The sequence below is a fragment of the Lysobacter sp. H23M47 genome, from assembly GCF_015209765.1.
In the GTDB taxonomy this organism is placed as follows: domain Bacteria; phylum Pseudomonadota; class Gammaproteobacteria; order Xanthomonadales; family Xanthomonadaceae; genus Novilysobacter; species Novilysobacter avium.
In genome coordinates, this window is record NZ_CP063658.1 from 2,112,878 (window position 1) to 2,168,278 (window position 55,401).

General features: G+C 68.2%; 54 protein-coding genes, 1 pseudogene and 1 riboswitch (2 of these 56 only partly in view). Of the genes and pseudogenes, 31 read left to right on the forward strand and 24 right to left on the reverse strand.

Annotation, left to right across the window (positions count from 1 at the left end):
* Together hutI and INQ43_RS09560 are read left to right on the forward strand one after the other, a co-directional pair.
* Positions 1–588, forward strand: the 3' portion of a protein-coding gene (gene hutI / locus INQ43_RS09555) for an imidazolonepropionase (protein ID WP_194036287.1). 705 nt of this gene lie to the left of the window's left edge; the window shows 588 of its 1,293 coding nt (coding positions 706–1,293); its start codon lies beyond the left edge, outside the window; its stop codon occupies positions 586–588.
* Between the two features lie 77 nt (positions 589–665).
* On the forward strand, positions 666–1,877 hold the full coding sequence (locus INQ43_RS09560) for a dipeptidase (RefSeq protein WP_194036288.1): 1,212 nt from the start codon (positions 666–668) through the stop codon (positions 1,875–1,877).
* Between the two features lie 93 nt (positions 1,878–1,970).
* Here the strand turns inward: INQ43_RS09560 and INQ43_RS09565 are convergent, their stop codons facing one another.
* Positions 1,971–2,162 carry a 30S ribosomal protein THX gene (locus INQ43_RS09565; RefSeq protein WP_193984103.1) on the reverse strand — a complete coding sequence of 64 codons (192 nt, stop codon included), beginning with the start codon at positions 2,160–2,162 and terminating at the stop codon, positions 1,971–1,973.
* 135 nt (positions 2,163–2,297) lie between these two features.
* The gene (locus INQ43_RS09570; protein ID WP_194036289.1) at positions 2,298–2,705 is read right to left on the reverse strand and encodes a MerC domain-containing protein; all 408 of its coding nucleotides are present in this window, start codon (positions 2,703–2,705) and stop codon (positions 2,298–2,300) included.
* A 157-nt stretch (positions 2,706–2,862) separates the two neighbouring features.
* Here INQ43_RS09570 and INQ43_RS09575 point away from each other — a divergent pair, with 157 nt between their 5' ends.
* Positions 2,863–5,073, forward strand: a complete 2,211-nt coding sequence (locus INQ43_RS09575) for a TonB-dependent receptor (protein ID WP_228062474.1) — start codon at positions 2,863–2,865, stop codon at positions 5,071–5,073.
* 10 nt (positions 5,074–5,083) lie between these two features.
* Here INQ43_RS09575 and INQ43_RS09580 read toward each other — a convergent pair whose 3' ends face one another.
* From INQ43_RS09580 to INQ43_RS09605, 6 genes are all read right to left on the reverse strand, one after another.
* Complete coding sequence (locus INQ43_RS09580) at positions 5,084–5,572, reverse strand: transcriptional repressor (protein ID WP_194036290.1); 489 nt, start codon at positions 5,570–5,572, stop codon at positions 5,084–5,086.
* A gap of 51 nt (positions 5,573–5,623) precedes the next feature.
* Positions 5,624–7,030, reverse strand: a complete 1,407-nt coding sequence (gene gltX, locus INQ43_RS09585; RefSeq protein ID WP_194036291.1) for a glutamate--tRNA ligase — start codon at positions 7,028–7,030, stop codon at positions 5,624–5,626.
* A 59-nt stretch (positions 7,031–7,089) separates the two neighbouring features.
* Complete coding sequence (locus INQ43_RS09590) at positions 7,090–8,484, reverse strand: HAMP domain-containing sensor histidine kinase (protein WP_194036292.1); 1,395 nt, start codon at positions 8,482–8,484, stop codon at positions 7,090–7,092.
* Positions 8,471–9,154: a response regulator transcription factor gene (locus tag INQ43_RS09595; RefSeq protein ID WP_043957384.1), complete on the reverse strand. Its 684-nt coding sequence runs from the start codon at positions 9,152–9,154 to the stop codon at positions 8,471–8,473. Before INQ43_RS09595 ends, INQ43_RS09590 begins: the two co-directional genes overlap by 14 nt.
* A gap of 155 nt (positions 9,155–9,309) precedes the next feature.
* Entirely contained in the window at positions 9,310–11,499 is a 2,190-nt protein-coding gene (gene rlmKL, locus INQ43_RS09600) for a bifunctional 23S rRNA (guanine(2069)-N(7))-methyltransferase RlmK/23S rRNA (guanine(2445)-N(2))-methyltransferase RlmL (protein WP_194036293.1), read from the reverse strand.
* Positions 11,496–12,050, reverse strand: a complete 555-nt coding sequence (locus tag INQ43_RS09605; protein WP_194036294.1) for an alpha/beta fold hydrolase — start codon at positions 12,048–12,050, stop codon at positions 11,496–11,498. The genes rlmKL and INQ43_RS09605 overlap by 4 nt, the downstream gene beginning before the upstream one ends.
* Before the next feature lie 94 nt (positions 12,051–12,144).
* On the opposite strand from INQ43_RS09605, the gene INQ43_RS09610 reads away from it, so the two are divergent.
* The 3 genes from INQ43_RS09610 (at position 12,145) to INQ43_RS09620 (ending at position 14,628) form a co-directional block, all read left to right on the forward strand.
* Positions 12,145–12,732: an N-acetylmuramoyl-L-alanine amidase gene (locus INQ43_RS09610; RefSeq protein WP_194036295.1), complete on the forward strand. Its 588-nt coding sequence runs from the start codon at positions 12,145–12,147 to the stop codon at positions 12,730–12,732.
* A gap of 102 nt (positions 12,733–12,834) precedes the next feature.
* Positions 12,835–13,734 (forward strand): acyl-CoA thioesterase II, encoded by a 900-nt coding sequence (gene tesB / locus INQ43_RS09615; protein WP_194034058.1) that lies wholly within the window; start codon positions 12,835–12,837, stop codon positions 13,732–13,734.
* Between the two features lie 9 nt (positions 13,735–13,743).
* Positions 13,744–14,628 (forward strand): hypothetical protein, encoded by an 885-nt coding sequence (locus tag INQ43_RS09620; RefSeq protein WP_194034059.1) that lies wholly within the window; start codon positions 13,744–13,746, stop codon positions 14,626–14,628.
* Between the two features lie 6 nt (positions 14,629–14,634).
* On the opposite strand, the gene INQ43_RS09625 is transcribed toward INQ43_RS09620, so the two are convergent.
* Positions 14,635–15,327 (reverse strand): EF-hand domain-containing protein, encoded by a 693-nt coding sequence (locus tag INQ43_RS09625; protein ID WP_194036296.1) that lies wholly within the window; start codon positions 15,325–15,327, stop codon positions 14,635–14,637.
* 151 nt (positions 15,328–15,478) lie between these two features.
* On the opposite strand from INQ43_RS09625, the gene INQ43_RS09630 reads away from it, so the two are divergent.
* Together INQ43_RS09630 and INQ43_RS09635 are read left to right on the forward strand one after the other, a co-directional pair.
* On the forward strand, positions 15,479–16,243 hold the full coding sequence (locus INQ43_RS09630) for an arginyltransferase (protein ID WP_194034061.1): 765 nt from the start codon (positions 15,479–15,481) through the stop codon (positions 16,241–16,243).
* 53 nt (positions 16,244–16,296) lie between these two features.
* Positions 16,297–17,541 (forward strand): endonuclease/exonuclease/phosphatase family protein, encoded by a 1,245-nt coding sequence (locus tag INQ43_RS09635; RefSeq protein ID WP_228062475.1) that lies wholly within the window; start codon positions 16,297–16,299, stop codon positions 17,539–17,541.
* Between the two features lie 24 nt (positions 17,542–17,565).
* Here INQ43_RS09635 and INQ43_RS09640 read toward each other — a convergent pair whose 3' ends face one another.
* Both INQ43_RS09640 and purT read right to left on the reverse strand, forming a co-directional pair.
* Entirely contained in the window at positions 17,566–18,111 is a 546-nt protein-coding gene (locus INQ43_RS09640) for a hypothetical protein (protein WP_194036298.1), read from the reverse strand.
* 43 nt (positions 18,112–18,154) lie between these two features.
* Positions 18,155–19,384 carry a formate-dependent phosphoribosylglycinamide formyltransferase gene (gene purT, locus INQ43_RS09645; protein ID WP_194036299.1) on the reverse strand — a complete coding sequence of 410 codons (1,230 nt, stop codon included), beginning with the start codon at positions 19,382–19,384 and terminating at the stop codon, positions 18,155–18,157.
* Between the two features lie 107 nt (positions 19,385–19,491).
* Here purT and INQ43_RS09650 point away from each other — a divergent pair, with 107 nt between their 5' ends.
* The 6 genes from INQ43_RS09650 to INQ43_RS09675 all read left to right on the forward strand — a co-directional run bounded on the left by INQ43_RS09650 (position 19,492) and on the right by INQ43_RS09675 (position 24,108).
* Positions 19,492–20,421 (forward strand): hypothetical protein, encoded by a 930-nt coding sequence (locus INQ43_RS09650; protein ID WP_194034065.1) that lies wholly within the window; start codon positions 19,492–19,494, stop codon positions 20,419–20,421.
* A 159-nt stretch (positions 20,422–20,580) separates the two neighbouring features.
* The gene (locus INQ43_RS09655) at positions 20,581–21,444 is read left to right on the forward strand and encodes an SPFH domain-containing protein (RefSeq protein WP_194034066.1); all 864 of its coding nucleotides are present in this window, start codon (positions 20,581–20,583) and stop codon (positions 21,442–21,444) included.
* A 6-nt stretch (positions 21,445–21,450) separates the two neighbouring features.
* A complete protein-coding gene (locus tag INQ43_RS09660) occupies positions 21,451–21,627 on the forward strand; it encodes an Arc family DNA binding domain-containing protein (protein ID WP_194034067.1) in 177 nt (58 codons plus the stop codon).
* 5 nt (positions 21,628–21,632) lie between these two features.
* Positions 21,633–21,812 carry a DUF4177 domain-containing protein gene (locus INQ43_RS09665; RefSeq protein WP_193984142.1) on the forward strand — a complete coding sequence of 60 codons (180 nt, stop codon included), beginning with the start codon at positions 21,633–21,635 and terminating at the stop codon, positions 21,810–21,812.
* A 1-nt stretch (position 21,813) separates the two neighbouring features.
* Positions 21,814–23,202 (forward strand): alpha/beta fold hydrolase, encoded by a 1,389-nt coding sequence (locus INQ43_RS09670; RefSeq protein WP_194034068.1) that lies wholly within the window; start codon positions 21,814–21,816, stop codon positions 23,200–23,202.
* A 60-nt stretch (positions 23,203–23,262) separates the two neighbouring features.
* Positions 23,263–24,108 (forward strand): M15 family metallopeptidase, encoded by an 846-nt coding sequence (locus tag INQ43_RS09675; RefSeq protein ID WP_194036300.1) that lies wholly within the window; start codon positions 23,263–23,265, stop codon positions 24,106–24,108.
* Here INQ43_RS09675 and INQ43_RS09680 read toward each other — a convergent pair whose 3' ends face one another.
* From INQ43_RS09680 to INQ43_RS09695, 4 genes are all read right to left on the reverse strand, one after another.
* Complete coding sequence (locus INQ43_RS09680) at positions 24,109–24,498, reverse strand: DUF423 domain-containing protein (protein WP_228062476.1); 390 nt, start codon at positions 24,496–24,498, stop codon at positions 24,109–24,111. It abuts the gene before it with no gap.
* 112 nt (positions 24,499–24,610) lie between these two features.
* Positions 24,611–25,780 (reverse strand): SRPBCC family protein, encoded by a 1,170-nt coding sequence (locus INQ43_RS09685; protein ID WP_194034070.1) that lies wholly within the window; start codon positions 25,778–25,780, stop codon positions 24,611–24,613.
* A gap of 119 nt (positions 25,781–25,899) precedes the next feature.
* Positions 25,900–26,565 carry a response regulator transcription factor gene (locus tag INQ43_RS09690; protein ID WP_194036301.1) on the reverse strand — a complete coding sequence of 222 codons (666 nt, stop codon included), beginning with the start codon at positions 26,563–26,565 and terminating at the stop codon, positions 25,900–25,902.
* Complete coding sequence (locus INQ43_RS09695; RefSeq protein ID WP_194034072.1) at positions 26,562–27,761, reverse strand: sensor histidine kinase; 1,200 nt, start codon at positions 27,759–27,761, stop codon at positions 26,562–26,564. The genes INQ43_RS09690 and INQ43_RS09695 overlap by 4 nt, the downstream gene beginning before the upstream one ends.
* A gap of 170 nt (positions 27,762–27,931) precedes the next feature.
* Here INQ43_RS09695 and INQ43_RS09700 point away from each other — a divergent pair, with 170 nt between their 5' ends.
* From INQ43_RS09700 to INQ43_RS09725, 6 genes are all read left to right on the forward strand, one after another.
* Positions 27,932–28,537 carry a GNAT family N-acetyltransferase gene (locus INQ43_RS09700; RefSeq protein ID WP_043957399.1) on the forward strand — a complete coding sequence of 202 codons (606 nt, stop codon included), beginning with the start codon at positions 27,932–27,934 and terminating at the stop codon, positions 28,535–28,537.
* Positions 28,534–29,307, forward strand: a complete 774-nt coding sequence (gene minC / locus INQ43_RS09705) for a septum site-determining protein MinC (RefSeq protein WP_194036302.1) — start codon at positions 28,534–28,536, stop codon at positions 29,305–29,307. The genes INQ43_RS09700 and minC overlap by 4 nt, the downstream gene beginning before the upstream one ends.
* Before the next feature lie 157 nt (positions 29,308–29,464).
* On the forward strand, positions 29,465–30,274 hold the full coding sequence (gene minD / locus INQ43_RS09710; RefSeq protein WP_194034074.1) for a septum site-determining protein MinD: 810 nt from the start codon (positions 29,465–29,467) through the stop codon (positions 30,272–30,274).
* Positions 30,275–30,276: 2 nt separating this feature from the next.
* Positions 30,277–30,543 (forward strand): cell division topological specificity factor MinE, encoded by a 267-nt coding sequence (gene minE / locus INQ43_RS09715; protein WP_043957401.1) that lies wholly within the window; start codon positions 30,277–30,279, stop codon positions 30,541–30,543.
* 100 nt (positions 30,544–30,643) lie between these two features.
* Positions 30,644–31,132, forward strand: a complete 489-nt coding sequence (locus INQ43_RS09720) for a hypothetical protein (protein ID WP_194036303.1) — start codon at positions 30,644–30,646, stop codon at positions 31,130–31,132.
* Positions 31,133–31,183: 51 nt separating this feature from the next.
* On the forward strand, positions 31,184–33,241 hold the full coding sequence (locus tag INQ43_RS09725; RefSeq protein ID WP_194036304.1) for a M2 family metallopeptidase: 2,058 nt from the start codon (positions 31,184–31,186) through the stop codon (positions 33,239–33,241).
* Between the two features lie 24 nt (positions 33,242–33,265).
* Here the strand turns inward: INQ43_RS09725 and INQ43_RS09730 are convergent, their stop codons facing one another.
* Positions 33,266–34,468, reverse strand: a complete 1,203-nt coding sequence (locus INQ43_RS09730; protein ID WP_255518497.1) for a multidrug effflux MFS transporter — start codon at positions 34,466–34,468, stop codon at positions 33,266–33,268.
* A 328-nt stretch (positions 34,469–34,796) separates the two neighbouring features.
* Positions 34,797–34,906: riboswitch (glycine riboswitch) on the forward strand.
* 115 nt (positions 34,907–35,021) lie between these two features.
* Here INQ43_RS09730 and gcvP point away from each other — a divergent pair.
* Positions 35,022–37,919, forward strand: a complete 2,898-nt coding sequence (gene gcvP / locus INQ43_RS09735) for an aminomethyl-transferring glycine dehydrogenase (RefSeq protein ID WP_194036306.1) — start codon at positions 35,022–35,024, stop codon at positions 37,917–37,919.
* A gap of 128 nt (positions 37,920–38,047) precedes the next feature.
* Here the strand turns inward: gcvP and INQ43_RS09740 are convergent, their stop codons facing one another.
* The 3 genes and pseudogenes from INQ43_RS09740 to INQ43_RS09750 form a co-directional block, all read right to left on the reverse strand.
* On the reverse strand, positions 38,048–38,998 hold the full coding sequence (locus tag INQ43_RS09740; protein WP_194034079.1) for an aspartate carbamoyltransferase catalytic subunit: 951 nt from the start codon (positions 38,996–38,998) through the stop codon (positions 38,048–38,050).
* Between the two features lie 92 nt (positions 38,999–39,090).
* Positions 39,091–39,564 (reverse strand): annotated as a pseudogene (gene ruvX / locus INQ43_RS09745) (Holliday junction resolvase RuvX); the annotation flags it as partial.
* Complete coding sequence (locus INQ43_RS09750) at positions 39,561–40,127, reverse strand: YqgE/AlgH family protein (RefSeq protein WP_194034081.1); 567 nt, start codon at positions 40,125–40,127, stop codon at positions 39,561–39,563. The gene INQ43_RS09750 and the pseudogene ruvX, both read right to left, overlap by 4 nt.
* Before the next feature lie 2 nt (positions 40,128–40,129).
* Between INQ43_RS09750 and INQ43_RS09755 the strand changes: the two genes are divergently transcribed.
* Both INQ43_RS09755 and INQ43_RS09760 read left to right on the forward strand, forming a co-directional pair.
* Entirely contained in the window at positions 40,130–40,747 is a 618-nt protein-coding gene (locus INQ43_RS09755; RefSeq protein WP_194034082.1) for a DNA-3-methyladenine glycosylase I, read from the forward strand.
* Positions 40,748–40,783: 36 nt separating this feature from the next.
* Positions 40,784–41,611, forward strand: coding sequence for an META and DUF4377 domain-containing protein (locus INQ43_RS09760; protein WP_194036307.1), 828 nt, complete (start codon positions 40,784–40,786; stop codon positions 41,609–41,611).
* 103 nt (positions 41,612–41,714) lie between these two features.
* Here the strand turns inward: INQ43_RS09760 and INQ43_RS09765 are convergent, their stop codons facing one another.
* A complete protein-coding gene (locus INQ43_RS09765; RefSeq protein ID WP_194034084.1) occupies positions 41,715–42,869 on the reverse strand; it encodes a PilT/PilU family type 4a pilus ATPase in 1,155 nt (384 codons plus the stop codon).
* A 58-nt stretch (positions 42,870–42,927) separates the two neighbouring features.
* Complete coding sequence (locus tag INQ43_RS09770) at positions 42,928–43,965, reverse strand: type IV pilus twitching motility protein PilT (RefSeq protein ID WP_043957729.1); 1,038 nt, start codon at positions 43,963–43,965, stop codon at positions 42,928–42,930.
* 314 nt (positions 43,966–44,279) lie between these two features.
* Between INQ43_RS09770 and proC the strand changes: the two genes are divergently transcribed.
* From proC to INQ43_RS09785, 3 genes are read left to right on the forward strand one after another with little or no spacing between them, the layout of a single operon-like run.
* Entirely contained in the window at positions 44,280–45,131 is an 852-nt protein-coding gene (proC, locus tag INQ43_RS09775) for a pyrroline-5-carboxylate reductase (protein WP_194036308.1), read from the forward strand.
* 43 nt (positions 45,132–45,174) lie between these two features.
* Complete coding sequence (locus INQ43_RS09780; protein WP_194036309.1) at positions 45,175–45,651, forward strand: DUF4426 domain-containing protein; 477 nt, start codon at positions 45,175–45,177, stop codon at positions 45,649–45,651.
* A gap of 11 nt (positions 45,652–45,662) precedes the next feature.
* Entirely contained in the window at positions 45,663–46,457 is a 795-nt protein-coding gene (locus INQ43_RS09785; RefSeq protein ID WP_194037648.1) for a cobalamin-binding protein, read from the forward strand.
* A 66-nt stretch (positions 46,458–46,523) separates the two neighbouring features.
* Here the strand turns inward: INQ43_RS09785 and pdxH are convergent, their stop codons facing one another.
* Positions 46,524–47,126, reverse strand: coding sequence for a pyridoxamine 5'-phosphate oxidase (gene pdxH / locus INQ43_RS09790; RefSeq protein WP_194036310.1), 603 nt, complete (start codon positions 47,124–47,126; stop codon positions 46,524–46,526).
* Positions 47,127–47,186: 60 nt separating this feature from the next.
* Complete coding sequence (locus INQ43_RS09795; RefSeq protein ID WP_194034088.1) at positions 47,187–47,390, reverse strand: dodecin family protein; 204 nt, start codon at positions 47,388–47,390, stop codon at positions 47,187–47,189.
* 123 nt (positions 47,391–47,513) lie between these two features.
* Between INQ43_RS09795 and INQ43_RS09800 the strand changes: the two genes are divergently transcribed.
* The 4 genes from INQ43_RS09800 (at position 47,514) to hemE (ending at position 50,676) form a co-directional block, all read left to right on the forward strand.
* The gene (locus INQ43_RS09800; RefSeq protein ID WP_194036311.1) at positions 47,514–48,065 is read left to right on the forward strand and encodes a shikimate kinase; all 552 of its coding nucleotides are present in this window, start codon (positions 47,514–47,516) and stop codon (positions 48,063–48,065) included.
* A complete protein-coding gene (gene aroB / locus INQ43_RS09805) occupies positions 48,062–49,183 on the forward strand; it encodes a 3-dehydroquinate synthase (RefSeq protein ID WP_194036312.1) in 1,122 nt (373 codons plus the stop codon). The genes INQ43_RS09800 and aroB overlap by 4 nt, the downstream gene beginning before the upstream one ends.
* A gap of 63 nt (positions 49,184–49,246) precedes the next feature.
* Complete coding sequence (locus INQ43_RS09810; protein ID WP_194034091.1) at positions 49,247–49,501, forward strand: WGR domain-containing protein; 255 nt, start codon at positions 49,247–49,249, stop codon at positions 49,499–49,501.
* Positions 49,502–49,602: 101 nt separating this feature from the next.
* Positions 49,603–50,676: a uroporphyrinogen decarboxylase gene (gene hemE / locus INQ43_RS09815; RefSeq protein ID WP_194034092.1), complete on the forward strand. Its 1,074-nt coding sequence runs from the start codon at positions 49,603–49,605 to the stop codon at positions 50,674–50,676.
* A gap of 357 nt (positions 50,677–51,033) precedes the next feature.
* Here hemE and INQ43_RS09820 read toward each other — a convergent pair whose 3' ends face one another.
* Positions 51,034–54,651, reverse strand: coding sequence for an ATP-binding protein (locus INQ43_RS09820; protein WP_194036313.1), 3,618 nt, complete (start codon positions 54,649–54,651; stop codon positions 51,034–51,036).
* A 107-nt stretch (positions 54,652–54,758) separates the two neighbouring features.
* Here INQ43_RS09820 and INQ43_RS09825 point away from each other — a divergent pair, with 107 nt between their 5' ends.
* Positions 54,759–55,401: the 5' portion of a YceI family protein gene (locus tag INQ43_RS09825; RefSeq protein ID WP_228062477.1), read on the forward strand. The gene runs 134 nt beyond the window's last position; the window shows 643 of its 777 coding nt (coding positions 1–643); it begins with the start codon at positions 54,759–54,761; the stop codon falls past the right edge of the window.

Genomic DNA, 55,401 nt, shown 5'->3' on the forward strand with positions numbered 1-55,401 from the left:
GCGTTCTGCGAGGGCATCGGTTTCACGCCGGCGCAGACGCGCCGCGTGTTCCAGTCCGCGCGCGCGCTGGACCTGCCGGTCAAGCTGCACGCCGACCAGCTCAGCGACTTGAGTGGCGCTGCGCTGGTGGCCGAATTCGGCGGTCTGTCAGCCGACCATGTCGAGCACACCAGCGAGGAGAGCGTGCGGGCGATGGCCGCTGCCGGCGTGGTCGCCGTGCTGCTGCCTGGCGCGTTTCATGTCTTGCGGGAAACCCGGCTGCCGCCGCTCGCCTCGTTCCGCGAACACGGCGTGGCCATGGCGATCGCGACCGACTGTAACCCCGGCACCTCGCCGCTGCTGTCGCTGCGCCAGGCCCTCCAACTGGCTTGCACCCATTTCCGCCTCACGCCGCAGGAGGGCCTGCGCGGGGCAACCGTCAACGCCGCGCGCGCGCTGGGGCTGGACGATCGCGGCGCGCTGCGGGTGGGCATGCGTGCCGACTTCGTGCGCTGGAAGATCCGCCATCCGGCCGAGTTGGGATACTGGCTGGGCGGTGACCTCGCCGGCGGCGTCTGGATCGGTGGTCAACGCGTGCATCACCGGTAACGCCGAGCCGCCCGATTACGGCACTATCGAGCTCTCGTTACCACGCCGCACAGACCCGCGGACCCACTGGAGAGATCATGCATCGCACCCTGCCCGTCCTGCTGCTCGCACTCGTTCCCGCCCTCGGTTTCGCCCAGTCGACCTCGCAGCCGAGCGCCACGGATGCCGCCCGCGCGCTGGCCCAGGAGGCGGTGATCGTGGACACCCACATCGACGCGCCCGGCATGCTGACCGATCGCTGGATGGACCTGGGCATCGATGCGCCAGGGCGCGAGTTCGACTACCCCAAGGCTCGCGCCGGCGGCCTGGACGTGGGTTTCATGTCGATCTACACCTCGGCCAAGCAGGACGAGGACGGCGTCGCCTGGCAGGCCGCCAACGAAATGATCGACTCGGTCGAGGCGCTGGTCCAGCGCCATCCCGACCGGTTTGCGCTGCTGCGCTCGCCCGGCGACGTCGAGCGCCTGCGCCAGGGCGGGCGCGTGCTACTGCCATTGGGCATGGAAAACGGCGCGCCCATCGGCGACGACCTGGCCAACCTGCAGTTCTTCTTTGATCGCGGCGTGCGCTACATCACCCTGGCCCACAGCGCGGCCAACCGGATCGCGGACTCCTCCTACGCCGTCGAGCGCAAATGGAACGGCTTGAGTCCGTTCGGGCGGCAGGTCGTGGCCGAGATGAACCGGCTGGGGATCATGGTCGACGTCTCCCACGTCTCCGACGAAGCCGCCCGCCAGGCGATCGAACTGAGCACGGTGCCGGTGATCGCCAGCCATTCGGCGTTCCGCCACTTCACCCCGGGCTTCGAGCGCAACATCAGCGATGAGCTGGCCAAGGCCATTGCCGCGAAGCACGGCGTGGTCCAGATTCCCTTCGGCACCGCGTTCGTCGATCCCCAGGGTGCGGCCGACACCCAGGCCCACTTCCGCGCCATCAACGACTTCAACCAGCGCAACGCCGAGCTGCGGGCGGCCGGCAAGCCGGAGCTCGACCGGGAGACGTTCAACCGCGAATGGTCGCAGGCGCACCCCGCGCCGCAGACGCCAATCGAGGCCGTCCTGGACCAGATCGACTATACGGTGCAGCTGATCGGGATCGACCACGTCGGCATCGGCTCGGACTTTGACGGCGTCGATGGCGAGTTGGCCGATGGTCTTCGCACGGTGGCCGACTTCCCGAACCTGATCAGCGGGCTGCAGGCCCGTGGCCACAGCGATGCGGACATCCGCAAGATCCTCGGCGGCAATCTGTTGCGGACCTGGGCGGCGATCGAGGCCGGTGCCCGCTAGCCCAACCGGGGTGCGGAGCACCTGAAACAATCGGGCCAAAAGGAAAGCCCCGCATTCGCGGGGCCTCTGCTCACAACGGCATGGCGCCGGTGTCTATTCCTTGGCGACGGTCTTCTTGGCGACGACCTTCTTGGTCGTTGCCTTGCTCGCGGCCTTGCTGGCGGAAGTCTTCTTCGCTACCGGCGCGCTGGCGGTGCCGGCGGCCTTGGATACGGCCGAGCGGGAGTTGCCGTAGCTGGAGTTGAAGCGCTTGCCCTTGGCGGTCTTGCGGTCGCCTTTGCCCATGATTTTGCTCCCGGTTGGGTGTTGATACGATTGAAAAACCCGCACCTCAGGCGTGATCACCGGCGCATGCTGCCGGCGCCACGCGTGGCGCGGGAACCGCCAAATCTTAACATGGGCGTCCGCTCGGCCGTCTGCCTAGTGGTGGCAGCAGGCGTCGTGCACGTGCCCGTGGTTCAGCCGCAGGTTGATCACATGCGCCACGCCCACCAGCGTGCCGCCAAACGTCATGGCGACGGCGTGCGGTACAACGCTGGCGTGCAGCGGGTGGTACAGCACTGCGGCCCAGAGCACGCCCAGGCCCGTCAACAACAGCCACAACGCCCGCGCGACACCATGCCTCCGGTAGCCCTGGACGAGACTGAACACGCCCAGCAAAGTAGCAAACAGCACGAAGGCCTGCTCGAACCGCTCGCTGCCCAGGCTCATCAACCCGACCGCCGGAAGCAACGCGATGGCGACCGGAAGCAGCGCGCAGTGCACCGCGCAGATGATGGAACCCGAAGCGCCGAGGCGGTCAAGCAAACGATGGTTACGCGGTGACATCAGGGCACCCTCGGTTGATGCATGACTTGTGGGGGACTTGCTGCTGGAGTGGAATAATATAACATTTCGATCCCGTGTCGCTATTTTCTGCAGGCTGCCCGTGTCTCCAGCATCTCCGTTGTGCCGTAACCCCCTCGTGGGTGCCTTGATCACCGCCATGCTGATCGCCCCATCCGCGTTTGCCGCCGGCCCCGGCGGAACGGCGCCGCAGTCGCACGACCCGGACCATGAGCCGGTCGACCTGAGCGCGGTCAAGGTGCGAGCGTCGGTCCTGCCAGGCACAGCCGAGGATCTGGCCCGACCGGTCGAGGTTCTTGCCGGCGAACGACTGGACACGGCCAAGGCCAGCTCGCTGGGCGAGACAGTCAACAAACTGCCCGGCGTGCAGTCGTCCTATTTCGGTCCCGGCGTGGGCCGTCCGATCGTGCGCGGCTTCGACGGCGCGCGGGTCCAGGTGCTCAGCGACGGGCTGGGCTCGGGCGATGTGTCCACGGTCAGCGCCGACCACGCGGTCAGCATCGAGCCCTTCCTGGCCAACCAGATCGAGGTACTGAAGGGACCGTCCACCCTGCTCTACGGCAGCGGCGCCATCGGCGGCGCGGTGAACGTAATCGACGGGCGCATCCCAGAGGCGGCCACCGACGAGCCGCTGCAAGGCCGCGCGGAACTGCGCGCTGGCACGGTCAACGACGAGAAGACCGGAATGCTGCGGCTGGACGGCACCTCCGCCTCGGGCAAGCTGGTGTTCCACTTCGATGCCCTGCACCGCGAGACCGGTAATTACGCCATCCCCGGGTTTGCCGAGAGCGCCCGCCAGCTGGCCGCCGAGGGCGAGACTCCCGATCCCGCCACCTCCGGAACGCTGGCCAACAGCGCCCTGCGCACCGATAGTGGCGCGCTGGGGCTGTCCTGGGTCGGCGAGCGCGGCTTCGCAGGCGTGGGCTACTCGCTGTTCAACACCCGCTACGGCGTGCCGGGCCATTCCCACGACGATGGTGATGGTGATGGCCATGGCCACGACGCGGGCGATGGCCACGACCATGGCGATGACGCCCATGGGGATGACACCCACGGGGGTGACGCCGTGCACATCCTGATGGACCAGCGTCGCACCGAAGTGCGCGCCGGCCTGGACGAACTGGGCGTGTTCGAGACCCTGCGGATCAAGTTCGCCGACACCCGCTACACCCACACCGAGTTCGAGGGTGAGGCGATCGGCACGGTGTTCGACAACAGCAGCAAGGAAGCACGGCTGGAACTGGTCCACCAGCCATGGGCCGGCTGGCGCGGCGCGTTCGGCGTGCAATGGGCGCACCGGAAGTTCGACGCGGTCGGCGCGGAAGCGTTCGTGCCGGGCACCGAAGGCAACGACACCGGCCTGTTCTGGATCGGCGAGCGCCGCAGCGGCGACTTCAAGTTCGAACTGGGCGCGCGGCATGACCGCAACACCATCGATGCGGTGCCGCAGCCGCTCGCGCCGCTGCGGGCCAACTCGCGAAAGTTCGAAGCGCTGAGCGGGTCCGCGGCGGTGCAGTGGGAGCTCAGCGACCGGTTCCACGCCTCCCTCGGGCTGGACCGCTCCCAGCGGGTACCGACCGCCGAGGAGCTGTTCTCCAACGGCCTGCATGTCGCCACCGGAACCATGGAGATCGGCGACGAGACCCTCGGCGTGGAAACGGCGAACCGGCTCGAGCTGGGACTGCGCTGGCACGGTGAGCGCATCGATCTGGGCGCGGCGGTGTACGGCATCCGTTATGCCGACTTCATCTATCAGGCCATCCCGACGTCGCTGGACGACCCCGGCAATCCGCTGTTGGACGGTGGCGTGCCGGTGCGCCTGTGGAGCCAGGCCGATGCCCGTTTCCACGGCATGGAGGCGGACGCCACCATCGCGCTGGTCGACAATGACCGTGGCGCGTGGGACCTGCGGGTGTTCGGGGATATCGTGCGCGGCAAGCTCGCGTCCGGTGGCAATGAGCGCGACGTGGACGTGGAGGTTTTCCACGGCGGGCACGCGCACCGGCACGCGGCGCGGATCAGCGAGCAAGGCAACCTGCCGCGCCTGGCGCCGGCGCGGCTGGGCAGTGAACTGTCCTGGAGCAACGGCACGTGGCGCGCGTCGCTGGGCGCGGTGCGCTACCTGAAGCAGGACCGGGTCGCGACCAATGAAACCACGACGCCCGGCTACACGCTCGTCGACGCCCACCTGGCCTGGCACCGCGACACCCCAACGGGCAACGCCTGGGAGGTGTTCGTCGACGGCAGCAACCTACTCGACCAGGAGGCCCGCCCACATACCTCGTTCCTGAAGGACCTGGCGCCGCTGCCGGGGCGCGGCATCGCGTTCGGCGTGCGCGCGTTCTTCTGACGGAGGGGCTTTAGCGCGCGGCCGCCGAGCAGGCCGCGCACAGGCCGTGCACTTCCAGGATCTGCGCCCGCGGGATGAAGCCCAGCCCGCGGGCGCGAGATTCCAGCGCCTCCACGATGGTGTCGTCTTCCAGTTCTGTCGCCGACTGGCAGCGATCGCAAATCAGGAACGGCACCGCATGCTGCTCGCCGCCGGGATGGTGGCAGCCGACAAAGGCGTTGACCGAGGCCAGCTTGTGGATGAAGCCGTGCTCGAGCAGGAAATCCAGCGCGCGATACACCGTGGGCGGCGCCGCGGCATCGTGCGTGGCCTTCATCCGGTCCAGCAACTCGTAGGCCTTCAGCGGCCGCTCGGCATCGGCGATCAGGCGCAGGGCATGGGAGCGGATCGGCGTCAGGCGCAATCCGCGCTGCGCGCACAATCGCTCCACCTCGAGCACGAAGGCGTCGCCATCATGGACGTGGTGCTGCGGATCGGTGCAGTCGTGGACAGGGCTCATGTCGTCGGTGCGGCCTGCAACGGGCGCGGCAAGCGCGCCCTTGCGACCGGTCTAATCCTCCAGCGGGATCCTGGCAAGCGCCGCGTCGATGCGGCGCACCGCCTCGGTCTGGCCGGCCAGGTAAACGGTGTGGGAAATGTCGGGGCTGACCTGGGTGCCAGTCATCGCGACGCGCATCGGCTGGGCGACCTTGCCCATGCCCAGCTCCAGCGCGGCGGCGGTGTCGTGCAGCGCGGCGTTGATCGCCTCCGCATTCCAGTCGGCCAGCGCGGCCAGGCGGGCGCGGGCGTCCTCCAGCGGTGCGCGCGCGGCGGCCTTGAGGTGCTTGGCCACGGCCGCTTCATCGTATTCCGTCAACGGCCCGAACCAGACCGCCGCGCGCTCGGCCATGTCCTTCAGCGTCTGCACGCGGTCGCGCAGGGCCAGCACGATGTCGACCGCGGCCGGTCCATTGGCCAGGTCGTAGCCGGCCTGCTGCAGGTGCCACTGCAGGTGCCCAGCCACTGCCGCGGGGTCATCGGTTTTGAGGTACTGCTGGTTGAGCCAGCCCAGCTTGGCCATGTCCAGCCGCGAGGCGCTGGCATGGACGTTCTTGAGGTCGAACAGGGAGGTCATCTCCTCGATCGAGAAGATTTCCTGATCGCCGTGCGACCAGCCCAGGCGCACCAGGTAGTTCAGCAGCGCGTGCGGCAGATAGCCCGCGTCGCGGTAATCCATGACGTCCGCCGCACCGGTCCGCTTCGAGAGCTTGGCGCCGTCCGGGTCCAGGATCATCGGCAGGTGCGCGAAGTGCGGCACCTCGACGTCCAGGGCGCGGTAGATGTTGATCTGGCGCGGGGTGTTGTTGACGTGGTCATCGCCGCGCACGACATCGGTGATGCGCATGTCCATGTCGTCGACCACCACCGCGAAGTTGTAGGTCGGGTAGCCGTCGGAGCGGAAGATCACCAGATCGTCCAGCTCGCTGTTGGCGATCTCGATACGCCCCTTGACCTTGTCCTCCCAGGCGACCACCCCGTCGAGCGGGTTGCGGAAGCGGATCACCCGGTTGGGGTCCTCGCGGAACCCCGCGTTCCGGTCGCGGTAGGCGCCGTTGTAGCGCGGCTTGGTGCCGGCCTTCATCGCCGCTTCGCGCATTGCGTCCAGTTCCTCGCGGGTCTCGTAGGCGTAGTACGCGTGGCCGGCCGCCACCAGTTGCTCGGCGACCTCGCGGTAACGCTCCAGTCGCTGCGTCTGGTAGACCGGCGCGCCGTCGTAGTCCAGGCCCAGCCAGTCCATCGCCTGCAGGATCGCGTCGATCGCCGCCTGCGTGCTGCGCTCGCGGTCGGTGTCCTCGATGCGCAGGACGAACTCGCCGCCGCGGTGGCGCGCCTCCAGCCAGCAGTACAGGGCGGTGCGGGCACCGCCGATGTGCAGGTATCCGGTCGGGCTGGGAGCAAAGCGGGTACGGCAGGTCATGCGGTCAGGCTCGTGCGGGTGGACCGGTGATGGTACCGCGACCGCCGTTCCCCGGCCGATCAGCCCGATCCCGAATCGGTACCCTCGCCACCCGTCAGCGGGCTTCGCGCGTCGAAGGCCAGGGTCGCGATCACCCCGAACTCCCTTCCAGGCTGGACCGACACGCTCCAACCGTACAGCGCGCACAGCCGGCGCACGATCGACAGCCCAATGCCGCCGCCGTGGGTGTGGCCGGCATGGGTGCCGCGGTAGCCGCGCTGGAAGATGCCGGCGGCGTCCTCGGCGCTAAGCCCGGGGCCGGAGTCGATCACCTGCACCGCGCCGTCCAGCATGCGCACGATGACCTCGCCTTCGGTGGTGTACTTGACCGCGTTGCCGATCAGATTGCCCAGCGCCACGGCGACCGCCGCTTCCGGCGCATCCACCACCAGCGGGGCGGTATTGTCCTCCAGGCGCAGCACCAGCGGCTTGCCGGCCAGCTGGGTGCGATGGACGTCCAGTGACTGCGCTGCCAGCTTGGCCACGTCGGTGGCACCGTGGCCGCGTTCGTTGCGCGACAGCAGGAGCAGCGCGCTGATCAGGTCGGTGCACTGCTGCTCGGCGCGCTGGATGCGCATCAGGCGGCTCCGGGTCTTCTCGTCGAGCTGCGGGTTGGACAGCAGCAGCTCGACCGCGCCGCGGATCACCGCCAGCGGCGTGCGCAGCTCGTGGCTGACGTCGGCGTTGAACTCGCGGTCGCGCTGGACCACCTCGGTGAGCCGGCCGGCGTAGTCATCCAGCGCCTCGGCAAGCTGGCCGACCTCGTCGTCGGGAAAATGGTCGGCCAGTGACTCCGAGGCGGCGCTGCGGCCGGACTCCTTGAGCCGCTTGGCCAGCTCCGACACCGGACTCATCACCCGCGAGGCCGACCACCAGCCCAGCACCAGCGACAGCAGGGTGAACACCAGCACCGAGGCATACAGGGCGTGGTTGAAACGCTCCTCGCTGCGCTTGGACGGGGTCATGTCATAGGCCAGGAAGAACCAGGCCTGCGGCGTCTTGCGCACCGCCAACTTGTACGCGAACTCGGTCCCGTCCGGGTCGCTGCCGACCATGCCGGTGATGCCGTCCGACAGCGCATACCACTCGGGCCGGCTGAGGCGCACCGACTCGAACTTGTCGGGCGTATAGACGTAGGCGCGGACCTGATCGAAGGGGAATTCGCGGTTGTTGGGATCCACCTCGAACTGGTGCGCGGCGTTGGCGAGGTTGCGGTTCATCACATCCTCGATCAACTGGTTTTCCACGCGCGCGCGGGTCCAGTTGGTCGCCCAGGCAAACAGCAGGGTGAGGCTGAAACCCAGCAACACGAACGACAGGATGATGCGGCTGCGCAGCCGCCGCCGGTAGCGCATGCGCCGGCTGGGGGCGGGGCCGCCGGTCGCTGCCGCCCTGGGAACCTCAGCTTTCGGCATCGAGCTCGGCGATCCGGTAGCCAATGCCGTGGCGGGTGTGGATCAGCGATGTCGGGAACGGCTTGTCGACCACCGCGCGCAGGCCGTGGATGTGCACTCGCAGGCTGTCGGAGTCCGGCAGTTCCTCGCCCCAGACCCGCGTCTCCAGCTCCTGGCGGGTGACCACGGCCGGTGAGGACTCCATCAGCGACTGCAGGATCTTCAGCCCGGTCGGGTTGAGCTGGAGCAGCTTGCCCTGACGGCGCACCTCCAGCGTGTCCAGGTTGTATTCCAGGTCGGCGGCGGTCAGCACGCGGGTCTTGACCCCGCGTCCGCGGCGCGCGAGGGCGTTCAAGCGGACCTCCACTTCCTGCAGCGCGAAGGGCTTGATCAGGTAGTCGTCGGCGCCCGAATCGAACCCGGCCAGCTTGTTGTCCAGGGTGTCGCGCGCGGTCAGCATCAGCACGGGGGTCTGCTTGCGCGCCTCGTTGCGCAGCTTGCGGCAGACCTCCAGGCCATCGATGCCGGGCAGGTTGAGGTCGAGCACGATGGCGTCGAAATCGTGCACAACGGCGAGGTGCAGGCCGGTGATGCCGTCGGCGGCAAAGTCGACCGTGTGGCCGCGGTCTTCGAGGAAGTCGCCAAGGTTGGCGGCAATGTCCTGGTTGTCTTCAATGACGAGGATGCGCATGGAGTCTTCCTGTGTGGGATGACGCCGGCCGGGGCCGCGTCGGAACCGGACGGACGATTGAAAATCGCCCGGCGCGGTGGATCGCCCGATTCTGCCAGACCGCGGCGGTGGACAACGTCACGGCGCGCGCCGGCATCCACCCGTGCGACGCGGCGTCAGCGTCGCTGCAGCCGCCAACAGCGGTGGATCCGGGTGTTGCGGGCAAAATCCGGCGGGATGGTCTGCGCGCTGATCTCCTCGCAGGAGGCAAATTCCGCCACCGCCGCCTCGTCCAGACGGAAGCGGCGGAAGTTGTTGGAGAAGTACAGCACGCCGTCGCGCGCCAGCCGATCGACCGCCGCACGCAGCAGCCGGACGTGGCTGGCCTGGATGTCGAAATCGTCCGCGCGCTTGGAGTTGGAAAAGGTCGGCGGGTCGCAGAACACCAGATCGTACTCGGCCTGGTCGGCCTCCAGCCAGGCCATGGCGTCGGCCTGCACGAGCCGATGCCGTGCGCCGCCCATGCCGTTCTCGGCCAGGTTGTCGGCGCACCATTGCAGGTAGGTCGGCGACAGGTCGACGGTGGTGGTCTGGCGGGCGCGGCCGACGGCGGCGTGCATGGTGGCGGCGCCGGTGTAGCCGAACAGGTTCAGGAAGCGGGTGTCCTCGGCCTCGGCCGCGATCCGCAGGCGCAGCGGCCGGTGGTCGAGGAACAGGCCGGTGTCGAGATAGTCGAACAGGTTGACCCGCAGGCGGGCATCGCCTTCGCGCACGGTCAGGTACTCGCCGCGCTGGTCGAAACGGCCGTACTTGGAGCCGCCCTTGCCGCGCGAACGTGTTTTCAGAGCCACGTGCTCACGCGGCACGTCGAAGACCTCGCGCGCGGCGGCCAGCAGCTCATTCAGGCGCCGGCGCTGCAGGGGTTCGGGAATGTCGTCGGGCGCCGCGTATTCCTGCACGTGGAGGAAGGTGCGCGGCGATTCCTCGTCGGTCTGGTAGACGTCGATCGCGGCGGAATACTCCGGCAGGTCGGCGTCGTAGGCGCGGAAGCAGGTCACCGCCTCGCGCTGGCGCCAGGCCTTCAGCTTGCGCAGGTTCTTGCGCAGGCGGTTGGCGACCATCTGCGCGCCCTCCGCCAGTGCCGGCGCCTCCTCGCCCGCCTTGCGCTCGCGCTGCGGCGGTGCCACCGGATCGACGGTGATCAGGGTGCATTCGATCGCGCCGTTGAACATCTGGTACTTCTTCAGCGCGCGCAGGCCGGTAGCGTGGGCCAGCTCGGCGTCGCCGCACAGCAGGCTGGCCCGCCAGTCCGGCACCGCGCGCTTGAGCGCATCGCCGAGCGCGCGGTACAGCGCCGGATCGGCGGCCAGGCGCAGGTCGTAGGGCGGGTTGCAGACCACCAGTCCGCCGGGCGCGGCGTTCGCATCCGGGTCGACCTCCGGCCGGGGGAGCACGGGGATCGATCCCAGGCGCAGCCCTTCCACCGCGGCGGCTTGCCACTGGATCACCCCGGCCAGTCCGGCCAGGACCTCGTTCTCCTGCGCGGCGGCAATCGCATGCGGATCGCGGTCACGGCCGAAGAACACCGGCCGCAGCGCCGCGCGTCCGGCGAGCTCGCGCTGGCGCGCGTCATCGTGCAGCGACTGCCAGGCGTCCGGGTCGAAGCCCTTCCAGCGGGTCGGGGCGAAGCCGCCGTGGCGCAGCAGGCCGGGGGCGACGTCGGCGGCCATCAGCGCGCCCTCGATGACCAGCGTGCCGCTGCCGCACATCGGGTCGAGCAACCCGCCGCCCCCGGCGTAGACCTGCGGCCAGCGACCGCGCATCAACACGCCCGCGGCCAGGTTTTCCTTCAACGGCGCCTCGCCCTGCTGCTGGCGCCAGCCGCGTCGGTGCAGCGGGCCACCGCCCAGGTCGATGGACACGATCGCGCGGTCCTTGCGCACCACCAGGTTGACGCGCACATCCGGCGTGTCCACATCAACGTTTGGGCGCATGCCGGTGGCCTCGCGCATCACATCCACGATCGCGTCCTTGACGCGCTGGGCCGCGAAACGGGCGTGGGTCAGGCCGGTTCCCGACACGTGCGCATCCACCGCGATGGTGTCGTCTTCGCCGAGCTGCGCGGGCCAGTCGATCGCGGCCACGCCGGCGTACAGCGCCTGCTCGCCGGCGCAGTCGAAATCGGCGATCGGCCACAACACGCGGCTGGCCAGGCGCGACCACAGCACCGCGCGCTGCGCGTCGAGCAGGCTGCCTTCGACATTCACCCCGGCCATCGTCGCCGTCGCCCGCGCGCAACCCAGCGCGAGCATCTCCTCGGCCAGCAGGTATTCCAGGCCCTTGCCGCAACTGGCGAAAAACTTCATTGCGCGTCCCCACGCTCGTTCGACGGTTGCAGGCTCGACAGCAGGCCCATGAACGCGTCGGCACTGGCCTGCACGTGGCGGGAAAGCCGGTGATCGTCATCGACCAGCAACAGGCGGGCGCGGCGCTCCTGCGCCCAGCCGACGACGTCCGCGGCGGGAATCAGCTCATCGTCCCAGCCGTGCAGGATGCTCAGCGGCACATCGGCGGCATCGATGGGATGCGCCTGGTTCATGCGGATCGGCGGTGCCATCAGGAACAGGCCGGCCACCGGAACCTGCATGGACGCGTGCGCGGAGATGAAGGCACCGAGGCTGGATCCCGCCAGCACGACCGGCCCGCGCGCGGCGGCGGCGCGGGTCAATTCCACCAGCCGCTGCAGGCGCTGCGGCACATCTCCCAGCGGGCTGATGTCGGCGCAGGCGTCCAGGTCGGTGTAATCGGGTCGCTCGCAGGTCCAGCCGAGCTCCGCGGCGGCCTGCGCGAGCGCGGTGACCTTGGTCGCGTCGGGGCCGCTTTCAAAGCCGTGGGAAAGGATGCAGTGTCCGCGCATGGTGAATCCGGAAGTAAAAACGCACGGCGGCAACGGCGTGGCGGGCACGGCGCGCGCAGCGGTGGCTGGGGCCCGCGATGCTAGCATCCGGGCCATGCCCACCGAGCCTGACGCCGCCGCTGCCGGCCCTGCCATTCACCCAGCGCCGCTGCCGTATCAGGCGCGTCTGTCCCAGCGGGATCCGGCGTCAATCGACCTGGTGGTGATCCACTGCACCGAGCTACCGGACCTGGCCATGGCGCGCGAGTACGGGGAGCGTGTGCTTTATCCGGAATCGGGCACGGGCAACAGCGGCCACTTCTACATCGACCGCGACGGCACGATCCACCAGTACGTCGACCTCGACCGCGTCGCCCACCACGTGCGCGGTGTCAACGACCGCTCTGTCGGCATTGAGCTGGTCAACAGCGGCCGCTACCCCGATTGGCTCGATTCCCGCCACCAGTCGATGGACGAAGCCTATCCCCCCGCGCAGATCGCTGCGCTGCTCGCGCTGCTGGACTGGCTTGCCGGCAGCCTGCCCTCGCTGCGATGGGTCGCCGGCCACGAGGACCTGGATACGGAACTGGCCGTGGCGAGCGACGATCCCGGCCTGCGCGTGCCGCGCAAGCGCGATCCGGGACCGCGGTTCCCGTGGGCGGACGTGCTCACGGTCACTTCGCTGGAACGGCTGCCCGGCTGAGCGCTGGCCGGTGCCTTTGCCCGGCCTGTATCGCACGACCGGCACGGCCGGCCACGTGCCACCGGCGGCTATAATTGCCGGTCACCCGTTTTGGTCCGCCGCATGACGCCCCCCGTTTCCGAGCTGATCGACCTGCTCTCGCTGGAGCGCCTCGAGGACAACCTGTTCCGCGGCCAGAGCCGCGACATCGGCACCAAGTACGTGTTCGGTGGCCAGGTGCTCGGCCAGGCCCTGTCGGCCGCCCGCGCCACCCTGGCGGAGACCCGCGGGGCCCATTCGCTGCACGCCTACTTCCTGCGTGCCGGCGACATCAAGGCGCCGATCGTCTACCAGATCGACCGCACCCGCGACGGCGGCAGCTTCTCGGTCCGCCGGGTGACCGCGATCCAGCACGGCCAGGTGATTTTTTTCATGGCGGCGTCCTTCCAGGCCGAGGAGCCCGGTGCCCAGCACCAGTCCTCGATGCCGTCGGTGCCCGTGCCCGAGGACATCGAGCCTTCGCCGTCGGTGCCCGACAAGGTCATGGCCACGCTGCCCGACAAGATCCAGCGCTGGCTGTCGCGCGAAGGGCCGTTCGAGTTCCGCCACGTCTATCCGCGTGACGAGCTCAACCCGCCCAAGCGGCCACCGCAGCAGCAGGTGTGGTTCCGCCTGACCGACCGGGTCGGCGACTCCCCTGACCTGCACCAGGCCCTGCTGGCGTACGCGTCGGACTTCCAGCTGTTGGGCACGGCGACCTATCCGCACGGGATCAGCTACTACCAGCCCAACGTGCAGATGGCCTCGCTGGACCACGCGCTGTGGTTCCATCGCCCGTTCCGCGCCGACGACTGGCTGCTGTACTCCATCGACAGTCCCAGCGCGCAGAGTTCGCGCGGCCTGGCCCGCGGCCAGATCTATTCGCGCGACGGCGTCCTGATCGCCAGCACGGCGCAGGAAGGCCTGATCCGCGTGGTGCCCGATGCCGCCGGCGCCGCGACCCACGTCCCGGCGCGGAGCTGAGCGCCCGCCATGCGCAAGGTGTTCAGCAGCCACCGGCTGGAAAACACCGAAGGCGTCGCCGAGCTGCTGCGCCAGGCCGGGATCGAGGTGCGCATCCTCAATGGCCGCTCCTACAAGGGCAACCGCCGCCGAACCTTCAGCTATTCCGATCCGTCGGCGCCGGTATCGGAAGCCTGGGTCGTGCGCTCCGATGACCAGCGTCTCGCGCGCGAGATCCTCCGCGAAGCCGGCCTGATCGATACCACCCGCCCCGACGGGGGCTATACGACGCCGACGTTCCGCAGCGAGGTCGAATTGGCCCAGGCGCGCTCACCGGCGCGCAAGAAACTGCTGCGGGTAAAGCTGGGCGTGCTCGCGCTGATTGCAGCGGTGGTCGTGGCCGCTGCCATGCACACCCTCAACCAGCCACCGGCACCGGCTGCCGCGCCTGCAGATCCCTCGCTGGTGGAAGTCCAGACCGCATCGCCGCCTTTCGACGGTTCCATCGCGGCGACCTTGCCTCCGGTCGCCCGGCTGGTGCTCGCCAGAGCCCTGCAGGACGTCGATACGCCGGTCGCGTGTGTGGGCGTGGACCGCGGCGATGCGCCTGCGGCGATCGTCAGCGCCCTGGCGGCGTCCCATCCCCGCCTGACGGTGGTGCCCGCCACCGCCTGCCAGGAAATCGCCGACGAGGATCGAGGAAGCTTCGAGCGGGCCACCGGCCGCGCGGCCACGATCGTGGACGTGCGCGTGTTCCGGCCCGCTGGCCCGGAACACGGCACCGTGGAGGTCAACGCGTACCACCATCGTGGCTGGGCGGCTTACGAGACCCTGGAGGTCACCCGTGTGGATGGCACCTGGCAGGTAACCGACGTGATCAAGCGTGTCGAAAGCCGGGGCTTGATGGGCTTTTGACCCGGATCAGCGGCCGCGCCTTGGAGCGAGATCTTCCCTGGTGAGGTAACCGTCGCGGTCCTCGTCAAGGAAGGCGAACATCTTGGCCTTGCCCGGCCAGGCCGCCTCGTATTCGGCGCGGCTCAGGCGCCCGTCGCCATTGCTGTCGGCTTCCTTGAAACGCTGGTCGAAGCGTTCGGCCGCCTTGCGCTGGAACTCTGCGCGACGACGATCACCGTCGGTCTGCAGTTCGCTGCGCACCAGGTAGCCGTCCTTGTTGGTGTCGATCTCGGCAAAGCGCTCGGCCAGCCGCGAGCCCTCGGCTTCCAGCTTGCTGATGCGTCCGTCCCCGTCGGCATCCAGGGCGATATGGCGAGCCATTCCGCCGTGACCACCCCAATGGCCCATGCGTCCGCCCCGCTCGCCGTCATGGCCACGGCGGGAACCACGTCTGGCGTGGCTTCGCTGCAGCTCGCTGCGCTCCAGCTTGCCGTCGCTGTTGCGATCCAGGCGATCGAAGTTTTCCACCAGGCGCGGGTGCCTGGCCGCTTCGTTGCGATCGATCACCCCATCCTTGTTGGCATCCAGGCTGAGCCAGCGGTCGTGGCGTGGGCTTTCGGCGCCGGCCTTGTCGGTCGCGGCCTGTGGCGATGCCAACGCGGCGCCCGCCACCAGCACGGCGACGGCGAGGGCGGACATCCGGATCATTGGGTGCTTCATGCGGGTTCTCCTGCATCGGTGCCAGTGCGGCACGGTCGCAAGGATCAACGTGTCGACCTCGCCGCCGTTGACCTGCGAGCCCAACCGCAGGTGAACGCCGCCGGTCCGGCGAGCTGCCGGTTGCACACGCCGGTGGGCGGAAAGCGGCGCTATGCTGGCCGCCATGGGTAGCGACACCGGCCAGGACATCGACGATCTACGGCTCTTCCACACGGCCGAGCATCCATGCGGCTATTGGCCGCAGCGCATTGCCCGCGACCTGGTCATGGACCCGCGCGACCCGCAGTTGGCACGCTGGTATCCGCAGGCGCTGCAGTGGGGATTCCGGCGTTCCGGCGACATCGTCTACCGCCCGCACTGCCAGGGCTGCCGTGCCTGCGTGGCGGTGCGCATCCCGGTCATGCGCTTCCGGCCCGACCGCAGCCAACGCCGCTGCCTTGCGCGCAACGCCGACGTGGTAATGCGGGTGCTCCCGCCCGAACGCACGCCGGAGCAGCTCGCGCTCTATCAGCGCTACCTCTCGGCACGTCACCACGGCGGCGGCATGGACGACCACGGCCCCAGCGAATTCGACCAGTTCCTGACGGGACGCTGGAGCAATGGCCGCTTCATCGAACTGCGCGATCCTGCCCCAACCGGTCCGGGCCGCCTGCTGGCGGTCGCGGTCACCGATGTGGTGCCTGCAGCGCTGTCGGCGGTGTACACGTTCTTCGACCCCGACGAGACCCGCCGTGGACTGGGTACGCTGGCGGTGCTGAGGCAAATGCAATGGGCGATCGAGCAGGGCTATCCGCACCTGTATCTGGGCTACTGGATCAAGGGCCACCCGAAGATGGACTACAAACGACGCTTCCGCCCGCTGGAGGGTTTCAACGGTCGCAACTGGCGCGACATGGACGCTGGAGAATCCACATGACCCCACGCCGTACCTGCACCCGACCCTGCACCCGACCCCGCCCGGACGGCCCTTTGACCTGGAGAACCGCACTTCGCTCGCTCGCCCTGCTCGTGCTGGCCCTGGCAGTGGGCGGATGCGTGCGGGTGTCAGTCCACGGCGACCGACAGGCCTACGAGGAAGCCCACCGCCCGATGACCGACACGACGCCCCTGCGGGTGGCCACCTACAACGTCTCGCTGTACAGCGAGGAGGCCGGCGGACTGATCCGCCAGTTGGAGGGCGAGGACACGCAGGCAGGGAAAATTGCCGCCGTGCTGCAGCGGGTGCGTCCGGACGTCGTGCTGCTCAACGAGTTCGACTATGACCCCGCGGGACGCGCCGCCGACCTCTTCCAGCAGCGCTATCTGGCGCGGCCGCAAACCGGCGGCGGCGAAGCGCTTGCCTATCCCTACCGATACCTGGCGCCGGTCAATACGGGCGTGCCCAGCGGCCTGGACCTGGACCGCAACGGCGAGATTGGTGGCAGCGGCCGCGACCGCGGCAACGATGCCTGGGGCTACGGCCTGCATCCCGGGCAGTACGGCATGCTCGTGCTTTCACGCTATCCCATCGACCCCGCGGCGGTGCGCAGCTTCCAGCACCTGAAGTGGAATGCCATGCCCGGGGCGCGCGCGCCGCTGGATCCGGCAACCGGCGCGCCGTGGTACCCGTCCCAGGTGTGGTCGCAACTGCGCTTGTCGTCCAAATCGCACTGGGACGTGCCCATCACCACGCCGCAGGGCATCGTGCACCTGCTTGCCGCCCATCCCACCCCACCGGTGTTCGACGGGCCGGAAGATCGCAACGGGCGGCGCAACGCCGACGAGATCCGGCTCTGGGCGGAATACATCAACCCCACCGGTGACCGGGCATGGCTGTGTGACGATCGCGGGAGCTGCGGCGGCCTGGCGGCGGATGCGGAATTCGTGATCGTGGGCGACTACAACGCCGACCCGGTCGATGGCGACGGCGTTCCCGGAGCGATCGCGCAACTGCTCGGGCATCCGCGCGTCAACGCACGCTTCGTGCCGCGCAGCACGGGCGCCGCGCCACGCGCCGCCGAGCGAGGACTTGTCCGTCGCGGCGACCTGCGCAGCCACACCGGCGACTTTGGCCCCGAAGGCGGCACGCTGCGTCTGGATTACGTACTGCCCTCGACCGGCCTGCGGGTCACCGACGGCGGCGTGTTCTGGCCTGCCAGCGGTGAGCCGGGCAGCGACATCGTCGACGCCAGCGACCACCACCTGGTGTGGCTCGATCTGGTGCCGGCCAACTGACCGGCGATAGGCTCAGGACCGCAATTACGCCTTCTTCGCCGCGCTTTTCCCGGCAGGTTTGGATCTGGTTTTCGGCTTCGGCTTCGGCTTCGGCTTGGCCGTCGAGTCGGATTTGGGTTTGGGTTTCGTTTTCGACCCCGGCTTGGCTTTCGACTCGGGTTTCGCCTTCGGCGCGGACTTCGCTGCGGTCTTGAGCTTCGGGTCCGGGTCCGGGTCCGGCGACGACCCGCTTGCAGCCGGGGCCGACACCGGCACCACGCCGGCCGCCTGCGCTGCCGGGACCAGGGACGAGACCGCGATGCGCGGGCCGAACCCGAATGACTCCTCGATACGCGCCGACACGATCAGCCGCACCATGCTGCCGGGGATCATGACCTCCAGCGCCACGGTGTCGCCGGCGGTGGTCTGGCCGTCCAGATCCATCTTGAACATCGCACCGCCCGTATCGATCGCGCGGCACACCACATGCGTGCCTGCGGCTCCTTCACGCAGGAAGGGCTTGATCACCTCGCCCAATGCCTCCAGCGCCTGCGGGAAAAAGAACACCGCGTAGCCGTTCATGTCTTCCATCCATCCTCCAGTTCTGGTTTTGTTCTTGGTGTCGCGCTGACTGTCAGCGCAAAGTAACCCCGAGCTGCGCGGCCGAGTTGCGTGCCTTCGCGCGGGCCTGCTCGACGTCGTCACCCAGGGCGAGCGTGACCGCGACCCGCCGCTGGCCATCCACCCGCGGCTTGCCGAACAGGCGCAGCTGGGTATCGGGCTCGGCGAGGGCGGCGTCGACCCCGCTGAACTCGGGCACGCCGTGGCCTTCGGCCAGCACCGCGCAGGATGCCGATGCGGGGCGGGTGCGGATAACCGGAATCGGCAGACCGAGGATCGCGCGCGCATGCAGCGCAAATTCGCTCAGGTCCTGTCCGGCCAGCGTCACCAGGCCGGTGTCGTGCGGCCGCGGCGAGACCTCGCTGAACCACACCTCGTCGCCCTTGACAAAGAATTCCATGCCGAACACGCCCCAGCCGCCCAGGTCGTCGCTGACCCTGCCTGCGATCGCCTCCGCGCGCTCCAGGGCCAGCGCCGACATCGGCTGCGGCTGCCAACTCTCGCGGTAATCACCGTCCACCTGGGTATGGCCGATGGGCGCGCAGAAGGTGGTCCCACCCGCGTGGCGGACGGTGAGCAGGGTGATCTCGTAGTCGAAGTCCACGAAGCCCTCGACGATCACCCGCCCCGCCCCCGTCCGCCCGCCGGTCTGCGCGATCTCCCAGGCCGGCTCGATTTCGGCGGCAGTTCGCACCAGCGACTGGCCCTTGCCCGATGAGGACATCACCGGCTTGACCACGCAGGGAATACCGATCGCGTCCACGGCGGCGCGGTAGTCCTCGAAGGTGTCGACGAAACGGTAGGGGGACGTGGGGACGCCCAGGGTCTCGGCGGCGAGCCGGCGGATGCCTTCGCGATCCATGGTCAGCTGCGCCGCGCGTGCGGTGGGAATCACCCGCGTCGCGCGGTCATCGGCGGCGAATTCGCGCTCCAGCTCGACCAGCGTCGACGTGGCGATCGCCTCCAGTTCCGGGACGATCAGGTCCGGGCGCTCGGCGGCCACCACGGCCCGGACCGCGGCGCCGTCCAGCATGTCGATGACGTGACTGCGATGGGCCACCTGCATGGCGGGCGCATCGGCATAGCGGTCGACAGCGATCACCTCCACACCAAAGCGCTGCAACTCGATCGCGACTTCCTTGCCGAGCTCGCCCGACCCCAGCAACAGCACTCGGAACGCACCCGGCGACAGCGGCGTGCCCAGGGTGATGGTGCCGGCAGGCGGCGCGGGGTTCTCGGTCATGGCGGTGATGGATCCAGTCAGGCAGCAAGGCGGGACAGTCTAACTTCGGCGCCGATAGTGGGCGCTTGATGCTTACTCCGATGCGGAGCCCGTGCGATCCTTCCCGGATGCCACCCAATCCGCCAGCCACCCTGCGTTCGCTGCTCCTCATCGCCCTGATGGCTTGCCTGGCGCCCGGCTGCGATGCACGCACGGATGCGGACAGCGATGCGCCGGAAGCCCGCCTGTCGGGGGTCCTGCTGGACATGCAGATGGACGAGATCAGCGGCCTGGCCGCCTCCCACATCCATCCGGATGTGCTCTGGATGCACGATGACGGCGGCAATCCGGCGCGCCTGTTTGCGGTCAGCACCCGCGGCCGGCGGCTGGCCACCTTCGGCATCGAGGACGTGGTGAAGACCGACTGGGAGGACATGGACGCCTTCGAATTCAAGGGCAAGCGCTACCTGCTGATCGCCGATACCGGTGACAACGGCGGCCTGCGACGCACCCTGCAACTGCACGTGGTCGAGGAACCGACGAGCCTGACCAATGCCCGGCTGAAGCCGGCCTGGTCGATCGCCTTCCGCTGGCCCGACGGCGCCCGTGACTGCGAGGCGGTGGCCGTGGACGCCGAGCGCGGAGAGATCCTGCTGATCTCCAAGAAGCGCGAGCCGCCGGAGCTTTTCGTCCTGCCGCTGCAACCACCCGACCGCGAGCTGTTGACCGCCGCCCGGGTAGGCCATCTTGCCGGCATCCCGGAGCCAGACCCGGAAACCCTGCGCCGGAATCCCAAGCGCGCGCGACTGGACGGCCAGGTCACCGCCGCCTCGGTATCGCCGGACCGGCGCACGCTGGCGGTCATGACCTACCGCTACCTGCTTCTCTATCCGCGCGGCGCGCAGCAGGATTGGGCAGCCGCGGTCGCCGGCACGCCTGGCACCAGCGTGTTGCCGTGGCTGCCGCAGGCCGAGGCCCTGGGCTGGTCGGCCGACGGCGAGAGTCTTTATGCAACGGGCGAATTCATCCCGGCCCCGCTGTACCGCATCACGCCGTGAACGTCCCTGCCCGCCCTTGGCGCGGGTGCTGATCGCCGGGGGGAGCCTCGTCATCAACGAGTCGAGCCGTCAATCCGCGGCACAGAGCGCGCACGGAATTTCTTGCCTTTCTGATATCAATTTGATATCACTCTTTCAGACCCAATTCCGAGAACCACCATGAAAGAGAACCCGACCCGTTCCCTCCCCGGCATTCCGGTGACACTCGCATTGTTGGCGCTGATGCTCGCAATGGCCTGGCTGGCAGTTGCCAGCATCAAACCTCTGCAGCCGGCGCCGCTGATCAGCTCGATCGTCGTGTTCGTGGCGGCGTTCATCGCGCTGTGTGGGCTCTACATGGTCGAGCCGAACCAGGCGGCCGTACTGAGCCTGTTCGGCCGCTACGTGGGCACGGTCAAGGAAAGCGGCCTGCGCTGGAACAATCCCTTCTACTCCAAGCGCAAGGTGTCCCTGCGCGTGCGCAACTTCGAAAGCGGCAAGCTCAAGGTCAACGAACTGGAGGGCAGCCCGATCGAGATCGCCGCGGTGATCGTGTGGGAGGTGGTCGATTCGGCCGAGGCGGTCTTCAACGTCGACGACTACGAGAGCTTCGTCCATATCCAGTCCGAGGCCGCGCTGCGTGCGATGGCCACCAGCTATCCCTACGACAGCGACGACAACGGCCTGATCTCGCTGCGCAGCCATCCGGTGGAGATCTCCCACCACCTGCAGGAGCAGCTCACCGAGCGTCTCAGCGCCGCCGGCGTGAATGTCATCGAGGCGCGCATCAGCCACCTCGCCTATGCGCCGGAGATCGCCCAGGCAATGCTGCAGCGCCAGCAGGCCAGCGCGGTGATCGCCGCTCGCACCCGCATCGTCGCCGGCGCCGTCGGCATGGTCGAGATGGCCCTGACCGACCTGCAGAAGAATGGCGTGGTCGAGCTGGACGAGGAGCGCAAGGCATCCATGGTCAGCAATCTGCTGGTGGTGCTGTGCAGCGAGCGCGGTACGCAGCCGGTGGTCAATGCCGGTTCGCTGTACTAGGTCCCGATGACACAGAAAAAAGGCTATGCACTGCGGATCAACGCCGAGATCCTCGCGGCCACGCAGCGCTGGGCGGACGATGAGCTGCGCAGCGTGAACGCCCAGATCGAGTACGTCCTGCGCGAAGCGTTGCGCCAGGCCGGGCGGCTGCCGGACAAGAAGAAACCTGCGAAAAAGGAGTGAGTGCGATGAGCGATCGCTGGAGTTATAAGGTGTTGGAGCTGAAGCCGAAGCTGCTGGGCGGCTCGGTGACGGTGCGGCTGGAAGACGAACTCAACCGCCTTGGCAAGCTGGGGTGGGAACTGGTGTCGGTGACCCATATGCATTTTTTGGAGCCGATCCGTTGTGTCCTCAAGAAGGAGAACTGATATGCACCTGCGATCCCTGTGCGCTGTCCTCGCCGTCCTGGTTTTCGCCGCGGTTCCCGCTGCCGCGGCGAGTGACCCGCCTTCCGCCAACGCGACGCCGGCGGCAGCCGCGCCGGCCGCCGGCGGGCCCGTGGCCATCGCGACCGGACTGCTCGACCAGCTCGATGCGGGTGATTTCGCCGGAGCCGAAGCCCGTTTTGACGCCCAGATGGCCGCAGCCGTGCCAGCCGCCAAGCTGAAAGAGCTGTGGGCTTCCCTGCCCGGCCAGGTGGGAGCGTCCAAGGGCCGCGGCGAGGCGAAGGTCAGCGACGCGGACGGCTTCAAGATGGTCGCCATTCCGCTGCACTACGAGAAAGCGGAGCTGTTGGCGCGGGTCGCGATCAACGGCAAGGGCGAGATCACCGGGTTCCTCGTCCAACCGGCGCCAGCTCCACAAGCCGCGGCCCCGGCGGCGGATGCGGCCTTTATCGAGCAGCCGTTCCAGGTCGGCACCGGCGGACGCAGCCTTCCGGGGACGCTGGCGCTGCCAAAAGGCACTCCCGCAGGGAACGGTTGGCCCGCGGTCGTGCTGGTCCATGGCTCCGGGCCGCATGACCGTGACGAGACCATCGGGCCCAATCGTCCCTTCCTCGACATTGCCCGCGCGCTGGCCGCGCAGGGAATCGCGGTGCTGCGCTACGACAAACGCACGATGGCGCGGCCGCAGGATTTCGCCGCCGGCGATTACACCGTCGATGATGAAACCACCAACGACGCGGTCCTGGCCGTCGCAGCGCTGCGCGGCACGCCGGGCATCGACGCTTCGCGCATCTACGTCCTCGGTCACAGCCAGGGCGCGATGCTGGCGCCACGCATCGCCCGCGAGGTCGCGCAGTCCGGCGCGCCCGTCGCCGGTCTGGTGATGTTGGCCGCTCCCGCCCGCCCGCTGCTGGACATCCTGCCCGAGCAGAACCGCTACCTGCTCCAGGCCGACGGTGACATCCTCCCCGCCGAGCAGGAATTCCTGGATGACCTCGACGCCAAGATCGCGCGCGTTCGCTCCGGCGAGGCGATGCCGGACAAGGACACACCGCTCGGTCTGCCCGCCGCATACTGGCGGGATTTCGACAGGATCGATCCGGTCGCCGATGCACTCGCCGTCGACGTGCCGATGCTGCTGCTGCAAGGTGGCCGCGACTTCCAGGTCATCGATACCGATTGGCAGATGTGGAAACGCGCCCTGGCCGGCGACTCCAACGCGACGCTCAAGCACTACCCCGCGCTCAACCATCTGGGCATCACCGGGAGCGGGCCCGGCAGCATGGCCGAGTACCAGCAATCCGGTCACGTGGACGCGGCCTTGATCGCCGATATCGCGTCATGGATCAATCAGCAGCGCGCGCCCAAGTGATTCCGCACCCCGCACACGCGCGCATTGGCTCTGTCGCAACCGCGGCGCTAACCTGAGCGGATGCGCGGACAACTCCCGGTTCTCATCAGAACCTCCCTGATCAACACCCCCGACATCGAGTTGTGGCCGCACGGATTGTTGCAGGCCCGCAGCAATCACGATGCCCGGCTGCTGGCACGGGCGCATCGCGTATTCCGACGCAAGCGCGATGGGCGTTATCTCGCCGCCGCTACTGCAGCCGGACTGGCGCCACTGCTGCACGGCTGGCAGCGCGAGCCCGGCATCGACGCGGCCATCGCGGCTCTTGCCGCGCACCGCGCTCCGCCAGCCGCGATCGGATCGCCCGCCCTTGGGCTGCCGCTGGACCGGCTGCAGCGGCTGTTGGACACACTCGGCATCGACGATGGGTACGGGCGGGAAACCCGGCTGCCACTGGTTGCCGAGCCGACCGAATTGGCCTTTGCCGGTTTCGACCGCTACCACCGCGCCCTGTGGCTGCAACACGGTGCAGCGCGGGCGTGGTCACGCATGCAGGCGGCTGCGCTGAATGATGACGTGGTGCTGGAGGCGATCTCCGGCTATCGCAGCCACGATTACCAGTTCGGCATTTTCCAGCGGAAGCTGGCGCGCGGGCAGACCGTCACCGCAATCCTTGCTGTCAACGCGGCGCCCGGCTACAGCGAGCACCATTCGGGCTGCGCGCTGGACATCGGCGCGCCGGGCGAACCTCCGGCCGAGGAATCCTTCGAGCACACCGGGGCGTTTGCCTGGTTGACCGCCCACGCCGGCGATCACGGCTTCCGCATGAGCTATCCGCGCGACAACCCCCACGGCATCGTCTACGAGCCCTGGCACTGGTGCTGGATCGGCGGGGCCGAGCGGTCCCGCTGCGACACTGCAGCGTAGTCAGCGCCTGAGCGAGGCGGCCGCCCACAGCAGCCAGCCAAGCATCATCAAGCCACCGCCAAACGGCGCCAGCATCGTTGGCGCGGCGAAGAAGTGCGCGCCAACCAGGCTGCCGGAAAACAGCAACGTGCCAGTCGCCAGGCAAGCCAGCCCGGCCAATCCGGGCGCGCGAACGGCGCGCGGTGCAAGCGCCGTGAGCGCTATCCCGTGGCCGAAGGCAAACCATGCCGCCGATTGCAGGCGTTGCTGGGCGGCGGGGTCGCCGGCGTGGACGGCGTAGGCGGCCAGCGCGATCGACAGGCCTGCCATCAAGGCGCCCACGCAAGCCAGCACTCTATTTGCGAGGGCGCGATCGGCTGCGGTAACAGCGCCGGCAGTTCGGGGATTCATGGCACTGCTCCGGCGCAAAAGGAGCCCGACGATAGCAGTCGGACCCGGACCACAAAAAAACGCGCCGCGGACAGCCGCGGCGCGTTCCTGGATCAGGCGTTGGCGGACTGGATCAGCGCAGCATCCAGTAAACCCGGAACTCGCCCTCGTCGATGAAGCCCTTCTCGATGCCCGCGTCCCATGACTCGTACGGACGTCCGGCGGTCTCCAGGCCCTGGGTCAGGACCCAGGCGCGCAGGGCGTCACGCACCTTCGGCATGTTGGCCATGTGGCCACTGAACGGGACCATCGCCACCCGGGCGGGCTCCTCGTACACGTGCTCGACCGGACCTTCCAGCTTGATGGAGAGCTTGCCTGCGGGTGCAGGCGCTTCGTCGGCGTCGGCGACCTTGTCGGCTTCGGTCTCGTCGCTCCTGGTCGCCGCAACGTCCTTGTCGTCGTCCTTGGCGTCCGCGGCACCGGACTTCTTGCGCACCGGCTGGGCCAGATCGAAGGAGTAGGTATCGGAACCGAACTCGTTGGTGATCACGCGCACCGGACCGTCGGCCTCGAGGTTGTTGGCCTTCATGACCTTGTCGATCCACTGCATGTTGTTCTTCATGGTGCGCTCGACGACGTCGTTGTTGCGCTCCACGGTCGTGCTCACCAGCAGCAGGTTCGCCGCCGGGCGCTCGACGATGCTGGGTGCGCGGGACGGATCGTCCTTGCTCAGCTCGGTGTAGTCGAAGTTGGGCACCGCGGCGAGCATGTTGCTCAGGCGGCTCAGGCTCATCTTCATCCTGTCACCCATGCCGCTGGCGACGTACATGCCCGCGTAGCGACCGAACAGGTTCATGCCGTAGTCGACGTCATAGGTCTGGGTGATGCGCACGTTGCGCTTCACCGCGCCCCGGCCGGTCGGCTCCAGCTTGAAGGTGGTGATCTTGTTGGTGCCCGGCTCGTTGTTGGTGATCTCGTAGGTCACGCTCTTGCCGGGAACGCTGTCGACCAGTTTCCAGCTGCCGCTGCCCACGGAACGCTCATCGGAGCTGTAGTCCAGCTGCGCGCCAGGGCCGGACTTGGGACCGGAAATCTTGATGTCCATCGCCGGATCGTGCAGCGGCAGCACGTTCCATTGCTGGAAGCGGGCGAAGCTGTTGATCGTGTCGTAGACGATCGTCATCTTGCGATTGGTTTCCACCGACTGCTCGATGTGCCGGTGCGAAGGCAGCAGGAATCCACCGATAACGAACAGGGCGGCAACGATCGCCAGCGAAATCAACACTTCAATCAGACGGGTCATACAGGTTCTCTCCAGGGCCGGACCCGGAACGGGACGAGGGCGCAGACCGGCAATCCTAACAAGGAAACCGCTCCGGCCGCAGCCCGCAGGGATGACTTAATCAGGTCATTAGGCCGCAGTCAGACCAACTGCAGCTCAAATGCCTTCAACACCGCACGCGTACGGTCGCGTACACCCAGCTTGGACAGGATGTTGGAGACGTGGTTCTTGATGGTGCCCTCGGCCACTCCCAGCGAGTTGGCAATCTCCTTGTTGGAGAAGCCGCCGGCCATCAGGCGCAGGATCTCGGTTTCGCGGTCGGTCAGTGGATCGGGCTTCTCCAGGCTGACAAATTCGTTGCGCATGTGCTCCAGTCCGGACAGCAGGCGCTGGCTCATCGCGGGCTGGACCAGGGACGCGCCGCCGGCAACCGTCTGGATGGCGCCGACCAGTTGCTCCAGCGAGACATCCTTGAGCATGTAGCCCTTCGCGCCGGCCTTGATCCCGGCCAGCACCATCTGGTCATCGTCAAAGGTGGTCAGGATGATGGTCGGAGGCAGTTCGCCGGTGCCGGCGAGCGCCTGCAGCGCCTCCAGGCCGGACATCACCGGCATCCGCATGTCCATCAGGACGACGTCGGGGCCGATCCTGGGGATCATCTCCACCGCCTGGCGGCCGTCGCTGGCCTCCGCCACCACCTCGATGCCCTCGGCCAGCGACAGCAGCGAGCGCACGCCCTGGCGGACCAGGGTCTGATCGTCCACAAGCAGGACCCGGATCGGCCTGTCTGCGCGGATGTTCTTCATGTGCCTGTTCCCTGGATGGTGGCCGCAGCAGATACCGGCAGTGCTACCTGCAGCCTGAATCCGGCCTGGGGCCGGGTGTCGATGCTCAATTCTCCGGCGAACTCCGCCAGCCGCTCGCGCATACCGCGCAAGCCGTTGCCGATGACCACCTGCGCAGCTCCCCGACCATCATCGCGCGCGTCCATGAGGATACGCCCGTGCTCGTGCCACAGGCGGATCCACAGGTTCTTCGCGTTGGCGTGGCGCGCCACATTGGTGATGATCTCCTGGGTGCAGCGCAACAGCACCTGCGCCCGCTCCGGGTCATCCAGGCTCAGCGGTTGCTCGATGTCCATGTGAATGGCAAGGCCAGGCACGTTCTCGGCCAGCGGTCGCAGGGCGACGCCGACGTCGATCGCCCCGCCCGTGCGCAGCTGGCTGACGGCCTCGCGCACGTCCGTAAGCAGCAACCTGGCCAGGGTGTGGGCCTGGGTGACGTGGTCCAGCGCCCGCCCCTGGGTCAGGTGGCCGGCGACTTCCAGGTTCAGGCTCAGCGCCGTGAGGTGATGGCCGAGCAGGTCATGCAGCTCGCGGGAGATCCGGGTGCGCTCGTTGACCCGGGCGCTCTCGGCCAGCAGCAGCCGCGTCGCCTGCAGCTCGGCGTTCAGCCGCCGCTGCTCCTCCCGGGCCTGCGCCTGCTGCATCGCCACCAGCGCCGTCACGAAGACGAAACTGGAAAAGCCCGCGTACAGCAGGGATTGGACGACGGCGATCAGCGGCGGGAAGTTCCATGGCGCGCCGACGAATACCGGGATAACGGTCATGTTGCTGGCCACCAGCCAGGCCACTCCGACCCGCACCGGCAGCAGCCAGGGCAGCAGGCCGGCGACCACCATCAGCAGGACGCTGCCCAGCCCGGTGCCGGAGAAATAGCTGACGCCGATCGCGCAGCCTGTGAGCACCAGCAGCAGGACGTGATCCACCCAGTTGCGGCGTTGCTGGCCCAGCGAACGGGTGATCCACCAGTAGACCGCGCCAAATGTCAGGTACACCGCCAGCCAGCGGCCGATGACCAGGTTGAGGGCGGGCTCGTCTTCCCCGCCCTGCCGGATGATGGACGGATCGTAGACAATCGATACCAGCCAGACGCCCAGGATCGCCCAGGTGAACAGTCCGGCGTATCGCAGCAGTCGGGTATGGTTGAGGCGTCTCAGCATTCCCGCATGCTACCGGCATCACGGCGCTCGCGGCCGCCGTCGAAAGTCACGCTGAACAGCGGATGGCGCCTGTTTTCGCCGGTCCCGCAGAGTCGCCCGCGCCACGACTGCATGCGATAATCGGCCAGCTGAACACTGGCAATGACGCACCAACCTCCTGGAGTATCGGAATGTCGATCGTCGTCCGCGACGTGCAAGAGCACGAACTGGATTCCGTCCTCGCCCTGAACAACGCCGCCGGTCCGGCCATCCTGCCGCTGGACGCCGCGCGCCTGCGCTACTTCTTCGAAACCGCGGAGTATTTCCGCGTGGCCGAGCGCGACGGCACCCTCGCCGGCTTCCTGATCGGCATGGGCAGCCACGCCGACCACGACAGCAGCAACTTCCGCTGGTTCCGCGAACGCCACCCGAACTTCTTCTATATCGACCGCATCGTTGTCGCCAGCCGTCGCCGTGGCGGTGGTGTGGGCCGCGCGTTCTATGCCGATGCGCAGAGCTACGCCGAGCTGCGCTACCCGCACATTGCCTGCGAAGTGTTCCTGGAGGGCACCAACGATCCGGTCCTGCTGTTCCATGGCAGCTTCGGCTTCCGCGAGGTCGGCCAGCACGTGATGCCCGGTACCGGGATCCGCGCGGCCATGCTGATGAAGGAGCTGTGCAGCTTCTCCTGGGTCAAGGAGACCTACGGCCGCAACCTGCCCCACGTGGCCTGGGCGTCGGCGCGCGAGCTGCCGGCCGGACGCATGTCCGCGCGGTCCACCGGTACGGGTCATTGAGTTCGGTATTGGATTACGAGCCGGCGGGTGAGCTGAAGATCGGCCAGGTCGGGATCGCCAACCTCCGTATCCGCAGCCTGGATGTCGAGCGACTGGCCGCGGAGATGAAGGACCGCGTGCAGCGCGCACCGAACCTGTTTTCCCGCGCTGCGGTGGTGCTCGATTTTGGCGGGCTGGCGCAAATGCCCGATACCGATACCGCGCGCGCGCTGATCGATGGGCTGCGCAGCGCCGGCGTGCTGCCCGTGGCCCTGGCCTACGGCACCACGGAAACGGAGCGCCTCGCCGAAGCGTTGCAGCTCCCCTTGCTGGCAAAATTCCGCGCCCAGTACGAGCGCGCCGACGCGCCGGCCACCAGCCCAGCCGAGTCGGCGCCGGTTGCGCGCAAGGTCGACACGGCGCCCGCGCCGGCCGCGTCGCGCGAGGACGCGCACGGTCCGGGACTGGTGCACTTGCCGCTGGTGCGCTCCGGCCAGCAGGTCTACGCCGACAATCGCGACCTGACCGTCATCACCGGCGTCGGCGCCGGCGCGGAAGTGATCTCCGATGGCTCGGTGCACATCTACGGACCGCTGCGCGGCCGCGCCCTGGCCGGTGCCAGGGGCAACGAGCAGGCGCGTATTTTCTGCCGCGAGTTCCATGCCGAACTGGTCGCCATCGCCGGTCATTACAAGGTTCTTGAAGACATCCCCGCCGACCTGCGCGGCAGGCCGGTGCAGGTATGGCTGCAGGATGGCCAGATCCATCTTGCCGCGCTGGATGCCGCATGAGCCACGAACCGTGCATGCTGTCCCCCGTCGCCACGTCGCACACCGCCACAGGCGGCAGTGACGCGGACTGCGCCGCCCCCGCGCGCGCAGTACCGGCCGGTCACCCACCGGCGGCGTTTCCCCTTGCGCACCACCCCATCATTTGGAGGATTTGAACTTGGCCGAGATCATCGTTGTCACTTCGGGCAAGGGAGGCGTCGGCAAGACCACGACCAGCGCCAGCCTCGCCTGCGGCCTTGCCCGCCGCGGCCACAAGGTCGCGATCATCGATTTCGACGTCGGCCTGCGCAACCTGGACCTGATCATGGGCTGCGAGCGGCGGGTCGTTTATGACTTCGTCAACGTGGTCAATGGCGAGTCCACGCTCAAGCAGTCGCTGATCAAGGACAAGCGCTTCGAGAACCTGTTCGTGCTGGCCGCATCGCAGACACGCGACAAGGACGCGCTGACCCTGGAAGGCGTGGAGCGCGTGCTCAACGAACTGGCCGCCGACGGTTTCGACTACATCATCTGCGACTCCCCGGCCGGTATCGAGAAGGGCGCCTACCTCTCGATGTACTTCGCCGACCAGGCCCTGGTGGTGGTCAACCCGGAAGTGTCCTCGGTACGCGATTCCGACCGTATCCTCGGCCTGCTCGCATCCAAGACACGCCACGCTGAGAAGGGCGAGCGGATCAAGGAGCACCTGCTGTTGACGCGCTACAGTCCCAAGCGGGTGGAGAGCGGCGAGATGCTCAGCATCACCGACGTGGAGGAGATCCTCGGCCTGAAAGCCATCGGCGTGATCCCCGAGTCCACCGATGTGCTCAACGCCTCCAACAAGGGCGAGCCGGTGATCCTGGACACCGAGTCCGACGCGGCCCAGGCCTACGACGACGCCGTGGCCCGACTGCTGGGCGACACCCGCCCGATGCGTTTCATAAGCCCCGAGAAAAAGGGCTTCTTCAGCAAGATGTTCGGAGGATAGTCATGGGTCTGTTCGATTTCCTGCTGGTCAAGAAGCAGACCGCCTCGGTCGCCAAGGACCGGCTGCGGATCATCGTCGCCCACGAGCGCGCAACCCGCGGTGGCCCGGACTACCTGCCGATGCTGCAACGCGAGTTGCTCGAGGTCATCCGCAAATACGTCAACGTGGACGCCGACGCGGTCAAGGTCGACCTGCTGGGCGAGGGTGACGACAAGGTGCTGGATATCTCGGTCTCGCTGCCGGAAAGCGCGGCGGTCGCCAACAGCTGACGCGTGCGGCAGCTGCTTCCCTGCCCGCGACGCCGACACAGGTCGCGGGACGTTCGCCGGTGCCCTGGCCACACCGGCGGTTTCCTGTGAAGCCGACGGCATGCTGACCTTGTCCGACATCGGCTTCGAGACCCCGGCCCGCCTGCTGGCGGGCTACGGCCTGCGCCTGGTCGAGGTGGCGGATGGCGAGCCGATCCCCGGCAGTTACTGGGGCGATACCGAGGCCGGGCTGATCGGCGAGAGCGTGTTCGCCCGCGGCGACACGCCGGTGCATTCGCTGTTGCACGAGGCCGGCCACCTGATCGTATTGCCGCCCGCCGACCGTGCGGTGGTGCACACCGACGCCACCGACTCCATCGAGGAAGAGGACGCGGTCTGCGTGCTGCAGGCGTTGCTGGGTGATGCCCTGCCCGGCGTCGGCGCCGAACGCATCCTGGCCGACATGGACGCGTGGGGTTACACCTTCCGCCTGGGATCCGCGGCGGCCTATTTCCACCGCGATGCCGACGCCGCCTGGCACTGGCTCGCGGCGCGCGGGCTCGTGGATCCGGTTGCGCGCACGCTTGCGCCCCACGCGCCCGGGACCTAGCCTTCGGGGGTTGGCGTCATCGCGGCGCTCCGAACCCAGAGGTGAGATTCGATGAAGCCCATCCGCGCCGTGCTCGCGCTGAGCATCGCCATTGCCGTCCTCGGCCTGGCCGCCTGCGAGAAATCGCCAACCCCCGACTCCTCCGCGCCTGCGACCGGCAGCACCGCGCCGGCCAACGAGACCGCCGACCAGTTCATCGCCCGCATCAACGGCGAGTGGAAGGCGATGCAGCCGGAGCTGACCAAGCCGCAGTGGCTGTCCAATACCTACATCAACGACGACACCGAGTTCCTGGCGGCAAAGTCGAACGAACGCTACCTCTCGCAACTGAACCAGTGGATCGAGCAGGCCAAGGGTTTCGAGGGCCAGCAGATGACGCCGGAGACCGCGCGCGCGATCCAATTGCTGAAGCTGTCCACGTCCATGCCCGCCCCCAGCGATCCGGCCAGACTCGCCAAACTGGCCGGCATCGCCAGCAAGATGGAAGGCGCCTACGGGTCCGGCGAGTACTGCAAGGGCGAGGGCGATGCGCGCAGCTGCCGCCAGCTGGGCGAGCTGGAAGACGTCCTGCGCACCAGCCGCGACTACAACGACCAGCTGGATGCCTGGCGCGGCTGGCACACCATCGCCCAGCCGATGCGCAAGGATTACGTGCGTTTCGTCGAGCTGGTCAACGAAGGCGCGGGCGACATGGGGTTCGCCGATGCCGGCGAGATGTGGCGCTCGGGCTATGACATGAGCCCGGTCGAGCTGGCCGCCGAAACCGACCGCCTGTGGGGCCAGGTCAAGCCGCTCTACGAGCAGCTGCACTGCTACGCACGCACCCGCCTCGACGCGAAGTACGGCAAGGACAAGGGCGAGGTTGCCGGCGGCATGCTGCCCGCGCACCTGATGGGCAACATGTGGCAGCAGGAGTGGGGGAACCTGTGGGACGTGCTGGTGCCGTATGAGAACGCCGGCTCGATGGACATCACCGGGGCACTGGAAGCGCGCTACGACGAGATCCACCGGCAGAAGCTGGCCCAGAATGGAGCCGACCGCAGCCCCGCGCACCTTGCCCAGTTGGAGGTGGAAGCAAGGGACGCCTCCGCGCGGCAGATGACCAAGCGGGCGGAGGACTTCTACCTTTCGCTGGGGATGGACAAGCTGCCCGACAGCTACTGGCAGCGCACCCAGTTCATCAAGCCGCGCGACCGCAACGTGGTCTGCCACGCCAGCGCGTGGGACATGGACATGAAGGGCGACGTTCGCACCAAGATGTGCATCAAGCCGAACGAGGAAGAGTTCACCACCATCTACCACGAGCTCGGCCACGTGTATTACTACATGGCCTACAACGACCAGCCGCCCCTGTTCCAGACCGGCGCGCACGACGGCTTCCACGAATCCATCGGCGACACGATCGTGCTGGCGATGACCCCGAAGTACCTGGAGTCGATCGGCCTGGCCAGCGCCCAGCAGCAGAGCGAGGAAGCGCTGGTCAACGCGCAGATGCGCATGGCGCTGGCCAAGGTGGCCTTCCTCCCGTTCGGGCTGATGATCGACCGCTGGCGTTGGGGCGTGTTCGACGGCTCCATCCAGCCGGACCAGTACAACAAGGCGTGGTGGGACCTGAAGGCCAAATACCAGGGCGTGGCGCCGGTGGAGGCGCGCGGCGAGGAATTCTTCGATCCGGGCGCCAAGTACCACGTGCCAGGCAACACGCCCTACACCCGCTATTTCCTCTCGCACGTGCTGCAGTTCCAGTTCTACAAGTCGCTGTGCGAGGCGGCAGGCCATACTGGTCCGCTCAACGAGTGCAGCTTCTACGGCAACAAGGCCGCGGGCGAGAAATTGCAGGCGATGCTGGCCAAGGGCGCAAGCCAGCCCTGGCAGCAGACCATGAAAGAGTTGACCGGCGGGGAGAGCATGGATGCCAGCGCGGTGCTGGAGTACTTCGCCCCGTTGCAGGAGTGGCTGCAGCAGCAGAACGAAGGCCAGACCTGTGGCTGGCAGGCAAGTGCCGCAGCGAACGCTCCGCCGGCGTCGACCGCGGATCCGGCGACGTCGCCGGCGCCGGCGCGTGCCGATGACGGCGTCAAGCCGGCTCAGGCCAACGTCAAGGGCTGAGCTGCGGCACCGGCGGCCGGCAGCTCAGATCGAGTCGCCCGGCACCCGCGCGCCGGTGCGCGAGCGGCCTGACAGCGGCCTGGAGGACATCGACTCCCACAGCCAGAACAGCCAGCCGATCAGGACCAGCGCCGCGGCAGCGATCGCCAGCGACAGGGCGCTGCCGCTGAGCCACGGCGAGATGATGCCGGCCACCACCGCGTTCAGCACCAGTGAGGTGAACGCCTGCAACGAGGACGCCGCGCCGCGCATGCGCGGGTACATCTCCAGGATCGCCAGGGTCACGATCGGGAACACCAGGGCGATGCCGAACGCGTTCAGGCTGATCGGGATCATCGCCCAGGGAATCTGCGGGGCGTCGCTCAACAGGTTGAAGATGAGCCCCAGCGTGACCGCAAAGCCGGAGACCGAGAAGCCGATCGCCACCAGCGTCGAGCCGCGGATGCGTCCGGCGGCGCGGCCGGAGGTGAACGCGCCCAGCACCATGCCTCCGATCATCGGGATGAAGAACCAGCCAAAGTCGCCCGGACCCATGGGCTCGCCGTTGCGTTGCAGCAGGTCCAGCACGAAGGCCGGCGCGGAGGCGATGAACAGGAACAGCGCCGAGAAGTTGAACGCCGCGCAGGCGGCCAGGCGCTGGAAACGCGGATTGATCAGGATCGCCTTGTAGTCGCGCAGCAGCCGGGAGGGCACCAGTGGCAGCCGCGCCTGGACCGGATGCGTCTCCGGCAGCAGCCACCAGGTGACCGCCAGCAATACCGCCGAGAACACGACCAGGAACCAGAAAATCGTCGACCAGTGGCTCCAGCCGAGGATCCAGCCGCCGATGATCGGCGCGATCGCCGGGGCGATGCCGAAGATCATCGACACGTGGCTCATCAGGCGCTGGGCGTCGTCGCCCTGCAGCACGTCGCGGATCACCGCCCGGCCGACGATCAGCCCGGTGCCCGCCGACAGTCCCTGCAGCGCACGGAACACCAGCAGCGTATCCAGCCGGGTCGACATCGCGCAGCCGACGGAGGCCAGGGTGAAGATCGCCAGGCCGCCCAGGATCACCCGGCGCCGGCCCCACGCGTCCGACAGCGGCCCGTGCAGGACGCTGGTGACGGCATACGCCACCAGATAGACGCTTATGGTCTGCTGCATTGCCAGCTTGTCCGCACCGAACTCCGCGCCCATGACCGGGAACGCGGGGAAAATGGTGTCGATGGCGAAGGGGCCGAACATCGACAGCCCGGCCAGGATCAGGGTGAGCCGGGCCAGGCTCACCGGCTTTTGCGATGTGTCCACGGAAATCCAGCGGTCGAACGACCCGTCATGGTAAGGGCTGGACGTGCTCCGCGTAGCGTTGGCGGCGACGCCGGTGTGCCGACCCGGAAACAGGGTGCCGGCCGGGCGGTCCGGGCCGTGGCGGCTGCCGCCCCCGTGGTGCTGCATCGCCTATAATCCACGCAGGTAAATACATCCGGTGGGAGAAGCGGATCGCGCCCCGACAGGCCGCCCCGCTGCCGAAGACGCAACGCCCGTAATCGTTCAGGCTCCCGTACCACCGGCTGTGAACCACTCTGGAGAGACCGGTTGAATCCGGCGCCGAAGGGGCACGAAGCGCAGACCCGGACCGGGTCGGCTTCCAAAACTCTCAGGCAAAAGGACAGAGGGGCGAGCGGGGATTCCCGTGGCGCAAGCCAGGGACCCGCAAGCGTCCGTCGGCCAGGAGGCGGGCGGCGTGCGAACGTCCTTCCCGCGGTCACGCACCGCACCCAGCCAACGGACCCCTGACATGAGCCACGACACCCCACTCTCCCTGCGCGAGCTTGAGCATCACGATGCGTTCGTGGCGCGCCACATCGGCCCCAACGACGCGGAAATCGCGCAGATGCTGCGCGTGGTCGGTCACGAGTCGCTGGACGCCTTCACCGATGCGATCGTGCCCGGCTCGATCCGCTCGCCAGACCCGCTGGCGCTGCCCACGGCAGTGACCGAAGTCGACGCGCTGGCCCGGATCCGCGAGATCGCCGAGCGCAACCGGGTGTTCCGCAGCTTCATCGGCCAGGGCTATTACGGCACCCACACGCCCAACGTCATCCTGCGCAACATCCTCGAGAACCCGGGCTGGTACACCGCCTACACGCCTTATCAGGCCGAGATTTCGCAGGGCCGGATGGAGGCACTGATCAACTTCCAGACCATGTGCATGGACCTCACCGGCATGGAGATCGCCAACGCGTCCCTGCTCGATGAGGGCACGGCGGCGGCCGAGGCCATGACCCTGGCGCGCCGGTCCAGCCGCGCCAAGAGCAATGTGTTCTTCGTCTCCAGCGGCGTCCACCCGCAGACCATCGAGGTGATGCGCACCCGCGCCGAACCGCTGGAAATCGAGCTGGTAGTGGGCGATGACGCCGACGCAGCGCAGACCGATGCCTTCGGCGTGCTGCTGCAGTATCCCGACACCTTCGGCCGCGCCAACGACTACGCCGAACTGGCCGAGGCGGTGCACGCCCGCGGCGGCCTGGTCGCTGTCGCCGTGGACCTGCTCGCCCTGACGCTGCTCAAGGCGCCCGGTGAATGGGGCGCGGACATCGTGGTCGGCAACACCCAGCGCTTCGGCGTGCCGTTCGGCTTCGGTGGTCCGCATGCCGCGTTCATGGCCTGCCGCGACGCCTACAAGCGCTCGATGCCGGGCCGCCTGATCGGCGTGTCGGTCGATGCCGAGGGCAACCCGGCCTATCGCCTCACCCTGCAGACCCGCGAGCAGCACATCCGCCGCGAGAAGGCGACCAGCAACATCTGCACCGCGCAGGTGCTGTTGGCGGTGATGGCGGCGATGTACGCCGTCTACCACGGCCCGGATGGCCTGATCCGCATCGCGCGCCGCACCCACCGGCTGGCGGGCATCCTGGCCGGCATCCTGCGCAACGCGGGGGTCGCCGTCGGCGAGGACTTCTTCGACACCCTGCACCTGACCGGGGTGGACGCGGCCGACATGCACCACCGCGCCGCGCAGGCGCACATGAACCTGCGCGTGATCGATGCCAGCAGCATCGGCATCAGCTTCGACGAGACCACCACGCGCGAGGACGTGATCGCGCTGGCCGGGCTGTTTGGCGTGCAGATCGACCTGGACCGCATCGACGAGCTGGATGCCGGCACCGCCGACGCCCTGCCGGCTGGCCTGCTGCGCGAATCCAGATTCATGACCCACCCGGTGTTCAATACCCACCACAGCGAGCACGAGATGCTGCGCTACATCCGCTCGCTGGCGGACAAGGACCTCGCGCTGGACCGGACCATGATCCCGCTGGGCAGCTGCACCATGAAGCTCAACGCCACCGCCGAGATGATCCCGATCACCTGGCCGGAGTTCGCCAACATCCACCCGCTGGCGCCGGCCGACCAGGCGCTGGGCTACAAGGAGCTGATCGACGGCCTGGAGGCGATGCTGGCGGAGATCACCGGCTATGACGCGGTCAGCCTGCAGCCCAACTCCGGCGCCCAGGGCGAGTACGCAGGCCTGCTCGCGATCCGCGCCTGGCACCGCGCCAACGGCCAGGAGCAGCGCGACATCTGCCTGATCCCCGAGTCCGCCCACGGCACCAACCCCGCCTCCGCGCAGCTCTGCGGGCTGAAGGTCGTGGTGACCAAGTGCGACGCCAACGGCAACGTCGATGTCGAGGACATCCGCGCCAACGCCGAGAAGTATTCGGACCGGCTGGCCGCGCTGATGATCACCTATCCCTCCACCCACGGCGTGTTCGAGGAAGGCGTGGTGGAGATCTGCGAGATCGTCCACGCCCACGGCGGCCAGGTCTACACCGACGGCGCCAACATGAACGCCATCGTCGGCCTGGCCCAGCCGGGCAAGTGGGGTTCGGACGTGTCCCACCTGAACCTGCACAAGACCTTCTGCATCCCGCACGGCGGCGGCGGTCCCGGCGTGGGCCCGTGCGCGGTGAAGTCGCACCTGGCGCCCTACCTGCCGCGCGCGTTCGGCGGCCAGGGCGAGGTGGGCATGGTCAGCGCGGCGACTTTCGGGTCGGCCTCGATCCTGCCGATCAGCTGGATGTACATCACCCTGATGGGCCGCGACGGCCTGCGCCGGGCCAGCGAGATCGCGATGCTCAACGCCAACTACGTGGCCAAGCGTCTGGAGCCGCACTACCCGACCCTGTACACCGGTCGCAACGGTCTGGTCGCGCACGAGTGCATCCTGGACCTGCGTCCGCTGGAGAAGGCCACCGACGTCAGCGCCGAGGACGTGGCCAAGCGGCTGGTGGACTTCGGCTTCCACGCCCCGACCCTGAGCTTCCCGGTCGCCGGCACGCTGATGGTCGAGCCGACCGAAAGCGAGTCGCTGCACGAGCTGGACCGCTTCATCGACGCGATGATCCAGATCCGCGAGGAGATCCGGGCCATCGAGGACGGGTCGCTGGACCGTGAGGACAATCCGCTCAAGCATGCGCCGCACACCGCGGCGCAGGTCAGCGCGAGCGAGTGGTCGCACGCCTACCCCCGCGAGCTGGCGGCCTTCCCACTGCCTTCGCTGCGGCAGCAGAAGTACTGGCCGCCGATTGCCCGCGTGGACAACATCTACGGCGACAAGAACGTGTTCTGCGCCTGCGTGCCGATCAACGAGTACGAAGGCGAGATCGAGGCGTTCAGCGAGCCGATGGTGTCGTGATCGGGTTGGTTCTTACCGGCGCTTGACCGACTGCCAGTCCAAAAAAAGCCCCGCATTTGCGGGGCTTTTTCTTAGACGGCATCAGGCGAGGGCCGACCGCATCGCGTGGGTGCTCGTTTTGTTCAGCATCAACACGGACGCACGGGGCCACCCAGCAGGGTTTCCAGCACCGCCATCCGCACCGCCACGCCGTTGCGGACCTGGCGCAGGACCAGCGATTGCGGCCCATCGGCGACCTCGTCGGTGATCTCCACCCCGCGGTTGATCGGCCCGGGATGCATCACCACCGCATCCGGCGCCGCGTGTCGCAGGCGGCTGGCGGTGAGGCCGTAGTCGCGGTGATAGTCCTCCAGCGAGGACACCAGCCCTTCTTCCATCCGCTCACGCTGCAGGCGCAGCATCATCAGCGCATCCACGCCTTCCAGCGCGGCGTCCAGATCGTGGCTGACGGTGCACCCCGCCAGGGTGGCGTCAGCGGGCAACAGCGTCGGCGGCGCACACACGCGGATTTCCCCGGCGCCCAGCGTGCGCAGCGCGTGCAGGTCGGAGCGGGCGACGCGCGAATGCTTCACGTCGCCGACGATCAGCACCTTGAGGCGGCTGAAGTCGGCCCCCTTGGCCTGGCGCAGGGTCAGCATGTCGAGCAGTCCCTGGGTGGGGTGATCGCTGCGGCCGTCGCCCGCATTGACCAGTGCGGTGCCCGGTCCCGCGGCGGCGGCCAAGGCGGCCACGCTGCCATCCTCGTTGTCGCGCACGATGAACCCGCGCACGCCCATCGCCTCGATGGTGCGCAGGGTGTCGCGCGCGGTTTCGCCCTTGCGGGTGGACGAGGTGGAGACATCGAAGTTGAGCACGTCCGCCCCGAGCCGCTGTGCGGCCAGCTGGAAGCTCAGGCGGGTGCGGGTGGATGCTTCGAAGAACAGTGTGCAGATCGCGATCCCGGCCAGCGCGGCGCGGTCACCCTCGCCGTCGACAAGGCACTGCGCACGATCCAGCAAAGCGATCAGTTGTGCGCGCGGCAGGTGTTCCAGGCTGAGCAGGTGGCGCAGAGGCTCGAGCACTTCGTTTGCTGTGTTCATGCGGTCTTTCCGGGGTCTGTCGTGGCGGTGCCGGACGCGGTCGGGGGATCGTCGCCGGTCGGCACGACCGCGCGGATGTCGATGGCATCGCCGGGCGCGCCCATCCAGCGATCCACGATCACCGCCGCCGCCATGGCGTCCAGGGCCACGGCATCGCGACGGCGTCTCTGGCCCTGCGCGCGCGCGCGGGCAAAACGCTGCGCCGCTTCCATCGAGCTGGACCGCTCGTCCACCAGCAGCACCTGCCGGCGGTAGCGGGACTGCAATTGCCGGGCGAACCCGTGCGCCCGCTCACGAGCGGGCTGGCTGCCGCCATCCAGGGTCAGCGGATCGCCGACGATGAACCCATCGGGCCGCCATTCGCGATACAGACGGTCGACTGCCGCCCAGTCCGGGCCGGCGGCGTGCACGTCGACCACCGCCAACGCGCGCGCCTGCCCTGCGAGCGGCGTGCCCAGCGCAACACCGATGCGCCGCGAGCCGACGTCGAAACCCAGCACGCTGCCGTCGCCGCGGATCGCCGGCAGGGCGTCAGCGGGAGATTCCGCCTCATCGCTCCCGCTCATGCGCGGCCGGAATAGCCAGCCAAGTGGGCGAAGTCCACGCCGATGCGCCCGGCGGCGGCCTCCCAGCGCGCTTCCAGCGGCACGTCGAAGAGCAGCTCCGCGTCTGCCGGTGCGGTCAGCCAGTCGTTGTCGGTCAATTCCTGCTCCAGCTGGCCGGCGCCCCAGCCCGCACAGCCCAGCGCGACCACGGCATTGGCCGGGCCCTCGCCGCTGGCCATGGCTTCGAGGATGTCGCGCGAGGTGGTGAGCGAGAGTTCATCGGTGATGGTCAGGGTAGAGTCCCAGCGGTTGCCCCCGTCGTGGAGGACGAAGCCACGCTCCGGATGGACCGGACCGCCGGCCAGGACCACCCGCGCGCGCAGCGCATCACTGCCGCCGTCGATGCTCATCTGGCCGAGGACTTCGCCCAGCGTGTACTCCGAGGCGCGGTTCACCACGATGCCCATGGCACCGTCCTCGTCGTGCTGGCAGATCAGTGCGACCGAGCGTGCGAACGCGCCCTCCTCAAGCGCCGGCAGGGCGATCAACAATTGATTGGCAAGGGGTGTGGGGCCAGAATCCATCCATGCATTCTAGCCCGCAGCCCGTGCCTGCCGCGTCATCCGGCTACTGCGACAGCGCACCCGGCCATCCGCTGCACGGCCCCTACCACGACGATGAATACGGCTTTCCCCAGCGCGACGAAGCCGTCCTGTTCGAGCGGCTGGTGCTTGAAATCAACCAGGCCGGCCTGAGCTGGCTGACCATCCTGCGCAAGCGCGAGGCCTTCCAGCAGGCTTACGGCGGCTTTGAGGTCGACCGCGTCGCAGCCTATGGCGACGCCGACCGCGACCGCCTGCTGGGTGACGCGGCGATCATCCGCAACCGGCTGAAGATCAACGCGGCAATCCACAACGCGCAGGTGATCAAGGACCTGCGCGCGAGCCACGGCGGCTTCGCCCACTGGCTGGATGCGCATTTGACGGACGGAGAGCACCGCCGGGACAAGGCCGGGTGGGTAAAACTGTTTCGCCAGACGTTCCGCTTCACGGGGCCGGAGATCACCGGCGAGTTCCTGATGAGCCTGGGCTACCTGCCGGGCGCGCATCGCAGCGACTGCCCGGTTCACGCGCGCACGGTGGCGGCCGGCGCGCCATGGGCAAAAGAACTCTTGTGCACGCCTCGTTCCGGTTCGGGCTCATAGACTGCCGCGCAATCCTCCCGCGTGAGTAGTCAGCCCATGAAATTCCATCTGCTTCTCCTGCCGCTTGCCCTTGCCGCATGTACCGCCGAACGACCGGCGACTCCCGCGACCGACACGCCCGTCCCGGCCGCCGCACAGAAAACGCCTGCGGCCGCATCGATGGCTGTCGACGATACGACCCTGTCGCGCTACCACTGGCGCCTGGCCGAAGCCAGCGACGCCGGTGGCGCCCATATCGATGCCTTGTTTGCCCGCGACGTCAAACCCGTGCAACTGGACTTCGCCGATAACCGGCTGTCCATCAGCAACACCTGCAACCTGATGAACGGCGGCTACCGGCTGGACGATGAGAAGCTGAAGATCGACTCGCTGCAACAGACCTTGATGGCTTGCGCCGATCCCCGGCTGGCCGAACTGGATGGCGCCATCGGCAGCCGATTGGAAGGCAATCCCCGCATCCGCCTCGCCGGCAGCGAGGAATCCCCGCGTCTGCAAGTGACCACCGATGCCGGCGACAAACTCGTCTTTGCGGGCGAGCCCACCGCCGCGTCGCGCTACGGCAGCGAAGGCGCGCAGGTGTTCATGGAGGTCGCCGCGCAGACGGTCCCGTGCAGCCACCCGCTGATTGCGGACAAGCAGTGCCTGCAGGTGCGCGAGCGGACCTACCGCGATGACGGCACGGTCGCCGGCGAGCCTGGCGAATGGGAGCCGCTGTATCAGGAGATCGAGGGTTACACCCACGAGGCGGGCGTGCGCAACGTACTGCGCCTGAAGCGCTACAAAGTCGCCAATCCGCCGGCGGATGGCTCCTCGGTCGCCTACGTGCTGGACATGGTGGTCGAATCGGAGCAGGTCGCTCCCTGACCTCAACGCCTCACGGATAACGAAAAACAGCCGGGATTTGCCCGGCTGTTTTTGTTTAGATGCCCAGACCCGACGTGTGCCCAGCGCACGTCGGTGAGTCAGGCTAGTCGCGGATCTCGGCCACTTCCACGCCGTCCATGCCCGCGGCGAGGGTCTGCGCATTGCCGCCCTGGGCGAGCTTGATGCGCAGGCGCACCTCGTTCTGCGAGTCGGCGTAGCGCAGTGCGTCCTCGTAGCTGATCTCGCCGGCCTGGTACAGCTCGAAAAGTGCCTGGTCGAAGGTCTTCATGCCCAACTGGGTGGACTCCTTCATCACTTCCTTGAGCTTGTGGATCTCGCCGTCGCGGATGTAGTCCTGCACCAGCGGCGTGCCCAGCAGGATTTCCATCGCCACCCGGCGCGCCTTGCCGTCCGGGGTGGGAACCAGTTGCTGGGCCACCACGCCCTTGAGGTTCAGCGACAGGTCCATCAGCAACTGGTTGCGCCGGTCCTCGGGGAAGAAGTTGATCATCCGGTCCATCGCCTGGTTGGCGTTGTTGGCGTGCAGCGTGCACAGCACCAGGTGGCCGGTCTCGGCGAAGGCGATCGCGTGGTCCATGCCCTCGCGGGTGCGCACCTCGCCGATCATGATCACGTCGGGCGCCTGGCGCAGCGTGTTCTTCAGCGCGTTCTCCCAGCTGTCGGTATCGATGCCGACCTCACGCTGGGTAATGATGCAACCCTCGTGCTTGTGCACGAACTCGATCGGATCCTCGATGGTGATGATGTGGCCGGTCGAGTTCTGGTTGCGGTAGCCGATCATCGCCGCCAGCGAGGTCGACTTGCCGGTGCCGGTGGCGCCGACGAACAGGATGATCCCGCGCTTGGTCATCGCCAGCGTCTTGAGCACCTGCGGCAGGCCCAGCTCGTCGATGGTCGGGATCCTGGTCTCGATCCGGCGCAGCACCATGCCGACCTGGTTGCGCTGGTAGAAACAGCTGACGCGGAAGCGGCCGACATTGGCCAGCCCGATCGCGAAGTTCGCCTCGTGTGTCTTCTCGAACTCCTCTCGCTGCGAGGGATTCATCACGTTGAGCACCAGGTCGCGGCTTTGCTGCGGCGTCAACGGGCTCTTGGTGATCGGCTGCAGCACGCCGTTGACCTTCATCGACGGCGGCATGCCGGCGGTGATGAACAGATCGGAGGCCTTCTGGTGCGCCATCAGCTTGAGGAACGACGTGAAGTCGATCGTCTCGTTCGTGCTCTGGGTCGTGTTCATTGCGATTTCCCCCGTCCGCAGGCACCCGGCCTGGCGGCGCGTTCAGTGGATCGGCCGGTCAATCGAACAGCCGCTTGTCCTTGGCGTATTCGCGCGCCTGCGGGCGCAGGATCAGCCCGCGTTTCACCAGATCCTGGAGGTGCTGGTCCAGGGTCATCATGCCGCTGTTCTGGCCGGTCTGGATGGCCGAATACATCTGCGCGACCTTGTCCTCGCGGATCAGGTTCCGGATCGCCGGCGTGCCGACCATGATCTCCCACGCCGCGGTGCGGCCACCGCCGACCTTCTTCAGCAGCGCCTGGCTGATCACCGCGCGCAGCGACTCGGACAGCATCGAGCGCACCATCGGCTTCTCGCCCGCCGGGAACACATCGATGATTCGGTCGATGGTCTTGGCCGCCGAGCTGGTATGCACGGTGGCGAACACCAGATGGCCGGTTTCCGCGGCGGTCAACGCCAGGCGGATGGTTTCCAGATCGCGCAGCTCACCCACCAGGATGTAGTCGGGATCCTCACGCAGCGCCGAGCGCAGCGCCTCGTTGAAGCCGTGCGTGTCGCGGTGGACCTCGCGCTGGTTGATCAGGCATTTCTGCGAGGTGTGCACGAACTCGATCGGGTCCTCCACCGACAGGATGTGCCCGTACTCGGTCTTGTTGATGTGGTCGATCATCGCCGCCAGCGTGGTCGACTTGCCCGAGCCGGTCGGCCCGGTCACCAGGATCAGACCCTGCGGCTGGTCGATCAGGTCCTTGAAGATCCGCGGCGTGGCCAGGTCCTCAAGCGTCAGCACCTCGGAGGGAATGGTGCGGAACACCGCGCCGGCGCCGCGGTTCTGGTTGAACGCGTTGACGCGGAAGCGGGCCAGGCCGGGGATCTCGAACGAGAAGTCGGTTTCCAGGAACTCTTCAAAATCGCGGCGCTGCTTGTCCGACATGATGTCGTACACCAGCGCGTGGACCGTCTTGTGGTCCAGTGCCGGGATGTTGATCCGGCGGACATCGCCGTCCACGCGGATCATCGGCGGCATGCCGGCCGACAGATGCAGATCGGATGCCTTGTTCTTGACTGAAAACGCCAGCAGCTCGGCAATATCCATACATGTTCCCCTGAACCGCGGATTTGAACCGTTGATTTCGGAAATCCGCGCCCCGCTCCGCCCGCAGCCGCCGACGGCACGCAGGCAAATGGTGATACGGATGGCCCCAGCCCGGAGTATAGCCCCGGACCGGTGCCGTCAATCCAGTACCCGATCACAGCCTTCGTCGTCCGCTGCGGGAGCACCTGGCGCGCCCCTGCGGCCGCGCTTCGCATCCGCATCGCCTCCGCGGGAGGCAGGCAATGGCGCAGGCTCTTACACTGGTCGATCCCGATGCCCTGGCAGGCAACCACCGCAAACCACAGGCAGGTTCCATGACTGATACAAGCCCCTCGACATCCCCAACCACCCCAATCGTCGCCTTCATCGGTGGCGGCAACATGGCGCGCAGCCTGATCGGCGGCATGATCGCGCGCGGCGCCGACCCGTCCCGCGTCCGCGTCGCCGATCCGGTGGCCGCCGTGCGCGAGGCGTTGTTCGCCGACTTCGGCGTGCAGGTCTTCGCCAGCGCCACCGAGGCTGTCGACCAGGCCAGCGTGTGGGTGCTGGCGGTGAAGCCGCAGGTGATGCGCGCCGTGTGCGCCGAGGTGGTGGACATTGCGCGCAGCGCCCGGCCGCTGGCGGTCTCCATCGCCGCCGGGCTGTCCAGCACGCAGCTCTCGGCGTGGCTGGGCGGGGATGCGGCGGTGATCCGGGCGATGCCCAACACGCCCTCGCTGATCGGCGCAGGCATGACCGGGCTGTTCGCCAACGCGCAGGTCGACCCGATCCAGCGCGGGCAGGCCGAGCGCCTGTTGGACGCGGTCGGGCCGACGGTCTGGATCGAGGACGAGGCGCAGATGGATGCGGTGACGGCGGTATCGGGCAGCGGCCCGGCCTACGTGTTCCTGTTCGCCGAGGCACTGCAGGCGGCCGGCATCTGCCAGGGCCTGTCGGCGGACACCGCGCGCCTTCTGGCCAACCAGACCCTGTTGGGCGCGAGCCGGATGTTGACCGAGCGCGACGAGGCGGCCGCGGACTTGCGCCGCAACGTGACCTCGCCGGGCGGGACGACGCACGCGGCGGTGGAGACGTTCGAGAAAGGTGGCCTGCGCGAGCTGGTCGATCGCGCGGTGGCCGCGGCTGCCGCGCGTGGCCGCGAACTGTCCGCCGCCAACGATGACTGACACCGCGCCGCGGTCCCGACATCCGCTTTGCAGGAGCACGACCTTGCGAACCTCCCTGTTTTTCATGGCGCTAGGCGTCGGCCTGCTAAGCGCGTGCAGCGGTGAACCGGCCGCGCCGGTCCCGGCAGCGACGCTGGCCGACTCGCAGGACACCGTCGTCACCATCGGCGACGTGACCGCGCGGGCGACGGTGATGCCGACCGCGATGCTGGGCAGCCTGGTTGCCGAGAAGTACGGCATCCGCCGCGCCGACGACCAGATCATGCTGCTGGTCGGCCTGCGTCGCGGCGAGGGCAGCGCGGAGGTTTCGGTGCCCGCGAACGTGGTGGCGACGGTCAGCGACCTGCGCGGCGGGCGTCGCCCCATCGAGTTGCGCGAGCTGAGCAGCGGCGAGCTGATGGACTACGTGGGCACTGTGCCGGTGAGCCTGCCGGACACGCTGAAGTTCGAGATTGACATCGCCCTGGAGGATGGCGCGCGCAAGACCATGCGGTTCACCCGCGAGTTCCAGCCCCAGTGACCACGCGCGCGATGGGCCCGCAGCGCATCGTCTGCATGACTGAGGAACCGACCGAGACGCTGTACCTGCTCGGCGAGCAGGACCGGATCGTCGGCATCAGCGGCTTCACCGTGCGCCCGCCGCGCGCGCGCCGCGAGAAGCCCAAGGTCAGCGCGTTCACCAGCGCGAAGATCGACCGCATCCTGGACCTCAAGCCGGACATGGTGCTCGGCTTCTCCGACATCCAGGCCGACATCGCCGCCGACCTGATCCGCGCCGGGGTGGAGGTCTGGATCAGCAATCACCGCAGCGTCGACGGAATCATCGACTACATCCGGCGACTGGGCGCGCTGGTGGGTGCGGCGGATCGCTCGGCGGAGCTGGCAGCGACCCTTGAGACGCGGCTGGAGGCCATCCGCAGACGCGCCTCGACGTTGCCACGCCGGCCGAAAGTCTATTTCGAGGAATGGGACGAGCCGCAGATCTCGGCGATCCAGTGGGTCTCCGAGCTGGTCAACATCGCCGGCGGCGACGACATCTTTCCCGAGCGCGCGGCGATGTCACTGGGCCGCGACCGCATCCTTGCCGACCCGCTGGAGGCGGCGCGGCACCAGCCCGACATCATCATAGGCAGCTGGTGCGGCAAGAAGTTCCGCCCCGGGCACGTGGCCGCGCGTCCCGGCTGGGAGGATGTGCCGGCGGTGCGCAACGGCGAACTGCACGAGGTCAAATCGCCGCTGATCCTGCAGCCGGGACCGGCGGCGCTGACCGACGGCATCGATGCGCTGGAATCGATCATCCAGGGCTGGGCGCAGCGGCAGGCCTGACAGGACGGCGCCAGACACCGCTCGCCACGTCGTCGACGTTGCACTGAGGGTGCCGCCGACGTTGCGTCAGGGGTACAGCATCCGCTTGCTCCAGTGCCCTGCTGGGTCGCATTCGTAGAGGCAACGCTCGTGCAGGCGGAAGTTGCCGCCGTACCAGAACTCGATCGACATCGGCCGTACGCGAAGCCCGGTCCAGCGCGGCGGGCGCGGAACCTCGCGGCCGGCAAATTCCTGCTCGACCTGCGCCACGCGTTCGTGGAAGGTCTGCGGATCGTCCAGCGTCTCCGACTGCAGCGACGCCCACGCGCCGATCTGGCTGCCGCGCGGGCGAGATGCAAAGTACGCATCGGCCTCCTCGTCCGCCACGATCGACACACCGCCCTCGACACGCACCTGCACGCCGGCCTTGACCCGGGGCCAATGGAACAGCAGCGCAGCATAGGGGTTGTCCTGCAGTTCCCTGCCCTTGCGCCCGTCCAGATGCGTGTAGAACACAAACCCGCGCTCGTCGTGCTGCTTAAGCAGCACCATGCGCGTGGACGGGCGTGCACCCAGGCTGGCGGTGGCCACGCTCATCGCGGTCGGATCGGGCTCACCGGCCTGCCGCGCCTGTTCAAACAGCGCGGCAAAGGTGGCGTTGGCTTCCGCCAGCAGGTCGTTGGTAGTCATGCCCCTATTGTGGGCCGGATGCGGCGCTGACCGCACCCGTCCGGAGTGGCAGGCGTCGCTTTACTGCACGATGAAGTTGACCTTCATGTTGACGCGCCACTCGTTGATGTTGCCGTTTTCGTCGGTCACGACCTTCACTTCGTTGACCCAGGCACCCTTGATGTTCTTGACCGATTCGGCGGCCTTCTTCAGACCACGCTGGACCGCGTCTTCCATGCTCTTTTCCGAGGCGGCGTTGAGTTCGATGACTTTTGCGACTGACATGGTTGATTCTCCTTTGCACCGGTTTGGCGTTATGCGACCGGAAGCTCCAACCCTAGCCAGCGTGTTGTGAAAGATGTGCAACAGGTGGGCAACACGGATGCGCGGCGACCTACAATCGCCGTCATGACCGAGCCCGCCCGTGAACCGCGCAACATCATCCTCGTCGGCCCGATGGCCGCCGGGAAGTCGCGGATCGGGCGCGAACTGGCGCAGCGCTGCGGACTGCGCCTGATGGACGCGGACGCGGAGATCGAGCGCGAGGCCGGCGCCAGCATCGCGGCGATTTTCGAGCACGAAGGCGAGGCGGGATTCCGCAGGCGCGAGCGGGCGATCCTAGCCGACCTGCTGAAGCAGGACGGCATCGTGCTGGCCACCGGCGGCGGCGCGGTGCTCGACGCCGGCACCCGCGCGCTGCTGCCCGAGCGCGGCTTTGTGGTTCACCTGGATGCCAGTCCGGCTATCCAACTGGGGCGGGCGGCCGGTAATGCCGCGCGACCGCTGCTGCAACACCCCGATCCGTCAGCAGTCCTGCACACGCTCGCGGAGGAGCGCGGCCCGCTGTACGCCGAGGTGGCTGCCCTGCGCATCGATACCGATGACCTATCGCCCTCGCAGGTCTGCGCGTGGATCGTGGCCAAACTGCCGGCCTGCCTGCGCAGCGGAGTCGGCACATGAGCGCGATCCTCACGGTCGCAGTCGATGGCGCCCATCCGTACACGATCTCCATCGGCGCGGACCTGCTGGATGACGGCGCGTTGCTGGCCGCAACCGTCCACGGCCGCCATGCCCTCATCGTCAGCGACCGCAACGTCGCGCCGCTGTACGCCGACCGTGTGCAGGCGGCATTGCAGGCCGCGCGCCCCGAACTGGCAATCGCCCGGCTGATCATCCCTCCGGGCGAACATGAAAAGACCCTGGAGCGCTTCGGCCAGGCCCTGGACGCGCTTGCCGAGCTTGGCGCCACCCGCGACGCGGCGGTGATCGCCCTGGGCGGTGGCGTGATCGGCGACCTGGCCGGTTTCGCCGGCGCCTGCTGGATGCGCGGCATCGACGTGGTTCAGATTCCGACGACGTTGTTGGCGATGGTGGACTCCTCGGTGGGCGGCAAGACCGCGGTCGACCTGCCCGCCGGCAAGAACCTGGTCGGCGCGTTCCACCCGCCGCGCGCGGTGATCGCCGACACCAGCGTGCTGCACACCCTGCCCGACCGGGAGTTGCGCGCCGGGCTCGCCGAGGTGGTCAAGTACGGCGTGACGGCCGTTTCGCTGGACCCGGCTGACGCCGGATTCCTGGACTGGCTGGAAGCGCACGCCGAGGCGTTGCTGGCGCGCGACCCGGCGGTCGTCGCCGAAGCCATCGCGCGCTGCTGCGCGTTCAAGGCCGCCGTCGTCGGCCTCGACCTGCTTGAACATGGCGACCGCGCCCTGCTCAACTTCGGCCATACCTTCGGCCACGCCATCGAGGTCGAGCAGGGTTATGCCGGCACCCACGGCGGCGGCCTCAACCACGGCGAGGCGGTGGCGGTTGGGATGGTCCTGGCAATGCGGCTGTCAGCGGCGCTGGGGCTCGCCCCGGCCAGCGCCGGCGACCGCCTGCAGCAGCTGTTGCAGCGACTGGAATTGCCCACCTCCGTTCCGGAAGGTCTGGCCCCGGACGCGCTGCTCGCGCGGATGCGTCTGGACAAGAAAGCCGACGCCGCCGGCATCCGCTTCATCCTCGCCGATGGCGCCGGCCGCGCCCGGATCGTGCCAGGGGTCGAGGAAGCCAAGGTGCTCGCCGTACTGGCTGGCTGAACAGGCAGGGCCGGTGGCCCGTGTGCGCCGGCCGGCGGCAGCGCAAGCCCGTACAATCAAGCCATGCGCCTGCTGATGCAACAACGACCCGACGACGCCGAGGCGCCCCGCTTCGTGCAGCTGATGTTGCAGCCCGACCTGCTCGGCGGCTGGATGCTGGTCCGCGAGACGGGCGTGATGGGCGGTCGCAGCCAGGTCCGCCGCGAGCAGTTCCTGGACCACGACAGCGCGATCGCCGCCTTTGAACGCGCCCGCGACCAGCAGCTCAAGCGCGGCTTCCAGCAGATGTTTACCCAGGGGGCCGCGGCGCCCCGCTGAACCACGCCATCCCGCATCGGGTGCCGCCCGCTCCATTACGGCACCGCCCTGCCGCTTCGCCTGCCCTGCTCCGGGCAACGACTTTTCGAGGAACCACAGCCTTGTCCATCCAGCCCCAGAACGATCGTTTCCTGCGCGCCCTGCGTCGCGAACCCGTTGACCACACGCCGGTCTGGCTGATGCGCCAGGCCGGTCGCTACCTGCCCGAGTACCGCGCGACCCGCGCCCAGGCCGGCAGTTTCATGGGCCTGGCCACCAATCCCGAGTTGGCGTGTGAAGTGACCCTCCAGCCGTTGCGGCGCTTCCCGCTGGACGCGGCGATCCTGTTCTCCGACATCCTCACCATCCCCGACGCGATGGGCCTGGGCCTGCATTTCGTCGAGGGCGAGGGCCCGAAGTTCGAGCGCCCTGTTCGCACCGCGGCCGATATCGCCAAACTCGGCGTGCCGGACATGGAAAGCGACCTGGGCTACGTGATGGAGGCGATCCGCACGATCCGCCGCGAGCTCGACAACAAGGTGCCGCTGATCGGTTTCTCCGGCAGTCCGTGGACGCTGGCCTGCTACATGGTCGAGGGCAGCGGCAGCAAGGACTTCGCCCGGGTCAAGTCGCTGGCGATGAACGATCCGGCCGCCATGCACCAGTTGCTGGAAGTCACCACCGATGCCGTGATCGCCTACCTTTCGGCGCAGCGCGCCGCCGGCGCCCAGGCGCTGCAGCTGTTTGACACCTGGGGCGGCGTGCTGTCGCCGTCCATGTACCGCGAGTTCTCGCTGCGCTACATGCAGCGCATCGCCGCCGAGGTCGAGCGCGGCCACGGTGCCGACCGCACGCCGCTGATCCTGTTCGGCAAGGGCAACGGCGCCTACGTCAGCGAGCTGGCCGAGACCGGCGCAGAAGGCGTGGGCGTGGACTGGACAATCGACCTGGGCGATGCCGTGCGCCGCACCGGCGGCAAGGTGGCGATCCAGGGCAACCTGGATCCGGTCACCCTGTACGCCGATCCCGAGGCGATCCGCCAACATGTTGGCCGCGCGCTGGACAGCTACCGCGACGGCAACGGCGGCTCGCGCGAGGGTCACGTCTTCAACCTCGGCCATGGCATGTCGCCGGACATGAAGCCCGAGCATGTGGCGGTGATGGTCGAGGCGGTGCACGAGCTCAGCGCCCGCTGAGTTCGCGACTCCGACAGCGTGCGCTGGGTTGGTGACGCCGGGAACGACTGCCCTTGGGTGTGAATGTCCCCCGGCACCGATAAGGCCGGTGCCTCCTCCTTGATTTCACACCCAAGGGCAGTCGCACCCGGCTTTCCGGCTTGAGGAGGCTCCAGCACCGACCGGGCGTGCATGCGTGCCCGCAAGCGAGACCTGCAGGCCTTCGGGGCGAAATAAAGGAGGAGGCCTCCGCACAGGCGGAGGCCGGGGGACATTCGCCCTGAAGGCCTGCAGGTCTCGCCCACCACATGCATCAGCAGACGGAGGCCGTGGGACATTCGCCCTGAAGGCCTGGAGGTCTCGCCCCCGGTGCATCCTTCAGCGTGCTGCGGCCAGCGCCTCCCGCAGCATCGCCCCGGTCACCGGCTTGCGCAGGAAGCGATCGAAGCCGGCGGCCATTGCCTGCGGCTCGGCATCCGCGTCGGCCCGCGCAGTCACCGCAATCAGCGGCTGGCTGAAACCCTGCGCGCGCAGCTGACGCGCCAGCGACAGGCCATCAAGGCCCGGCAGGTCCAGATCCAGCAACGCGGCGTCGAAGCGGTTCATGATCGACTCGGCCAGCGCCGCCAGCCCGTGGGCTGCATGCACCACCGCATGCCCCTGGCCGCGCAGCAGCCCGCTAATCACGTCGGCAACGATCGGGTCGTCCTCCACCAGCAGCAGCGACAGGCCCGCAGCTCCCGCTTCCTCCCGACCACCGTTCCGCGCAGGGATGCTGGCGGGCGATGCGAGTGTCGGCGAGTCTGGCAATGCCGACGCCGACGACGCCTGCGCGGCACCCCGCTCGTCCGGCGGCTCTTCTGCGATGGACTCCAGCGGCAGGCGGACCTCAAAACTCGCGCCTTCGCCGGGAGCGCTGGTGACCTCGATCGTGCCGCCCATGGCTGCCGCCAGTTCCTGGCAGATCGCCAGCCCCAGACCGCTGCCGCCGTAGCGTGCGGCGGTGCGCAAGCCATCGGCCTGCTCGAAGCGACGGAACAGGCGCGACACCTGCTCCTCGTTGAGACCGGGACCGGTGTCGCTGATGCAAAGGACCACCCCGCCCGCGTCGGCGGGTGCGATGGCCAGCCGGATGGAGCCGCGCTCGGTGAACTTCACCGCGTTGCCGATCAGGTTCAACAGGATCTGCCGGATCCGCACGGCGTCGCCGCGCACGCGGCGCGGGGTCGCAGGATCGCGGTCCACGACGAACGCCAGTCCGCGCGCCTCCACCAACGGCGCGCTCATCTCGGCCAGCTCGTCCATGAGTGCGTGCAGATCAAACTCGTCGGTGGCCAGCTCCAGCTTGCCCGACTCGATCCGGGCCAGGTCCAGCGCATCGTTGACCAGGCGCAGCAGGTGCTCCCCGGCGCGGTGGATGGACGTGGTGTAGCTGCGCTGCCGGGTATCCAGGTCGGTGCCGAGCAGCAACTCGCTCATGCCCAGCACGCCGGTCATCGGGGTACGGACCTCGTGGCCGAGGGTGGCCAGGAAGCGGGTCTTCGCCAAGGACGCCTCATGGGCAACCTCGCGCTCGTGTTCGGCGCGCTTCCACGCCTGTCGCCGCTCGATGCGGCGACGTGACTCCAGCACCGCCCACCAGGCCATCAACAACAGCAGGCAAACCATCGCCACCCTCGCCGCGCCGGTCTGCCACCACGGTGGCTGGACCCGGAAGTGCAGCACCTGTTCCGCGGCCTCGTTGCCGACGGCATCCTCCGCACGAGCATGCAGGGTGTACTGGCCTGGCGCCAGGCCGGCAAAGATCCGCTCACCCTCGGCACCGTGGTTGACCCAATCCCGGTCGTAGCCCTCCAGCAGGGTGACGTAGGCGTTGGCCTTGGGCTTGTCGTAGGCCAGCAGGCGCAGCTGCACGCGCAATTCGCGATCCCCGGGCGCCAGGGCCAGCGGTCCCTGCAGGTCCATCGGCAGCCAGCGGCCGTCGCGGCGCACCTCGAACCGGTCCCAGTGCAGTGGCGAGCGGACTGGCGGCAGATCGGTGGCGAGACTGTCGACCAGCACCACGCCGCCGTCGGCCAGCGCCGAGACCATCACACCATCGGGCGTCTGCACCAGCGTGCGGTTGACGAACTCCTGGCTGCTCAGCCCGTCGAACAGGCCGAAGTGGCGGGTCTGCCCCGTGTCGGGATCCCAGCGATAAAGGCCGCGCGGCGTTGAGAGCCAGACCCGGCCCTGCCGGTCGATCTGCAAGCCGGCCCCCTCCACCGCCGGGATGCCGTGCCTTGCGCCGGCGGTGGCCACCAATGACCAGCCCTCGCCCTCGCCCTCGCCCTCGCGTCGATAGTGCTCGAGCCCCGACAGCCGCTGCACCCACAGGTCGTCGGCGCCGGCAAAACCCAGCGCAAACACCCGCCCGTCGCGACGGATGCCCGGTACCGGCTCGAAGCGACCTGCATCCGCGCTCCAGCGCAGGACGCCATCGGCACCGCCGAACCACGGCGCGCCCCCTGCATCGAACGCCATCGCGTGGTGGTCTCCCACCCCCAGTCCGTGCGCGGGGCCTGGCGGTACCGTCAGCAGGACGCGACCGGTGGCCAGCTCACGCTGCTGCACGCCGGCGCCGGCAAACGACATCCACAAGGTTCCGTCGGGCGCCAGATCCATCAGGGTCAATGGACCGGGCAGGGTCGCGTCGGGCGAACCATCCTGCCCCCAGCGTCGGACCGCGCCGTGCGCGTCGATCCTGACCAGCTCGCGGCGCTGACCGACCCACAGGCGGCCAGCGGGATCTTCGCTCAGGGTAAACGAGGTCATGCCCTGGAGAGCTGCGACGGTTTCGGGTTTCGCCGGTATCAGCAGCCCGTCCGGATCCAGACGCTCCAGTTCGGCGCGCATTCCTCCCAGCCAGACGCCGCCGTCCCGCGCCGGCGCAATGGCGCTGTACAGATCCGCCGACAGACCATCGCGGTCTCGACTGAACTGGGCGATCCGGCGCCAGTCCGGCGGCAAGTAGCCCAGCCCGACCCCCGGCACGGGAATCCATATCGCTCCGCTGTCCTGCTTGATCATCTCGCTGATCGAAAGCGCCGGGCCCTTGGCACCGATCGGCACCGGTACCGGCACCTGACCTGCAACCGCGCGCCACAGCTGGCGCTGGCTGGAGATCCACAACTCGCCATCCTCGCCGGGCAGGATGTGCAGGATGGCGTTGGGCCGCTCGAACATCGCCGACCACTCCGGCTGCTCCCAGCGGCCATCAGCGCTGCGCCGGAAAACCCCCTCCGCCGCGCCCACCCAGAGGCCGCCGTCAAACGCCGCCAGGGAATAGATCAATGGGAATGCGTGGCCGCCGGGCAGCACGACGCGCTCGAAATCCGTTCCCGTCCAGCGCGCCAGGCCCTTGGTGGTCCCCGCCCAGAGCACGCCCTGCCCGTCCACCACCAGCGACAGGACGATGTCCGACGGCAGGCTGCGGAGCGTGTCCTCGCTTGCCGTGAACCGGGTGATCGTCCCATCGTCGTCCATCCGCGACACCCCGCCTCCGTAGCCCCCCATCCACAGCGCGCCCTCGTGGCTCACCAGTGCCCAGATGTCGTCGCTGCCGATCTGCGGATGGGTCGCCAGGCGGTAATGGCGGAAGCTTTCATGCGCGCTGTCGAGGACGCTCAGGCCATGGCCTTCGGGCGCCACCCAGATGCGACCCACCGGGTCGACGTGGACCAGGGTCACGTAGTTGGCCGGCAGCGAACTTGGATCTCCCGGATCGTGGCGCCACACCTGCATGCCGACGCCGTCGTACCGCGCCAGCCCGTCGGTGGTGGCCAGCCAGAGAAAGCCGTCGGCGTCGAACTTCAGGCTCTTGACGGTGCTCGATGGGAGCCCTGCGGCGACGTCAATATGGCGCAGACGCGGAACGTCGGGCACCCGTGCGCCGGCACCGGGTACCAGCAGCAGTCCGCATGCCCCCAACAGCAGCCACGCAATGATGTGTCGCATCCCTTCCTCCCGTGTCGGACGCGCGAACCCGCCGTTCCTTGCGTCCCCTCCCCGGACGCACATTCAAGGATTGTGAACCCCACGGCAAGTCGGAGCGCACCCCTGCAATGCGCGACCTGTCTAGAATCGGTCACATGCTCGTTCACCCGTCCAAACCACGACGCATCGACCCGCGCGCCTCGATCAGCGGCGCGGAGGTCCGGCATCCGCGCTGGCTGACCTCCGCGCTGGCTTTGTGCGTCGCGCTGACCGCGGCTGCGCCGGCATTGGGCAGGGACGCTCCCACATGGGAGCTCGATCCCGTCCACACCCGGGTGATGTTCGCGGTGTCCCACGCCGGCTTCTCGCAGGCACTGGGCACGGTGTCTGGCAGCACCGGCGCACTCACGTTCGATCCCGACGACTGGCAGCAGACCCGGCTGGATGCGACGGTTCCGCTGGAGCGCGTGGATCTGGGCGACCCGTCGTGGAATCGCGCAACACTTGCGCAGCGGCTGCTGGCTGCCCAGGCACACCCGCTGGCCCGGTTCACGTCTCAAAGCGCCATACCGACTGGGGACGGGAAGGCCCGCGTTTGCGGCGAACTCTCGCTGCGCGGGGTGACAAGGCCGCTTTGCATGGATGTCACCGTCAATGCGATCAAGCGTCATCCAATGCCACCGTTCCGCCGCACTGCCGGATTTTCCGCCACCGCCGTGTTGAGCCGCAGCGACTTCGGCATCACCGCGTGGCCTTCGGTTATCGGCGATG

Bases quoted from the DNA above. Each gene is read 5' to 3' on its own strand.
- aroB (WP_194036312.1), top strand. From the start codon at position 48,062: ATGAGCGCGATCCTCACGGTCGCAGTCGATGGCGCCCATCCGTACACG.
- INQ43_RS09595 (WP_043957384.1), bottom strand. From the start codon at position 9,154: ATGCGCATCCTCGTCATTGAAGACAACCAGGACATTGCCGCCAACCTT.
- INQ43_RS09690 (WP_194036301.1), bottom strand. From the start codon at position 26,565: ATGAAGAACATCCGCGCAGACAGGCCGATCCGGGTCCTGCTTGTGGAC.
- INQ43_RS09765 (WP_194034084.1), bottom strand. From the start codon at position 42,869: ATGAACACGACCCAGAGCACGAACGAGACGATCGACTTCACGTCGTTC.
- INQ43_RS09655 (WP_194034066.1), top strand. From the start codon at position 20,581: ATGAAAGAGAACCCGACCCGTTCCCTCCCCGGCATTCCGGTGACACTC.
- INQ43_RS09610 (WP_194036295.1), top strand. From the start codon at position 12,145: ATGCCCACCGAGCCTGACGCCGCCGCTGCCGGCCCTGCCATTCACCCA.
- INQ43_RS09730 (WP_255518497.1), bottom strand. From the start codon at position 34,468: ATGTTCGGCCCCTTCGCCATCGACACCATTTTCCCCGCGTTCCCGGTC.
- rlmKL (WP_194036293.1), bottom strand. From the start codon at position 11,499: ATGAAGTTTTTCGCCAGTTGCGGCAAGGGCCTGGAATACCTGCTGGCC.
- INQ43_RS09785 (WP_194037648.1), top strand. From the start codon at position 45,663: ATGGGCCCGCAGCGCATCGTCTGCATGACTGAGGAACCGACCGAGACG.
- INQ43_RS09580 (WP_194036290.1), bottom strand. From the start codon at position 5,572: ATGAGCCCTGTCCACGACTGCACCGATCCGCAGCACCACGTCCATGAT.
- INQ43_RS09750 (WP_194034081.1), bottom strand. From the start codon at position 40,127: ATGGATTCTGGCCCCACACCCCTTGCCAATCAATTGTTGATCGCCCTG.
- INQ43_RS09820 (WP_194036313.1), bottom strand. From the start codon at position 54,651: ATGCGACACATCATTGCGTGGCTGCTGTTGGGGGCATGCGGACTGCTG.
- INQ43_RS09625 (WP_194036296.1), bottom strand. From the start codon at position 15,327: ATGAAGCACCCAATGATCCGGATGTCCGCCCTCGCCGTCGCCGTGCTG.
- purT (WP_194036299.1), bottom strand. From the start codon at position 19,384: ATGACCGAGAACCCCGCGCCGCCTGCCGGCACCATCACCCTGGGCACG.
- INQ43_RS09605 (WP_194036294.1), bottom strand. From the start codon at position 12,050: ATGCGCGGACACTGCATCCTTTCCCACGGCTTTGAAAGCGGCCCCGAC.
- INQ43_RS09795 (WP_194034088.1), bottom strand. From the start codon at position 47,390: ATGTCAGTCGCAAAAGTCATCGAACTCAACGCCGCCTCGGAAAAGAGC.
- INQ43_RS09720 (WP_194036303.1), top strand. From the start codon at position 30,644: ATGCTGACCTTGTCCGACATCGGCTTCGAGACCCCGGCCCGCCTGCTG.
- INQ43_RS09650 (WP_194034065.1), top strand. From the start codon at position 19,492: ATGCCACCCAATCCGCCAGCCACCCTGCGTTCGCTGCTCCTCATCGCC.
- INQ43_RS09620 (WP_194034059.1), top strand. From the start codon at position 13,744: ATGCGCAAGGTGTTCAGCAGCCACCGGCTGGAAAACACCGAAGGCGTC.
- INQ43_RS09660 (WP_194034067.1), top strand. From the start codon at position 21,451: ATGACACAGAAAAAAGGCTATGCACTGCGGATCAACGCCGAGATCCTC.
- INQ43_RS09700 (WP_043957399.1), top strand. From the start codon at position 27,932: ATGTCGATCGTCGTCCGCGACGTGCAAGAGCACGAACTGGATTCCGTC.
- INQ43_RS09640 (WP_194036298.1), bottom strand. From the start codon at position 18,111: ATGGAAGACATGAACGGCTACGCGGTGTTCTTTTTCCCGCAGGCGCTG.
- INQ43_RS09670 (WP_194034068.1), top strand. From the start codon at position 21,814: ATGCACCTGCGATCCCTGTGCGCTGTCCTCGCCGTCCTGGTTTTCGCC.
- INQ43_RS09590 (WP_194036292.1), bottom strand. From the start codon at position 8,484: ATGCCGAAAGCTGAGGTTCCCAGGGCGGCAGCGACCGGCGGCCCCGCC.
- gcvP (WP_194036306.1), top strand. From the start codon at position 35,022: ATGAGCCACGACACCCCACTCTCCCTGCGCGAGCTTGAGCATCACGAT.
- INQ43_RS09575 (WP_228062474.1), top strand. From the start codon at position 2,863: ATGCTGATCGCCCCATCCGCGTTTGCCGCCGGCCCCGGCGGAACGGCG.
- INQ43_RS09565 (WP_193984103.1), bottom strand. From the start codon at position 2,162: ATGGGCAAAGGCGACCGCAAGACCGCCAAGGGCAAGCGCTTCAACTCC.
- INQ43_RS09770 (WP_043957729.1), bottom strand. From the start codon at position 43,965: ATGGATATTGCCGAGCTGCTGGCGTTTTCAGTCAAGAACAAGGCATCC.
- tesB (WP_194034058.1), top strand. From the start codon at position 12,835: ATGACGCCCCCCGTTTCCGAGCTGATCGACCTGCTCTCGCTGGAGCGC.
- INQ43_RS09800 (WP_194036311.1), top strand. From the start codon at position 47,514: ATGACCGAGCCCGCCCGTGAACCGCGCAACATCATCCTCGTCGGCCCG.
- INQ43_RS09680 (WP_228062476.1), bottom strand. From the start codon at position 24,498: ATGAATCCCCGAACTGCCGGCGCTGTTACCGCAGCCGATCGCGCCCTC.
- INQ43_RS09810 (WP_194034091.1), top strand. From the start codon at position 49,247: ATGCGCCTGCTGATGCAACAACGACCCGACGACGCCGAGGCGCCCCGC.
- INQ43_RS09570 (WP_194036289.1), bottom strand. From the start codon at position 2,705: ATGTCACCGCGTAACCATCGTTTGCTTGACCGCCTCGGCGCTTCGGGT.
- gltX (WP_194036291.1), bottom strand. From the start codon at position 7,030: ATGACCTGCCGTACCCGCTTTGCTCCCAGCCCGACCGGATACCTGCAC.
- INQ43_RS09560 (WP_194036288.1), top strand. From the start codon at position 666: ATGCATCGCACCCTGCCCGTCCTGCTGCTCGCACTCGTTCCCGCCCTC.
- INQ43_RS09685 (WP_194034070.1), bottom strand. From the start codon at position 25,780: ATGACCCGTCTGATTGAAGTGTTGATTTCGCTGGCGATCGTTGCCGCC.
- INQ43_RS09755 (WP_194034082.1), top strand. From the start codon at position 40,130: ATGCATTCTAGCCCGCAGCCCGTGCCTGCCGCGTCATCCGGCTACTGC.
- INQ43_RS09740 (WP_194034079.1), bottom strand. From the start codon at position 38,998: ATGAACACAGCAAACGAAGTGCTCGAGCCTCTGCGCCACCTGCTCAGC.
- proC (WP_194036308.1), top strand. From the start codon at position 44,280: ATGACTGATACAAGCCCCTCGACATCCCCAACCACCCCAATCGTCGCC.
- INQ43_RS09630 (WP_194034061.1), top strand. From the start codon at position 15,479: ATGCTGGCCGCCATGGGTAGCGACACCGGCCAGGACATCGACGATCTA.
- INQ43_RS09760 (WP_194036307.1), top strand. From the start codon at position 40,784: ATGAAATTCCATCTGCTTCTCCTGCCGCTTGCCCTTGCCGCATGTACC.
- minE (WP_043957401.1), top strand. From the start codon at position 30,277: ATGGGTCTGTTCGATTTCCTGCTGGTCAAGAAGCAGACCGCCTCGGTC.
- INQ43_RS09665 (WP_193984142.1), top strand. From the start codon at position 21,633: ATGAGCGATCGCTGGAGTTATAAGGTGTTGGAGCTGAAGCCGAAGCTG.
- INQ43_RS09725 (WP_194036304.1), top strand. From the start codon at position 31,184: ATGAAGCCCATCCGCGCCGTGCTCGCGCTGAGCATCGCCATTGCCGTC.
- pdxH (WP_194036310.1), bottom strand. From the start codon at position 47,126: ATGACTACCAACGACCTGCTGGCGGAAGCCAACGCCACCTTTGCCGCG.
- INQ43_RS09695 (WP_194034072.1), bottom strand. From the start codon at position 27,761: ATGCTGAGACGCCTCAACCATACCCGACTGCTGCGATACGCCGGACTG.
- INQ43_RS09675 (WP_194036300.1), top strand. From the start codon at position 23,263: ATGCGCGGACAACTCCCGGTTCTCATCAGAACCTCCCTGATCAACACC.